Source organism: Haloarcula sp. JP-Z28 (genome assembly GCF_011440255.1).
Lineage (GTDB): Archaea > Halobacteriota > Halobacteria > Halobacteriales > Haloarculaceae > Haloarcula > Haloarcula marismortui.
Map to the genome: position 1 here is coordinate 1 of NZ_JAAOHT010000009.1, position 54850 is coordinate 54850.

The 54850-nt window shown below is 62.8% G+C and carries 58 protein-coding genes and 2 tRNA genes (1 of these 60 cut by a window edge); 38 read left to right on the plus strand and 22 right to left on the minus strand.

Going from position 1 to position 54850, the window contains the following annotated elements:
- Window positions 1–18 precede the first annotated feature (18 nt).
- From G9463_RS05815 to G9463_RS05825, 3 genes are all read right to left on the minus strand, one after another.
- Window positions 19–92: transfer RNA gene (locus G9463_RS05815), tRNA-Ile, on the minus strand.
- A gap of 81 nt (window positions 93–173) precedes the next feature.
- Window positions 174–731, minus strand: a complete 558-nt coding sequence (locus G9463_RS05820) for an FxsA family protein (protein WP_007189126.1) — start codon at window positions 729–731, stop codon at window positions 174–176.
- A 73-nt stretch (window positions 732–804) separates the two neighbouring features.
- Window positions 805–2181, minus strand: a complete 1377-nt coding sequence (locus G9463_RS05825) for a cytochrome P450 (RefSeq protein ID WP_165896221.1) — start codon at window positions 2179–2181, stop codon at window positions 805–807.
- A gap of 81 nt (window positions 2182–2262) precedes the next feature.
- Here G9463_RS05825 and G9463_RS05830 point away from each other — a divergent pair, with 81 nt between their 5' ends.
- Together G9463_RS05830 and G9463_RS05835 are read left to right on the plus strand one after the other, a co-directional pair.
- Window positions 2263–3876: a DUF255 domain-containing protein gene (locus G9463_RS05830; RefSeq protein ID WP_011224733.1), complete on the plus strand. Its 1614-nt coding sequence runs from the start codon at window positions 2263–2265 to the stop codon at window positions 3874–3876.
- A 76-nt stretch (window positions 3877–3952) separates the two neighbouring features.
- The gene (locus G9463_RS05835; protein ID WP_004593852.1) at window positions 3953–4759 is read left to right on the plus strand and encodes a TrmB family transcriptional regulator; all 807 of its coding nucleotides are present in this window, start codon (window positions 3953–3955) and stop codon (window positions 4757–4759) included.
- A gap of 137 nt (window positions 4760–4896) precedes the next feature.
- On the opposite strand, the gene mptA is transcribed toward G9463_RS05835, so the two are convergent.
- The 3 genes from mptA to G9463_RS05850 form a co-directional block, all read right to left on the minus strand.
- On the minus strand, window positions 4897–5826 hold the full coding sequence (gene mptA, locus G9463_RS05840) for a GTP cyclohydrolase MptA (protein WP_165896222.1): 930 nt from the start codon (window positions 5824–5826) through the stop codon (window positions 4897–4899).
- Between the two features lie 87 nt (window positions 5827–5913).
- Complete coding sequence (locus tag G9463_RS05845; protein WP_011224731.1) at window positions 5914–6513, minus strand: response regulator; 600 nt, start codon at window positions 6511–6513, stop codon at window positions 5914–5916.
- 73 nt (window positions 6514–6586) lie between these two features.
- A complete protein-coding gene (locus G9463_RS05850) occupies window positions 6587–7624 on the minus strand; it encodes an AsnC family transcriptional regulator (protein WP_004964094.1) in 1038 nt (345 codons plus the stop codon).
- A gap of 109 nt (window positions 7625–7733) precedes the next feature.
- On the opposite strand from G9463_RS05850, the gene G9463_RS05855 reads away from it, so the two are divergent.
- The 14 genes from G9463_RS05855 (at window position 7734) to G9463_RS05920 (ending at window position 20944) form a co-directional block, all read left to right on the plus strand.
- Window positions 7734–8819: an anthranilate phosphoribosyltransferase gene (locus G9463_RS05855; protein WP_004964096.1), complete on the plus strand. Its 1086-nt coding sequence runs from the start codon at window positions 7734–7736 to the stop codon at window positions 8817–8819.
- A 57-nt stretch (window positions 8820–8876) separates the two neighbouring features.
- Window positions 8877–9809, plus strand: a complete 933-nt coding sequence (locus G9463_RS05860) for an alpha/beta fold hydrolase (protein WP_165896223.1) — start codon at window positions 8877–8879, stop codon at window positions 9807–9809.
- Window positions 9810–9975: 166 nt separating this feature from the next.
- Complete coding sequence (locus tag G9463_RS05865) at window positions 9976–10524, plus strand: peptidylprolyl isomerase (RefSeq protein WP_165896224.1); 549 nt, start codon at window positions 9976–9978, stop codon at window positions 10522–10524.
- A 39-nt stretch (window positions 10525–10563) separates the two neighbouring features.
- Window positions 10564–11349: an MOSC domain-containing protein gene (locus G9463_RS05870; protein WP_004964102.1), complete on the plus strand. Its 786-nt coding sequence runs from the start codon at window positions 10564–10566 to the stop codon at window positions 11347–11349.
- 56 nt (window positions 11350–11405) lie between these two features.
- Window positions 11406–11747 carry a hypothetical protein gene (locus tag G9463_RS05875; protein WP_004964105.1) on the plus strand — a complete coding sequence of 114 codons (342 nt, stop codon included), beginning with the start codon at window positions 11406–11408 and terminating at the stop codon, window positions 11745–11747.
- Window positions 11748–12014: 267 nt separating this feature from the next.
- Window positions 12015–13862, plus strand: a complete 1848-nt coding sequence (locus tag G9463_RS05880; RefSeq protein ID WP_127013837.1) for an ABC transporter substrate-binding protein — start codon at window positions 12015–12017, stop codon at window positions 13860–13862.
- A gap of 112 nt (window positions 13863–13974) precedes the next feature.
- Window positions 13975–15015, plus strand: a complete 1041-nt coding sequence (locus tag G9463_RS05885; RefSeq protein WP_007189133.1) for an ABC transporter permease — start codon at window positions 13975–13977, stop codon at window positions 15013–15015.
- The gene (locus G9463_RS05890; RefSeq protein WP_193569548.1) at window positions 15015–16472 is read left to right on the plus strand and encodes an ABC transporter permease; all 1458 of its coding nucleotides are present in this window, start codon (window positions 15015–15017) and stop codon (window positions 16470–16472) included. Before G9463_RS05885 ends, G9463_RS05890 begins: the two co-directional genes overlap by 1 nt.
- A complete protein-coding gene (locus G9463_RS05895; protein ID WP_165896226.1) occupies window positions 16469–17689 on the plus strand; it encodes an ABC transporter ATP-binding protein in 1221 nt (406 codons plus the stop codon). Before G9463_RS05890 ends, G9463_RS05895 begins: the two co-directional genes overlap by 4 nt.
- Window positions 17682–19019: an ABC transporter ATP-binding protein gene (locus G9463_RS05900; RefSeq protein WP_165896227.1), complete on the plus strand. Its 1338-nt coding sequence runs from the start codon at window positions 17682–17684 to the stop codon at window positions 19017–19019. The genes G9463_RS05895 and G9463_RS05900 overlap by 8 nt, the downstream gene beginning before the upstream one ends.
- A complete protein-coding gene (locus G9463_RS05905; protein ID WP_004964121.1) occupies window positions 19012–19419 on the plus strand; it encodes a hypothetical protein in 408 nt (135 codons plus the stop codon). The genes G9463_RS05900 and G9463_RS05905 overlap by 8 nt, the downstream gene beginning before the upstream one ends.
- A gap of 37 nt (window positions 19420–19456) precedes the next feature.
- Window positions 19457–19981 (plus strand): hypothetical protein, encoded by a 525-nt coding sequence (locus G9463_RS05910; RefSeq protein ID WP_121303787.1) that lies wholly within the window; start codon window positions 19457–19459, stop codon window positions 19979–19981.
- Window positions 19982–20129: 148 nt separating this feature from the next.
- A tRNA-Leu gene (locus tag G9463_RS05915) sits at window positions 20130–20214 on the plus strand.
- Window positions 20215–20431: 217 nt separating this feature from the next.
- Window positions 20432–20944, plus strand: coding sequence for a DUF5813 family protein (locus G9463_RS05920; protein ID WP_011224719.1), 513 nt, complete (start codon window positions 20432–20434; stop codon window positions 20942–20944).
- A 39-nt stretch (window positions 20945–20983) separates the two neighbouring features.
- On the opposite strand, the gene G9463_RS05925 is transcribed toward G9463_RS05920, so the two are convergent.
- Both G9463_RS05925 and G9463_RS05930 read right to left on the minus strand, forming a co-directional pair.
- Complete coding sequence (locus G9463_RS05925) at window positions 20984–21214, minus strand: Lrp/AsnC family transcriptional regulator (protein WP_004593869.1); 231 nt, start codon at window positions 21212–21214, stop codon at window positions 20984–20986.
- A gap of 2 nt (window positions 21215–21216) precedes the next feature.
- Window positions 21217–21903, minus strand: a complete 687-nt coding sequence (locus G9463_RS05930) for a TrkA family potassium uptake protein (protein ID WP_004964130.1) — start codon at window positions 21901–21903, stop codon at window positions 21217–21219.
- 140 nt (window positions 21904–22043) lie between these two features.
- On the opposite strand from G9463_RS05930, the gene G9463_RS05935 reads away from it, so the two are divergent.
- Window positions 22044–22274, plus strand: a complete 231-nt coding sequence (locus tag G9463_RS05935) for an Lrp/AsnC ligand binding domain-containing protein (protein WP_004964133.1) — start codon at window positions 22044–22046, stop codon at window positions 22272–22274.
- A 52-nt stretch (window positions 22275–22326) separates the two neighbouring features.
- Window positions 22327–22647, plus strand: coding sequence for a hypothetical protein (locus G9463_RS05940; protein WP_004964136.1), 321 nt, complete (start codon window positions 22327–22329; stop codon window positions 22645–22647).
- On the opposite strand, the gene tmk is transcribed toward G9463_RS05940, so the two are convergent.
- Complete coding sequence (tmk, locus tag G9463_RS05945) at window positions 22644–23231, minus strand: dTMP kinase (protein ID WP_011224718.1); 588 nt, start codon at window positions 23229–23231, stop codon at window positions 22644–22646. The two genes, G9463_RS05940 and tmk, sit on opposite strands and share 4 nt — an antisense overlap.
- Window positions 23232–23371: 140 nt before the next feature.
- Here tmk and G9463_RS05950 point away from each other — a divergent pair, with 140 nt between their 5' ends.
- The 7 genes from G9463_RS05950 to cofG all read left to right on the plus strand — a co-directional run bounded on the left by G9463_RS05950 (window position 23372) and on the right by cofG (window position 30645).
- Entirely contained in the window at window positions 23372–24271 is a 900-nt protein-coding gene (locus tag G9463_RS05950) for a complex I NDUFA9 subunit family protein (protein ID WP_004964141.1), read from the plus strand.
- A gap of 137 nt (window positions 24272–24408) precedes the next feature.
- The gene (locus G9463_RS05955; protein ID WP_004593875.1) at window positions 24409–25590 is read left to right on the plus strand and encodes a tubulin/FtsZ family protein; all 1182 of its coding nucleotides are present in this window, start codon (window positions 24409–24411) and stop codon (window positions 25588–25590) included.
- Entirely contained in the window at window positions 25568–26344 is a 777-nt protein-coding gene (locus G9463_RS05960; protein ID WP_004964147.1) for a hypothetical protein, read from the plus strand. Before G9463_RS05955 ends, G9463_RS05960 begins: the two co-directional genes overlap by 23 nt.
- The gene (cofC, locus tag G9463_RS05965) at window positions 26344–26970 is read left to right on the plus strand and encodes a 2-phospho-L-lactate guanylyltransferase (RefSeq protein ID WP_011224716.1); all 627 of its coding nucleotides are present in this window, start codon (window positions 26344–26346) and stop codon (window positions 26968–26970) included. The genes G9463_RS05960 and cofC overlap by 1 nt, the downstream gene beginning before the upstream one ends.
- 83 nt (window positions 26971–27053) lie before the next feature.
- Window positions 27054–28640, plus strand: a complete 1587-nt coding sequence (gene htr1 / locus G9463_RS05970) for a sensory rhodopsin I transducer Htr1 (protein WP_165896228.1) — start codon at window positions 27054–27056, stop codon at window positions 28638–28640.
- Window positions 28640–29350, plus strand: a complete 711-nt coding sequence (gene sop1, locus G9463_RS05975) for a sensory rhodopsin I (RefSeq protein ID WP_004964156.1) — start codon at window positions 28640–28642, stop codon at window positions 29348–29350. The genes htr1 and sop1 overlap by 1 nt, the downstream gene beginning before the upstream one ends.
- A 188-nt stretch (window positions 29351–29538) precedes the next feature.
- The gene (gene cofG / locus G9463_RS05980; protein ID WP_007189144.1) at window positions 29539–30645 is read left to right on the plus strand and encodes a 7,8-didemethyl-8-hydroxy-5-deazariboflavin synthase subunit CofG; all 1107 of its coding nucleotides are present in this window, start codon (window positions 29539–29541) and stop codon (window positions 30643–30645) included.
- Between the two features lie 199 nt (window positions 30646–30844).
- On the opposite strand, the gene cofH is transcribed toward cofG, so the two are convergent.
- Together cofH and G9463_RS05990 are read right to left on the minus strand one after the other, a co-directional pair.
- Window positions 30845–32197, minus strand: coding sequence for a 7,8-didemethyl-8-hydroxy-5-deazariboflavin synthase subunit CofH (gene cofH / locus G9463_RS05985; protein WP_004964161.1), 1353 nt, complete (start codon window positions 32195–32197; stop codon window positions 30845–30847).
- A gap of 114 nt (window positions 32198–32311) precedes the next feature.
- On the minus strand, window positions 32312–33328 hold the full coding sequence (locus G9463_RS05990; RefSeq protein ID WP_165896229.1) for a sodium:calcium antiporter: 1017 nt from the start codon (window positions 33326–33328) through the stop codon (window positions 32312–32314).
- 151 nt (window positions 33329–33479) lie between these two features.
- Between G9463_RS05990 and G9463_RS05995 the strand changes: the two genes are divergently transcribed.
- Entirely contained in the window at window positions 33480–34514 is a 1035-nt protein-coding gene (locus G9463_RS05995) for a phosphoribosylaminoimidazolesuccinocarboxamide synthase (RefSeq protein ID WP_165896230.1), read from the plus strand.
- A gap of 82 nt (window positions 34515–34596) precedes the next feature.
- Window positions 34597–35157, plus strand: a complete 561-nt coding sequence (locus G9463_RS06000; protein WP_165896231.1) for a phosphatase PAP2 family protein — start codon at window positions 34597–34599, stop codon at window positions 35155–35157.
- 288 nt (window positions 35158–35445) lie between these two features.
- Here the strand turns inward: G9463_RS06000 and G9463_RS06005 are convergent, their stop codons facing one another.
- Window positions 35446–36426, minus strand: coding sequence for a formyltetrahydrofolate deformylase (locus G9463_RS06005; protein ID WP_007189147.1), 981 nt, complete (start codon window positions 36424–36426; stop codon window positions 35446–35448).
- A 120-nt stretch (window positions 36427–36546) separates the two neighbouring features.
- On the opposite strand from G9463_RS06005, the gene G9463_RS06010 reads away from it, so the two are divergent.
- The 8 genes from G9463_RS06010 to G9463_RS06045 all read left to right on the plus strand — a co-directional run bounded on the left by G9463_RS06010 (window position 36547) and on the right by G9463_RS06045 (window position 42819).
- A complete protein-coding gene (locus G9463_RS06010) occupies window positions 36547–37422 on the plus strand; it encodes a GAF domain-containing protein (RefSeq protein ID WP_127013676.1) in 876 nt (291 codons plus the stop codon).
- Complete coding sequence (locus G9463_RS06015) at window positions 37422–38081, plus strand: hypothetical protein (protein ID WP_011224708.1); 660 nt, start codon at window positions 37422–37424, stop codon at window positions 38079–38081. Before G9463_RS06010 ends, G9463_RS06015 begins: the two co-directional genes overlap by 1 nt.
- Window positions 38082–38132: 51 nt before the next feature.
- Window positions 38133–38387, plus strand: a complete 255-nt coding sequence (gene purS / locus G9463_RS06020) for a phosphoribosylformylglycinamidine synthase subunit PurS (protein ID WP_165896232.1) — start codon at window positions 38133–38135, stop codon at window positions 38385–38387.
- Between the two features lie 52 nt (window positions 38388–38439).
- Window positions 38440–39117 (plus strand): phosphoribosylformylglycinamidine synthase I, encoded by a 678-nt coding sequence (gene purQ, locus G9463_RS06025; protein WP_007189149.1) that lies wholly within the window; start codon window positions 38440–38442, stop codon window positions 39115–39117.
- Window positions 39118–39559: 442 nt separating this feature from the next.
- Window positions 39560–40522, plus strand: a complete 963-nt coding sequence (locus G9463_RS06030; RefSeq protein WP_165896233.1) for a substrate-binding domain-containing protein — start codon at window positions 39560–39562, stop codon at window positions 40520–40522.
- Between the two features lie 32 nt (window positions 40523–40554).
- Entirely contained in the window at window positions 40555–41241 is a 687-nt protein-coding gene (locus G9463_RS06035; RefSeq protein ID WP_007189150.1) for an ABC transporter permease, read from the plus strand.
- On the plus strand, window positions 41241–42005 hold the full coding sequence (locus G9463_RS06040) for a phosphate ABC transporter ATP-binding protein (RefSeq protein ID WP_004964194.1): 765 nt from the start codon (window positions 41241–41243) through the stop codon (window positions 42003–42005). The genes G9463_RS06035 and G9463_RS06040 overlap by 1 nt, the downstream gene beginning before the upstream one ends.
- A gap of 85 nt (window positions 42006–42090) precedes the next feature.
- Entirely contained in the window at window positions 42091–42819 is a 729-nt protein-coding gene (locus G9463_RS06045) for a TOBE domain-containing protein (RefSeq protein ID WP_007189152.1), read from the plus strand.
- Between the two features lie 28 nt (window positions 42820–42847).
- Here the strand turns inward: G9463_RS06045 and G9463_RS06050 are convergent, their stop codons facing one another.
- The 4 genes from G9463_RS06050 to arcS all read right to left on the minus strand — a co-directional run bounded on the left by G9463_RS06050 (window position 42848) and on the right by arcS (window position 46480).
- On the minus strand, window positions 42848–43009 hold the full coding sequence (locus G9463_RS06050; protein WP_232508540.1) for a hypothetical protein: 162 nt from the start codon (window positions 43007–43009) through the stop codon (window positions 42848–42850).
- 77 nt (window positions 43010–43086) lie between these two features.
- The gene (locus G9463_RS06055; protein WP_007189154.1) at window positions 43087–44163 is read right to left on the minus strand and encodes an archaeosine biosynthesis radical SAM protein RaSEA; all 1077 of its coding nucleotides are present in this window, start codon (window positions 44161–44163) and stop codon (window positions 43087–43089) included.
- A gap of 62 nt (window positions 44164–44225) precedes the next feature.
- On the minus strand, window positions 44226–44609 hold the full coding sequence (locus G9463_RS06060) for a VanZ family protein (protein WP_165896234.1): 384 nt from the start codon (window positions 44607–44609) through the stop codon (window positions 44226–44228).
- 83 nt (window positions 44610–44692) lie between these two features.
- The gene (gene arcS, locus G9463_RS06065; RefSeq protein WP_165896235.1) at window positions 44693–46480 is read right to left on the minus strand and encodes an archaeosine synthase subunit alpha; all 1788 of its coding nucleotides are present in this window, start codon (window positions 46478–46480) and stop codon (window positions 44693–44695) included.
- A gap of 391 nt (window positions 46481–46871) precedes the next feature.
- Here arcS and G9463_RS06070 point away from each other — a divergent pair, with 391 nt between their 5' ends.
- Window positions 46872–48017 (plus strand): alginate lyase family protein, encoded by a 1146-nt coding sequence (locus G9463_RS06070; RefSeq protein WP_011224703.1) that lies wholly within the window; start codon window positions 46872–46874, stop codon window positions 48015–48017.
- Window positions 48018–48082: 65 nt separating this feature from the next.
- On the plus strand, window positions 48083–48958 hold the full coding sequence (locus G9463_RS06075; RefSeq protein ID WP_165896236.1) for an NAD(P)-dependent oxidoreductase: 876 nt from the start codon (window positions 48083–48085) through the stop codon (window positions 48956–48958).
- Between the two features lie 26 nt (window positions 48959–48984).
- Here G9463_RS06075 and tgtA read toward each other — a convergent pair whose 3' ends face one another.
- From tgtA to G9463_RS06090, 3 genes are all read right to left on the minus strand, one after another.
- The gene (gene tgtA, locus G9463_RS06080; protein ID WP_165896237.1) at window positions 48985–50457 is read right to left on the minus strand and encodes a tRNA guanosine(15) transglycosylase TgtA; all 1473 of its coding nucleotides are present in this window, start codon (window positions 50455–50457) and stop codon (window positions 48985–48987) included.
- 120 nt (window positions 50458–50577) lie between these two features.
- Complete coding sequence (locus G9463_RS06085) at window positions 50578–50835, minus strand: hypothetical protein (protein WP_165896238.1); 258 nt, start codon at window positions 50833–50835, stop codon at window positions 50578–50580.
- A gap of 44 nt (window positions 50836–50879) precedes the next feature.
- Window positions 50880–51425: an NUDIX hydrolase gene (locus tag G9463_RS06090; protein ID WP_007189161.1), complete on the minus strand. Its 546-nt coding sequence runs from the start codon at window positions 51423–51425 to the stop codon at window positions 50880–50882.
- Between the two features lie 94 nt (window positions 51426–51519).
- Here G9463_RS06090 and G9463_RS24285 point away from each other — a divergent pair, with 94 nt between their 5' ends.
- The gene (locus tag G9463_RS24285) at window positions 51520–51645 is read left to right on the plus strand and encodes a hypothetical protein (protein WP_255458677.1); all 126 of its coding nucleotides are present in this window, start codon (window positions 51520–51522) and stop codon (window positions 51643–51645) included.
- Between the two features lie 15 nt (window positions 51646–51660).
- Here G9463_RS24285 and G9463_RS06095 read toward each other — a convergent pair whose 3' ends face one another.
- The 3 genes from G9463_RS06095 to G9463_RS06105 all read right to left on the minus strand — a co-directional run.
- Window positions 51661–53766, minus strand: coding sequence for a hypothetical protein (locus G9463_RS06095; RefSeq protein ID WP_193569547.1), 2106 nt, complete (start codon window positions 53764–53766; stop codon window positions 51661–51663).
- A gap of 129 nt (window positions 53767–53895) precedes the next feature.
- Window positions 53896–54492, minus strand: coding sequence for a tRNA (pseudouridine(54)-N(1))-methyltransferase TrmY (trmY, locus tag G9463_RS06100; protein WP_165896240.1), 597 nt, complete (start codon window positions 54490–54492; stop codon window positions 53896–53898).
- Window positions 54493–54582: 90 nt separating this feature from the next.
- Window positions 54583–54850, minus strand: the 3' portion of a protein-coding gene (locus tag G9463_RS06105; RefSeq protein WP_165896241.1) for a Gfo/Idh/MocA family protein. 782 nt of this gene lie beyond the right edge of the window; 268 of the gene's 1050 nt are visible here — the last part of the coding sequence; the start codon falls outside the window, past its right edge; its stop codon occupies window positions 54583–54585.

A 54850-nucleotide genomic window follows, 5' to 3' on the forward strand; every position in this document is an offset into this window, starting at 1 on the left:
AACGGGAAGAACTCGGTATGGGCCAACGCGGATTTGAACCGCGAACCTCCCGGTTATCAGCCGAGCGCTCAACCTGATTGAGCTATTGGCCCAACGCATTCTTTTGTACCCGAGGGGTATTGAAAAGGGTAACGTTTCGCGGCCGGTTAGGGATGTGAAACCGCGTCAGGGCTTCAGTTTTCGTCGCTATCGTCGAAGTCGACGTCAGTGGCTTCGGTGGGGTCGAAGGAGGTGCCGGAGCCGGAACCGGACCCCGAACTGGGGCCGCCATCTGGACCGGTCGCACCGGGGCCGGCCGGGCCGTTCTCGTCGTTAGGGAACCCGCCGACGTACACCTGGCCGCTGGCGAAACCGCTGGTCTTGGCATCGATGTAGGGCCGGACGACCCAGCGGCGCGTGGCAGCGCGGACGGGGTACCGGGTGAACGGCACCGCGAGCAGGAGGCCAACGAAGTCCGTCACCAGGCCGGGGGTGAGGAAGAACGCGCCAGCGGCGATGAGGAGGCCGCCGTCGATGAGTTCGTCGGTCGGGAGTTCGCCGACGGCGAGCCGCTGTTGTATCTTCCGAAGCGTCGCACGGCCTTCGGCGCGGACCAGCAGCATGCCAACCAGCGCCGTCAGAACGACGAGGGCGACCGTCACGAGCGAGCCGAGGAACGGTATCGCGACCGTCACCAGTAACACGATGTCGAACAGCGGGATGAGCAGCAATAGCCCGATGACCCGGAGCATACGACTGCTTGCAGGCCCGCCCCCAAACGCCTTTCGAGAGCAGGACCGAGCTGTCGACCGCCGACGTAGCGGGTCAGCGTTCCCGCAGTCGGACTTCGACGGGGTCTGTGGGACTCAGTGTAATCTGCATCGCCAGCGACAGCGGCGGTTCGGTGACTGCTTCGACGGCGTACTGTTGGGCGATGGTTGCCAAGGCGAGTTTGGCCTCCATCCGGGCAAAGCGCATCCCGATACAGTGGCGCGGACCGCCGCCGAAGGGATAGTAGGCGTAGTCCGGGAGCGACGCTTCGAGGTCGTCGTCCCACCGTTCGGGGCGGAAGGCGTCGGGTGCGTCGTACCACCGGTCGTCCCGGTGGACGAGCCACTGCGGGAGAGTGAGCTGGGCGTCCGTCGAGAGCTCGTAGCCGCCGAGCGTCACCGGCTCTGTCGGCTGGCGAAACACCGTGAACGCGGGCGGGTACAGCCGCAGGACTTCATTCAGCACGGCATCGAGATACGGCAGTTCGAACAGGTCCTCGGGCGTCGGCTGGCGCTCCCCCAGCGTCGCGTCGAGTTCGTCGTGCAGGCGCTGCTGGCGCTTCGGATTGTTTGCCAGCAAGAACCAGGCGTAGGTGAGCGTCAGCGCCGTCGTGTCGTGACCGGCGACCAGAAACGTCAGGAGCTGGTGACCCAGTCGCTCGCGGTCCATCGTCTCGTCGTCGAGCGAAAGCAGCAGGGAGAGTACGTCGTCGCGTGCCTCGCGGGCGTGCTCGTCTTCACGCTGACGGGCGGCGATAACGTCGTCGAGCGTGGACTGGAACTCGGCCAGCGAATTAGTGACGGCGCGGTTCGTCGCCGTCGGGACCCACAGCGGGAGGTACGCCGACAGCGACCGCGGGTCCAGTCGCGTACGTAGCGCGTCGAGTAGCGGTTCCAGCGCGTCAGCAGTCGTCTCGATATCCACGTCTAGCAGTGTCTTGCCGAGAATGTTCAGCGTCAGCGACTGCATATGTGGGAGGACATCGATGCGCTGGCCGTCGCTCCAGCCCGCTGCTGCTCGGTCGGCAAACTCTGTCATCGTGTCGCCGTAGGCGGCGATGCGTTCCCGGTAGAACGCCGGCTGGAGCGCCGTCCGCTGCTGTTGCCACTCCTCGCCTTCCAGCAGGAACAGCCCCTCGCCGATAAACTGGCCGAGGGTATCCTGAAGCAGTTGTCCCTTCTCGTATACATCGGCGTCGGTCACAAGCACCTGCTCGACGAGGTCGGGATGGCAGACGAAACAGCCCGTCGTCCCGGCGACGCTGTACCCCACCATGTCGGCCTCGTGGGCCCCGGCGCGGCCATAGAACCCCAGCGGGTCACGCAACATCGCGGCGGTGTTGTCGACGAACGGGACGCGGCCGAGACGGGGTGGCCGGTCGCCCGGTGTGACCGGTTCCGGCGTTTCGCGAATCGCCTGCTGGGTATCCATCGCCCACGCTTGGACCGCGCCGCCAATCGGTCTTTCGCCGAGAGTGAGAGGGCCTTTGTACGCCCACCGCCCACACCCGGTATGGACGAATACGCACGCGACACGAAGGTCGAGTGGCGCGAGTGGGGCACAGCCCCGTTCGAGGACGCCGCCGAGTCGGGGAAGCCGGTACTGCTGGCGCTGACGGTTCCGTGGAGCGCCGAGTGCCGGGCGATGGACCGAGGCACGTATGGCGAGCCCCGCATCGCGGCCAACATCAACGACGGGTTCGTCCCGGTCCGCGTTGACGCCGACCGGAACCCACGCGTCCGGGAGCGGTACACGATGGGTGGATTCCCGTCGACGGTGTTCCTGACTCCTGAGGGCGAGGTCATCACCGGCGCGACGTTCCTCGGGCCGGACGGGTTCCGCGGTATTCTGGACTCCGTCCGGGAGTCGTGGGACGCCCAGGGCGCGGCGGCGGGCTCGATTCCCCGGCAGCTACAGGACGAATCGCCGCCGGCTGGCGAACTCCGGCCGCGCATCGAGGAACACATGGTCGAACAGTTGCTTGGCGCGTTCGACGACGAGTTCGGCGGCTGGGGAACTGACGTGAAGTTCCCGCTGCCGCGGACCGTAGAGTTCGCCCTTGTCCGAGCGCGAGACCAGGCCACCCGGACACTCGAAGCGATTCGGACACACCTGCTCGACACCTACGACGGTGGCTTCTTCCGGTACTCGACAGAGCGCAGCTGGGGGAACCCCCGGCGTGAGAAGCTACTGGACGAGAACGCTGCCCTAGTCCGGGCCTTCGCTCACGGCTACCGGTACACTGGGACTGAGGCGTACCGGGACGCCGCCCAGCGGACCGTCGACTACCTCACGACGACGCTGTGGGCCGGCGACGCGTTCGCCGCGAGCCAAGCCGGCTCGGACGAGTACTACCGGCTGGAGCCGACAGAGCGCGAAGGGACCGTGTCGCCGAACGTCGACGAGACAGTGTTCGCAGACCGCAACGGCCTCGCTATCGATGCCCTGCTGTGGGTCGCTGCCTACACTGATGACGAGCGCGCCCAGCAGTACGCCAGTCGCGCGCGAGACGCCGTCTGTGAATCGCTTGTCGACGGCGGCGAGGTCGCCCACTACGACGGCGCGGACAGCGATACCGGTCTGCTGCTTGACCAGGCCCAGCTCCTCCAGGGCCTGACGACGAGCTGGCAGGTCCTCGGTGAACCGGGGCCGGCCAAGGCTATCGCCGACTGGACCATCGAAAACCGCCAGCAAGATGACGGCGCGTTCCGGGACGGTCCCGACAGCGGCGCAGGGCTGTGTACCCGCTCGCTCCATCCGCTCGACGCGACAGTGGAACTGGCTGACGCCCTTGTCGACCTCGCGGCACTCACCGGCGAGGACCGATACCGCAACGCGGCGCTTTCAGCCGTCGAGTCCTTCGCCGGCGCAGCAGAACGGATGGGCGTCGAGGTGGCCGGCTACGCCGGCGTCGCGGCCCGCCTTCAGCAACCCCAGACGCTCACCGTCGGGGCCGAAGCGGGAACGGACCTCCACCGCGCGGCACTTCGGCTGGCCGACCACGAGACCACCGTCGTCCCGGAGCCGGACGGCGACGGCACGGCGCGACTCCTCGACGGGGACGCAATTGTCGCCGAGGGGACGACGCCGGCCGAACTCGAAGCCGCACTAACTGGCGACCGCTGACATGAACAACGACAGCAAACGTGGACAAACGGTAAACCCCCGACAAGTTTTTGCACACGTACCCTGATGTATGGGTATGTCCAGTCTCAGAGATCTCGGACTTTCCGAATATGAAGCCAGAGCATACCGGTCACTGCTGGAAACGGGACCGACAACGGCCAAGGAACTATCACGGGCCAGTGACGTTCCGATGGGCCGCATCTACGACGTGCTCAACAGCCTCGAAACGTACAATCTCGTCCGCAGCCAGACCGCCAGCAGACCGAAAAAATACGTCGCCGTCGAGCCCGACACGGCCCTCGACCGCCTGCTCGAAGACAAGAAGCGCGAACTCCAGGAAAAGGTCGGCCAGTACGAGGAAATCGTTGACGACCTCTCGTCACAGCTGGAGTCGGCAGACCCCGTCGAGGAGCCGTTCTGGACGGCCGCCGTCGGCCCCGATAACTCGCTTGACCTGTTGCTTGAGCGGCTAGCCGCCGCCGACGACGAGATTATCATGGTCGGCTCGGCACCCGCTCGACAGGTCGATATCCTCTCCGGCACCGAGCGGATCGTCGACGAACTCGAAGCGGCGTTAGAGCGTGGTGTGGAAGTGTCCCTGCTCGTCCGACCGGATCTGTTCGAAAGCCTTCCTGAGGAGGCCAACCGTGAGTACTACGAGCGCCTCTTCCACTACGACAACTACAGCGCCCGCGCCAGCCCGAACATCAGGACCACGTTCGAGCTACTCGACGGCGTCGAAGTCTGTATCGAGGTCCCACACCCGCTGGGCCGCGAGGAAACCTTCGGCGTCATCGACATGAAAGACTCCGATTTCACTGCCGATATCAGCCAGGCGTTCGAAGAACACTGGGCCGAAGCGAAACCGGTCGGCCCGCCATAGTTGGACCGCCGGAACGGGTGGGAGGAAATCGAGTCGCAAACGGCGTCCATACTGTTGTGAACTGCTTCGCTCAAAAATTTCTGCGGTTTCGCGGGTCGCTGTGCTCCCCGCTCAACGTTCCGAGAACTTCGCTGCGCTCAGTCCTCGCTGACTTCCTGCCGCAGATCGTCCAACTGTGCCACGCGCTCTGCGTGGGCGTTGTGCTGGTGGATAGACTCGTCGTTAGACTGTTTCATCGTCACGACGGCGTCGTCCGGCAGGTCCGGGAACGTGTTGACGACGCCCTCGGCAAGCGCGCGAACGCAGTCCTCGACGAACTTGGCGTCTTTGTGGGCCTCGTAGGTCATGTGGTCCTCGTCGGGCCGTTTCGCGAGGTTGTAGATGCGGGCGCTCATCGAATCGCGGGCGACTTCGATGAGTTCGTTCAGGTCGACCTCGGGCGCGCCGTCGCTCTGGACGGTGAGCGTGGCGTGGCCCCGCTGTGAGTGGCCGGCCTGCGGGTTCGTTTCGAGGAACTCCTCGATGACATCGTCTCCGACGTTTAGCTGCTTGAGCGTCTCGCGGGCGCGGGAAGCTGACATCCCCTGTGAGCACGGGCAGACGGTCATCCCGGTGACGCGAGCACCGATTTCCTCGCTCGTCCCGTCTTCAGTCGCTGTCGCCGAGGCGATGATGTCGGCGGTCGACTGTGTCGCCATTTCGGACGCCGGCGTGGACTCGTGGGTGACGTACTCCGCTTCCATCCGAACCTCCGCCTTCGTCGTGTAATCGTGCTTCTCAAGCAGGAGTTCGGCGGCGTCGCCACAGACATCCTCGACCCGATAGGCTTCCTCGGAGACAGCGGTTTCCAGCGTCTCGTCGATAACCTCCATATTGCGGGACATATCGGCACCCTTTCGCCAGGACGGCAGGTCTACGAACACTTCGAACTCCGCCATGAGTACGATGGGGTCGCGGTCACGACGCCCCAGTTTGACGAGTTTCTCGACGCCCGTCACACCGACGCGATTGAGACCGACCGTTACGTCCGGACTCGACGCCTGCACGTCCGGGAGTTGTTGACTCATTGCCCTCCCTATGGAAGAGAATCGGTTAGTGCTTTCGAAAGGGTGGGCGGGTCGCCGTGAGTCTCGAAACAACCGCTCCGACCCGGCTCAAAACTGTGTGTTGTCCGGTATTGACTCGTCCGTCTCGAAATTCCGAAACAGCAATTCGAAGTCCGTGGCGTCGAACGAATCCGTGAGTTCGTCAAGTTCCGCGCGGACTTCCTCAAGTTCGGCCCGCAGCGCAGTGAACTCCTCGCTCTCATCGAGGACAGCCTGTGGTTTCGATGATTCCAGTGCAGCGTATTTCGCCGTGAGCGAGTAGCATTCCCGGAGGCGTTCCTCGTAATCGGCGTACAGAAGCAACTGTTCGATTGTCTGGAAGAGGTCCGCCTTCGACACTGGTTTGAGGACGTAATCATCGAAGGGCATCTCGATGATATCAAAATCGGGGTCTACTGCGGTCACCATCGCCACGCGCGTATCGTAGCGCTTCTCACGGATCGCCGACAGCACCTCGTCGCCGGAGAGGTCCGGCATCCGCCGGTCTAACAGGACAACATCGACTGCGGAGTCCAGCTTCGAGAGGGCGGCCTCACCACTGTATGCCGTCTCGACTGTGTAGCGTTCCCCTAACTGGTCCGCGTACACGTCTGCCACCGCTGGCTCGTCGTCGACAACGAGGATTGTCACTTGCCGACCCTTTGTCATTAGCTAGCATATTTACAGCAGAATTCCAAAAGGGTTCCGGCCACCGTTCCCGGGACACCCTAATTGAGAACGGTTACTGGCCGACGATGTCGTCGTATCGTGCCCCAGTCTGTTTCAGCGTCTCCGTCGAGTACAGCCGGCCGTGGTCGTACGGGAGGTGGTCAGTCGCGAGTTCGTCTATCTTCTCGTCCACGATGTCCGCTTCGCGTCCGTGGATCATTGTAAACAGGTTGTACTGCCAGTCCTGCTCCGGGCGGCGTGGCCGGTGATAGCAGAGCGTGACATAGGGGAGTTCGCCGACTGCCTGCCCACGCTCGTCGAGGGCGTCGTCCGGCACGTCCCAGACGACCATGCAGTTGTTGTCGAACCCGGTGACGATGTGATTCACGACACAGCCGATGCGCTTGATACAGCCGGTTCGCTGGAGTCGCTTGATAGCCGAGAGTACTTCGGACACGTCGGCATCGACAGCGTCCGCCACGTCTCGGTATGGCGTTGCGACAAGCGGGAAACCAGTCTGAATTTCGAGCAACAACCGTCGGTCCAGTTCCGAGAGGTCCGCGGCGGCATCTTCGCTTATTCGAGTCGCAGTGGCGTCGGTCGTCTCCAGACTCTCCCGGGCGAACCGGTCACCGTTGACAACCGGGAACTCCAGATCGATGTAGTAATCAGTCAACATCGGCAAGACGAGTACCGAACAGCCGGTTCGCTCCTCAATCTCGGCCAGAATCTCGTCGCGTCGCTGTCGGGAGCCTGCAGTGACAACAAACCACATATTCCACTCGTGGTCGCGAGCGTAGTTGTGGTTCACCTGCCGGTACCCGTTGATTATCTCGGCAACCTCGTCGAACCGGTCCTCGGGGGCACTGACAGCAGCCAGCGTCGAAGAGCCGATGACCGGCGGATTAAGAACCGGACCGAACCGACGGAAAATGCCGTCGTCACGGAGCGTTTTGACCCGGTCGAGTGCTGTTCCCGCCGAGACCCCCAGCGCATCACCAACGGCCTCGAAGGGGCGTTCCTGAATCGGGAAGTCACTCTGGAACTCATCGATGAGCGCAGCGTCTACCTCGTCGATCTGCTCGCGCCACTCGCCCGACTGGAGACTCATTGTATTCGATTAGGAGTGTAGTCGTGTATCCCTTTCGGGAAGGCGGTCAGTTCCCATAAACTGAGAACAAAACGCAGGGGCTTTTGAACTCTGGCCCGAACACGTTTCCATGGCGCAAGCGACCCGGGAGTACGGCGAATGGCCGCTCAAACGACTCATGACGGAAGTCGTCGGCTCCGGTCACAAATCGGCTGACGATATGTCCCGCACACAGGCCCGGGAGGCGTTCCAGCGCATCCTCGGCGACGAACCCGACCACACGACGCTTGGCGCGTTCTGGCTCGCCAACCGCTGGAAGCGCAACACCCCCGAGGAACTGGGTGCGTATGTCGACGTGATGTCCGAGGAATCGGTCGAGACAGCTACGCCAGAAGCTGACCCTGTCGACTGCGGGGCCAACTACGACGGCAAAGGCCGGTCCGCGATTCTCGGCGTCGGCGCAGGTGTCGTCGCCGCCGCCGCCGGGACGCCCGTTGTCGTCCACTCCGGCGACCGCGTCCCGACGCAGAAGCAGGACGCCTACAAGCACGTGTTAGACGAACTGGGCGTCCGAACCGAAATCGAGCCGAGCGAAAGTGCCGATATGGTCGACGAGGTCGGCTTCGGCTACTACTACCAGCCCGAGTTCAACCCCGGCATCGACGCCCTGTTCGAGCGCCGCGACAACATGGGCGTCCGGACGTTCGTCAACACTGTCGAGACGCTTGCGAACCCCGCCAACGCCAGTGTGCATCTCGGCAGCTTCTACCACCTGGCCTTCGCGAAGAAGATGGTCCGAACGCTCGCCCAGTCCGAGACCAGCAGCGTCGAGCGCGCCCTGTTTTTCCAGGGGATGGAAGGCTACGACGACGTTCGCCCCGGCGAGACAATCGTGGCCGAATGGCCCGTCACCGGCGAGGAGTCCGACGACGAGGACATCGCAGACTTCGAAATCCGCACCGGCGAGTACGGGATGGACATTGAGAGCGAGGACCTGCAGGTCGACGACATAGCCGAAGAGTCGGCGGCGATAACCGAGGCTGTGCTGGCCGGCGAGCGCGAGGACGGCTTCGCCGACGCTGTCGCGCTCAACGCCGCCCTCCGCATTTACGCCCGTGAGGACGCCGACAGTATTCAGGACGGCCTCGAACAGGCCCGTGAAGCGATTGCCGACGGCAGCGCAGCGGCGACACTCGACGAGCTTCGGACCTTCTAAGCCGGTAACGGCCCACAGAGCGGAACCCACTTTTACCGAGCGGGCGAAATGATTCTGATGGGACAACACGCCAGCGCTCGTGACAGCACTGCGTGGACGGTACCCGCAGCAGAAACCCCCGGAATCCACGAGCTGGTCGACACGAACGGTATCAGGCTTCATACCGTGACCGCCGGGCCGCCGGACGGCGACCTCGTCGTCCTGTTGCACGGCTTTCCGGAGTTCTGGTACGCCTGGAAACACCAGCTCCCGGCGCTCGCGGACGCCGGCTACCGCGTGGTTGCACCCGACCTCCGGGGCTACAACCACTCCGACAAGCCCGAGGGCGTCGGAGCCTATCACATCGACGAACTGGTCGCCGATGTCGCGGGCCTCGTGTCGGCGTTCGACCGCGAACAGGCCCACATTGTTGGGCACGACTGGGGCGGTGTCATCGCCTGGCAGACCGCTATCGACCGTCCCGATGTTGTCGACCAGCTTGCGGTTCTGAATGCACCACACCCCTCGGCATACGAACGAGCGCTCCGCCACTCGGTCGACCAGTTATTGCGCTCCTGGTACGTGCTGTTCTTCCAGCTTCCCGCGCTTCCGGAGGCCAGCCTCGGCTGGAACGATTTCACCATGCTGGAGCGCATTCTGACTGACGGACCGACCCGCCCTGACGCCTTCACCGAGACCGACGTGCGGCGGTACAAGCGGGCGCTCGGGCAGCCGGGCGCGCGCACGGCCGCGGTCAACTACTACCGGGCGCTTGGCCGGCGGAACGCAAAGCTGACGCTCACGGCGGGCGGGGTCGGCAACCGTCCAGTGACAGCGTCAGCGCTCCTTATCTGGGGTGTTCAGGACGATGCGCTCTCGCTCGACCTGACCCAGGACCTCGAAGAATGGGTCCCGGACTGTCGAGTCGAGCGGCTCCCGGCGGCGAGCCACTGGGTCCAGTTCGACGCCCCCGAGCAGGTCTCGGAGCTACTGCTGTCACACCTGCCGTAGCCCGGCGCAACGAACAGCCGACACTCCCGCTCGCGTGGCGACGTGTCGGACTCCCGCGTCCCGCCACGCGACAGCTACTCAGACCATGGCGGCGATGGCCTCGTTGCAGTACGTGAATCCTCGGTCAGTGGGCAGGCTTTTCTGCCGGGCTTCCCTCCGATTGAGTATGAGTGACCTGACTGCAACCCTCCACACGACAGAGGGCGAGATCGAAGTCGAACTGTACGACGAGCGCGTGCCGACTACCGTCGAGAACTTCGTCGGCCTGGCCGAAGGGGCCGACGACTACGACGGGACCGAAATCGGCCCGGGGACCGGCGCGTGGGAAGACCCTGAATCCAGCGAGAAGCGCATCGACCCGCTGTACACTGATATCGACATCCACCGGATCATCGAGAACTTCATGATCCAGATGGGCGACCCGACCGGCACTGGTCGCGGCGGCCCCGGCTACTCCTTCGACGACGAGTTCCACGACGAACTCAGCCACGACGGCCCGGGCGTCCTCAGCATGGCCAACAGCGGCCCGAACACCAACGGCTCGCAGTTCTTCATCACCCTCGACGCCCAGCCCCACCTCGACGGCAAGCACGCCGTCTTCGGGAAGGTCATCGACGGAATGGACGTTGTCGAGTCTATCGGCAGCGTCGACACCGACCGCAACGACGCGCCGACCGAGGAGATGCTGCTGGAATCGGTCGACGTTCACCGGTAACCAGACAACGTTTTCGTTGTTCCGACCGAGCAACCGATAGTGGCACACGTCGAACGACTCACCGTCTACCCCGTCAAGGCACTGGACGGCATGGACTGCGACTCAGTATCGATGCGTCCGGGCGGGACGCTGGCGCACGACCGCGAGTTCGCCCTGTTCGACGCCGACGGCGACGTGGTCAACGGGAAGCGAACCCGCCGCGTCCACGACATCGACACCGGCTACGACACCGAAACGGGGACGCTGTCGGTCACCACCGACGGCGATAGCGCGTCGTTCAGACTCCGGGATGCAAGTGATCGCACCCGAGCCGCCGACTGGCTCAGCAAATTTTTCGATGTGGACCTGACCGTCGAGCGCGACGAGACACTTGGGTACGTCGACCGGCGGGAAATGGGGCCGTCGGTCATCAGCACCGCGACACTGGAAACGGTGGCATCGTGGTTCGACGACGTGACTGTCGACGGGCTGCGCCGACGACTCCGGGCGAACGTCGAGGTCGGCGGCGTCCCGGCGTTCTGGGAAGACCGCTTCGTCGGCGCGGACGCTCCAGCGTTCCGGGCCGGCAGTGTCCGCTTCGAAGGGGTGACACCCTGCGGTCGCTGTGTGGTCCCGCAGCGAGACCCCGACACCGGGAAGGAAACCCCGGGGTTCCGAGAACAGTTCATCGAACGCCGACAGGAGACGTTTCCGGAGTGGGCCGACCGGGACGCCTTCGACCATTTCTATACCCTGATGCTCATCGCCCGCGTTCCTGAGGCCGACCGCGACGCGGCGCTCGCCGTCGGGGACCCCGTCGAGGTCGTCTCGACGACTGAGACGTAGCGGCGAACAACGGCGAGACCGACAATCGAAAGACGGTCCATCCCGAACGGGGCGTAATGGCAGACGCGGACGACCACGTCGACCCGAGCGAGTTCGGCGAACAGGACGGCCCCCCGGTCGAGGAGAAGCCCTACAAAATAATCTTCGAGGCGAACAAGTGCTTCGGCGCGGGCAAATGCGCCGAGAAGTCGCGCAATTGGACGCTTGACCTGGACACTGGCATCGCCAAGCCCGAGGCGTACTTCATCGACGAGTCAGACCTCGATCACAATATTGCGGCCGCGGAGGCCTGTCCAGCCAAGAAGGACCGGGGCATCATCCACGTCATCGACCGGCGAACGAACGAAGAAATCGCCCCGGACCCAAACGGCGACGGGTCACTCTCCGTCGACTGGTAGCGCAGTTTCTGACAGCGGCCGCTGTTACTCCCACCTATCAATCCACGTAAAAACCAGTGCGCGCGGTCAATACCGCCGATAATTCCGTTGTGTGGGGTGGAATATTTGCATTCAGGTAACATTCACTACAGGATATATCATGTAAGATTACTATAAATAATAAACTGAATTTCTTCATGCGAGCAGTTTAATATTTCAAGCTACTGTATGACATAACTTCTATTTGTAGGGGGCAATTTGGGTATCAATATGCCACGTTCAAGTAGCATGGAACGGCGATCGTTTCTGAAAGCAACGGGCAGTGCTGCGGCGGCCGCAGCGCTGGCGGGATGTTCCAGTGATAGTGACGAGACTGAGGGAGCAGAGGAGGGAACCGGCGGCGGCATGGACTCGACAGACGACAGTGGGGGCGATGTCGGGACCGACCTGAAGGAAGAGGGGGACCTCTGGCGGGTCAACACGGGGACGATGACGACGATGGACCCGATCGAGGCGACCGACACCCAGTCGGGAATCGTCATCCAGCAGATGTTCGACCCACTGATGAACTATCCCGACAGTCAGCCCGCTGTAGAGGGGCTTATGGCTGCGGACTATGAGGTATCTGAGGACTTCACAACCTACACGTTCCAGTTGAAGGATGCAACCTTCCACAACGGGGACACCGTAACCGCCAGCGACTTTGTCTACGCGTTCGAGCGACTGACTGCATCTAGCAACTCCAGTCGTGCCTACTTCGTTCTGGACTCGCTGGGCGTGACACACGAGACGACGACCGAGACGGTCGACGGCGAGGAACAGGAAGTGTACCAGTCCGGGACGCTCGGCGTCGAAGCTATCGACGAAACAACGCTCGAAATCCAGCTGGAATCACCGTTTGCATCCACGCTGGAAATGCTCGCGTACTCCTCTTTCTCACCGGTTCCTGAGGGCATGGTCGGCGATATCGAAGGGTATGAGGGCGAGATGACACAGGCCGAGTTCTCCAGTTCGAACCCGGTCGGGAACGGTCCCTTCGAGTTCGACACGTGGGACTCCGGCACTGAGGCCAGGGTCAGCGCGTACGACGACTATTACGGCGAGAGCGCGAGCGTCGACGGCGTCCACTTTGCGGTCATCGAGAACGATTCGGCCAATTACAACTACGCGATGAACCGCAATGCCGACATCTTCGAGCTCCCCACGGCGCAGTACGACCCCGGGAAGGTGTCCGTCGAAGAGGAAGACGACCAGGGTCGTCAGATCGGGTCCTACGGCGAGTTGCGCAACGGCGCCACGGCCAATTACTCCGCTGTATCGAATATCGGGGTGTTCTATCTCGGGTTCAATATGGCCAGCGTACCCAAGCCGGTCCGTCAGGCGGTCGCGTACGCGATGAATCAGCACACCGTTGTCGAGCAGGTGTTCAAACAGCGCGGCGAGCCCGCCTACAACTTCACGCCGAAGTCCATCTTCCCCGGCGGCGCCCAGAACTACAACGACCGCGCCGAAAACGAGTACCCGTACGGCTACGACGACAGCCAACTCGGAGAGGCCCGCTCGGTGATGGAAGAAGCTGGCTACGGCGAAAACGAGCGGTTCGCCATGGAGCTGACAATCTACGAGTCCGGTGTCTGGAGCGAAACCGCAAGCATCCTTCGAGACCAGCTACAGAGTGTCTACATCGACCTCGAAGTCAATCAGGCGCCATTTAACACGCTGCTTGAACGTGGCCGCAACGGCGAGCTAGAGATGTACTCGCTTGGCTGGGTCGCCGACTGGCCCGCCCCGGACAACTTCCTCCAGCTGCTGAACCCGCCACAGACTGACACGAGCCTCGATTTCCCGATTTCGTACGTCAACTGGCAGCCGGAGAACGGCGACGCTGCCCAGCAGGCTGAGGAGGCATATCAGGCGATCGCCGAAAACCCGGCACCGACGGAAGAAGACCAGACCGCCCGGAACGACGCGTACATCGAGATGGAGAACGCGAACTGGGAAGACGTCGCCATGCTGCCGGTGTATCACGAGCTGACTGAGCTGTTCTGGTACGACCACGTCGACTTTGCTCCGCCTGCCGGGATGGGACCGAGCCGACAGAAGATGAACACTGTGTCGCTCGGAGACAGAGAGTAATCGCGTCCCTGCTGGCGTGACCGTCCCCGTCACGGTTGGTGACGGGAACAACTTCGCAGCCCTCAGAGATTATGAACTCACAAGTACCCGTACAACGGAGACAAGCTAAGCCATGAGCCGCGCTACGTATATGCTCAAGCGCTTGGTACTGTCAATCCCTGTTATTATATTCGGGACGACAGTAACGTTCGCAATTATCCGGCTGGGGCCGCTCAGTCCTGCAGCGGCGATCCTCGGTCCGCAAGGTGATGCACGTGCGATTCGACAGATCGAACAACGATTGGGACTGAACGAACCGCTCTGGGAACAGTACTTCGAGTTTATGGGTGACCTGTTCCTGTTCGATCTGGGCCAGTCGTGGGTGGTCAACTCCGGGACGCCGGCCATCGACCTCATCATTAGCTACGCACCGCGGACGATCTGGCTCGGATTCTGGGCGGTCCTGATCGCCCTTGGAATCGGCATTCCGCTTGGCTTCTACGCCGGCCTGAATCCGAATACGTTCTCGGATTACTTCGCCTCCTTCGGTGGGATTGTCTGGCGAGCGATGCCGAACTTCTGGCTCGCGGTCATTCTGGTGACGGTGCTCTCGCAGTCGGAACAGCTGTTCGGGTTCAGCTGGACCAGTTTCATCGTGGAGACGAACGTCGTGACCTCGCCGAACCTCGCCGTGCTCAAGAATCCCACGAGATTGATAACTGACCCGGGACAGGCATGGACCAACCTCGCGAAAGCGACAAAGCAGATACTGCCGCCCGCACTGGTGCTCGGGTCCGCGTCGATGGGGACAGAGATGCGTATCGGCCGAACTGCCGTGCTCGAAACGATCAACTCGAAGTACGTCGAAACGGCCAAGGCCAAAGGCGTCTCACCGCGAGTCCTGGTGTGGAAGCACATCTTCCGAAACGCCCTGATTCCGCTCGTGCCGGTGATCACTGCGGAAGCGTTCATCCTGATTGGCGGGTCAGTACTCGTCGAAACTGTCTTCTCGATTAACGGTATCGGTCTCCTGTTCTTCCGGGCGGCAGAGCAGGGTGACCTCCCGCTTGTTGGAACACTGATGTATCTGTTTATCCTCCTTATCGTCGGGCTGAATATCGTACAGGACTTCGCGTACACAATTATCGACCCACGCGTGGGGTACGACGCATGATGGAGACAGAACTCACCGAAGACATCGATCAACCGTTGCGGGACCGACTCAAGGCCCACCCCGGGCCGGCACTGCTGTGGGGGGCCGGGCTCTGTCTCCTGTTGTTGCTTGAGGGACCGACGTACCTCGATGGGCTGCTCGGCGCGATTGGCTTCGGACTCGGGCTACTTCCGGGCGCGCCCGGTGCCGAGGCGTTCGCCAGTGCGTCGGGGTTCTTCAGCGAACTGCCGCACCTGCTGAGCCGCGAACTGATACCCAACCGAGGATACTACGACGGGAGCGCCTGGCAAGGCACGTTCCTCGGCCTTGAGCCGAAGTACGCATGGCTCATTCGCTTCCTGCTGGTGTACGTATACGTTGCAGTCTTGCTGGGCTGGCTGTGGTACGGGTATGTGACGTTCCGCCGGCACTATCGCGCCGCTGACTGGACGCCGACTGACGACGTCATCGACCGACTCCGAAGCCACTACTGGGGCCTGTTCGGACTTGCGGTCGTCGTCTTCTTCATCACGATGGCCGCGTTCGCGCCCGTTGTCGGCCCAACGACGGCCGAAGAGAATATCGAGGGACCGTACTCCCACGATATGCAGTACTACGACGCGGACACGGAGACGGTCGAAACGATCACTATCGGTGAGGCGAATCTCGGTTCCGCCTCCCGCGGGAGCGGTGACAGCAACGTCGGAATCTGGAGTTACGACGACTTCGGGCGGTTCCATCCCGTCGGAACGCTCGTCAGCGGCAAGGACCTGTTCACCTTCCTCGCCTTTGGTGCACGGGTGTCGCTGTTCATCGGCCTTGGATCGATGGCGATTGCAGGATTTATTGCGACGACGCTGGCATTAGTTACCGCCTACTACAAGGGGGTGACTGACCTCATCGTGGTACTGACCAGTGACTCCGTGCAGGCAATGCCAGCATTGTTGCTGGTGATTCTTGCGACAGTGGTGTTCAAGAATCACTGGATAGCAGAGCTGTACAACGGGGCGATGCTGTTCATCCTCCTGTTCGCGTTAATACGCTGGCCGGGGCTATGGCGAGCGGTGCGTGGCCCTGCGTTACAGGTCGGGGAACAGGAGTGGGTCGACGCGGCAAAGAGTTACGGCCAGCGACCCACTGTGATCATGCGGAAACATATGGCACCGTATATCCTCGGCTATCTCTTGGTTTACGCCTCGCTAACACTGGGCGGGGTCATTATTTCGGTCTCTGCCCTCTCGTTCCTCGGGCTCGGGATTACCGCCCCGACTCCTGAGTGGGGGCGGGCGATCAACATTGGACAGTCGTACATCGCCAGTCAGTCCTGGCACATCTCGCTCATTCCGGGTATCCTGATTACGCTGGTCGTTACCGGGTTCAACGCACTGAGTGATGGGATTCGTGACGCTATCGACCCACAGAGCGAGGGTGCTGAAGGCGGTGCAACTGGCGCGGCCGCCGGGGGTGGTGGCGGATGAGCCACACCGAAGACGGCGAGCCACTGCTGGCCGTAGACAACCTCCGGACAGTGTTCCACAGCGACCGAGAGGAGATCCGCGCTGTCGACGGGGTGTCCTTCGAAATCGCTCGCGGCGAGACACTCGGTATTGTCGGCGAATCCGGCTCCGGCAAAAGTGTCACCGCGCGCTCGATAATGGGACTGGTCGAAAGTCCGGGCGAAATCCGCGAGGAGTCGTCCATACGATTAGACGGGAGAGAGCTGACGGCGCTTTCAGAGAAGGAGTACCGGTCAGTTCGTGGCGGGGACATCGCGATGGTGTTTCAGGACCCGCTGAGCTCACTCAACCCGGTGTACACTGTCGGGAACCAGATCATCGAGGCGCTAGAGCTCCACCGCGATATGGAAGGTGCCGAAGCCAAGTCGGAAGCCATCGAACTGCTGCGTGCAGTCGGCATCCCCGACGCGGCGCGGCGTGTCGATGAGTTCCCACACGAGTTCTCCGGCGGGATGCGCCAGCGAGCCGTCATCGCGATGGCACTGGCCTGTGACCCAGACCTGCTCATCTGTGATGAGCCGACGACGGCGCTCGATGTCACTATTCAGGCCCAGATTCTGGACCTGTTGCAGGAGATTCAGACGGAGCGTGACATCGGCATCATGTTCATTACGCACGACATGGGCGTCATCGCGGAAGTTGCTGACCGCGTCGCCGTGATGTACGCCGGCGAAGTCGTTGAGCAAGCACCCGTCAAGGAACTGTTCGCAAACCCACACCATCCATACACGCAGGGACTTCTGCAGAGTATTCCCGGCCGGAACCCCAGTACGGATCGGCTACCCACTATCGAAGGGGACGTGCCGACGCCGCACGAATCGGCGTCGTTCTGCCGATTCGTCAGCCGGTGCCCGAAGGGCTTCGACGAGTGTGAGCGGGTCCATCCCGCCCACGTCGAGGTCGGCGACTCAGCAGACCACACCGCCGCCTGTCTCCTGTACCCCGAAGATATGCCTACCGACGACACTGTGACACAGCACGAAGCGAACGCAGACCAGACAGGTGCCGAGGCAGACGAAGCGCTGTCGGCGGACGACTGGCCGGCTGCGAAGCGAAACGCCGGAGAGGATACCAGTCCGGTCGGGTCCGACGACAGCGATGCCCGGGCTGATGGTGGCCACGGCCACAGTGCCGGGGACACCGGCGAACACAGTGAGGGAGGTGACCCAGATGAGTGAATCAGTCGTCGATACCGTGTCGCACCAAGCCGACGAGACGTTGCTCGATGTACAGGACCTGAAGACGTACTACGAAGGCGGTGGACTGCTCGGGGGAGACCCGGTGAAAGCCGTCGACGGCGTGAACTTCGAAATCTCACGCGGCGAGACGTTCGGGCTAGTCGGTGAATCCGGCTGTGGCAAGACAACTCTGGGTCGGACGCTCATCCAGTTGGAGACGGCTACGTCTGGGACGGTCTCCTTCGATGGAACCGATATAACCGAGCTCAGCGGCGGCGACCTCAAGCAGTGGCGCCGCAACGCCCAGATGGTGTTTCAGGACCCCGAGTCGAGCCTCAACGACCGGATGACTGTCGGCGAGATTATCCGCGAACCGCTGGACGTTCACGAACAGGGCACGGCCCGCGAGCGTCGGGAGAAAGTGCGGACACTGCTCGACCAGGTCGGGCTCATGCCGGAGCACTACTACCGATATCCCCACCAGTTCTCCGGCGGGCAGCGACAGCGCATCGGCATTGCTCGCGCACTCGCACTCGAACCGGAGTTCGTCGTCCTCGACGAACCCGTTTCGGCACTCGACGTGTCCGTTCAGGCCCAGATACTCAATCTGCTGGAGGAGCTCCAAGAGGAGTTCGGTCTCACGTACCTCTTCATCGCGCACGACCTGAGCGTGGTCCGGCACATCTGTGACCGCGTCGGGGTGATGTATCTCGGGAACCTCATGGAAGTCGGGCCGACGGAGCAGTTGTTCCAGAGCCCAGAAAACCCCTACACGCGCGCATTGCTGTCGGCGATTCCAGAACCGGATCCGACGGTTCAGGTGGATCGGATCACCCTACCGGGCTCACCACCGAGTCCACGGGATCCGCCGCAGGGGTGTCCCTTCGCAACGCGGTGTCCCGTTCGGATTCGGCCAGAGGACATAGACGCTAGCGATGCGGTGTGGGACCGGATTCGAGAGTTCCGTGATGTCATTCGCGAGCGGTCGCGCGCGGAACAGTCGATCGGTGAGCGGCTCAAGGAACGACTCGGGTTCGACACCGCGCTGGCCGACAGCGAGGAAATCGTCGAAGAGGAGTTCAGCGACGTGACCCTTCCGCCGGACGTACAGGAGCACGTCGAGCAGGCGGCGACGTATCTCAGTGATGGCGACCCCGACGCCGCTCGTGCCTATCTCAGAGAAGTGTTCGGCAGTCAGTGTGACACCGAAACGCCGCAGTACTACGATGTCGACGATGGACGGATGAGCTTCTGTCACCGACACGCACAGGAGCACGTCTCCCCTGGCGACGAACTCCGCCAACGTGGCTACGACACGCACGATGGATAACCTGGCGGGAAAGATACTCGATCTGCTGTGGTACGCCCTCGGCGTAACGCTCACAGCGACGCTTATCGGTGGCGTGCTCTCGCCGCTCCGTGGCGGTGGCTGGGTGACAGTGAAATTCGCACTGTTTTTTATCGGCTTCGCGCTGTTTGGCTACGCCTCGGTCACACTGTGGCGTGCGCCATCTCTCGATTCCGACGAGTCCGGTGAATCAGACGTGTCGTTTGGCGTGTCAGCGCGGGAGCGGACGCCGTTCGAGTCGGTGCTGGCTCGTGCCGTGCCACCCCTCGATACGCTCGCCCCACCCGAAGACCGATTCTCGCCGCCAGTGAAACTCTTTGTTGCGAGCCTGTTCGTCCTCGGGCTCTCTCTGAGCATGGAAGTCGTCTTCGGCGTCCGGTGACACCACCATTTACCTCCCACGGGCGTAACGACTGGATATGGTTAAGACAGGTGGCGAGGGGACGGACGACCTCGAACGGCTTGCCGCCGGTTCGGACGAGCGCAAGGCATCGTGGAAACAGACGCTAGAAGAGACACAGGCACTGGCAGACCAGCGGCGGTCTAACGGCCGCGAGGCCGTCGTCGTCCCGGCCGGGGATGCGGGCCTGCAGACAGTCGACGACGGTGACGGGCTCGAACTCGTGTTCGTCATTCCGGGCAACAAGGCCGAAGACGTGACGCGGCTAGTCGAATCGAACCCCCTCGAAGCGTATGACGTGTATCGGCGGACGGTCGGAGAACAGGTATTTCTGGCCGTCGAGTACTTCGACCCAGACGCCGCCTCGTTGTTCATCGCTGGCGCGTACAAGCTCCAAGATGCCGGGAACGCGGTTACCGCTGCGAACGACGGCGCGACGTTCCAGACGATGCTCAGAAAACTGGACGGGACCCCGGTCGCAACGTTCAACCACGCAGACCGGACGAAGTTCCTCCCAACAGACAGGCTCCCTGTCGACGAGTAGGTATCGGCATCGGAGAGAGTGACAGCCACGTCGATGTGTCACGGTCCGTATCCAGTGCCGCCGACGTGACGGCGGTGGGACACGATAAGGCATCTCGCAGCCCGAGACCGAAAGGACCATTCACTAGCCCCCGCAGAGTTCAATCTGCGCGAGGGTAGCCGAGCTTGGCCAAAGGCGGTGGGCTTAAGACCCGCTCCCGTAGGGGTCCGTGGGTTCGAATCCCATCCCTCGCATTCTGCGACGAGTGGACATGAGGAGCGATATTTGCCACAGTAGTCCACAAGAGACAACCCTGACCGCTCGTCTGTGACACACTCGACAGTCCGACTTGGCCCAGATGTGGCACAGCCTGTGTGGGTTAGGGCTTCGGGTGCGGCAGTGACAGACGATCTGAACGGAGAGTGTCCGGACACGACGCGTTTTTGCACCTCTGTGGCCTATACCGGCGTAATGACTGATGTGCCAGATGACGTTGCCGAAGCGTTCGACCGACACGATGCACTCGTCTCGGCTGGAGATAGCTACGCGGTCGAGACGACGAACTTCGACGGCCGCGTGACCGCGTCTGAGGGCGAAGAGTGGCGGACAAACTACGAGGTGACGGTCAGAGCGCCGTCGCTACAGGCCGCGACAAGCGACGAGGTTGGTGACGCCGTCGTCGATGGCTGGCTTGAGACGCTGGAGCGACGGCTTGAGGACGCGCCGAAAGCGACCCGAACCGCTGTCGAACTGGACGATTACAGCGTCGTTGAGGCCGGCGAGCAGGTCGTGGTCACGTTCCAGTACACAATGGGTGGCGAACGGCAGGCCGCGGACGTCGCTAAAACCTTCGTCGAGTACGTCGAGGGGACGTACGTCGAGGGCGTCATTCCCGGTTACGACTATGTCGGCGTCGTGGCTGACCTGCTCAATTCGGCGAGTACCGGCGGGAGCGAGGGGTCTCGCGGCGGGACACCGCTGTAGTTGTACGTGTCGAGCACGGAGACAGGGTAACAGCCAGCCTCAGTCCATCGCGATATAGGTCTGTGTCGTTTCGACACCCTGGATTTCCTGGATGTGTGTCGCTGCGACATCCTTGACTTCGGCGGGCGTCTCAACGTTCACTTTTGCGATAAAGTCGACGTCACCAGCGACGATGTGGGCCTCGACAACGCCATCGACGGCTTCGATGTCATCCTTCAGACGGTCCGCGTCACCAGTGTGGGCTTTGACCATCACGTAGGCAATGACCATGTTCAGGCACCTCCAAGCGCAGTCGCGCGTTCTGATTCACCGACAACGATACTACGAACGTCAGAGAGCGTCCCGAAGTCGGCCAGTATCACGACCCGGTCGCCGGCCTCCAGCGTTTCGTCCGGGTCGGGAATAGCGAGCGGGTCCTCGCCTTTCCCGTGCGCCATTAGCCGGGAATCCGATGGCAGCTCCAGCTCCGACAGCGAGTACCCTTCCATCGGCGATTGTCTCTGAATGGTAAACTCCACGAGCTGGAGGTTCTGTGCGATGTCGGCGACCGCGCGGATGTTGCCGCCAAGCAGGGCGTTCTTTGCGGCGATAGCACCCAGCCGTTCGGGGTAGATGACCTCGTCAACGTCGGAGGCGTAGCGTCGGTAGATCTCCTCGCGGTAGTCCTCGTCGATACGCATAACGGTTCGACAGCCGTGTTCCTTGGCGATCATACAGGCAACGAAGTTGTCGTTCAGGTCGCCGGTGAGCGCGCCGAGCGCGTCGGCAGCTTCGAGGTCGGCGTTGCCGAGCGTCTCCTCGATAGCGCCGTCGCCCGCAATTACCTCGAAACCAGCCGTTCGCGCGCGTTCGACGGCGTTCTCATCGCGCTCGATGAGGACAACTTCGTGGCCACTCTCTTGCAGGACGCGAGCCGTCCGCAATCCGACACGACCTGCACCCACGATAACGAATCGCATACACCCTCCTATGGGGCGGGGGTGAATAAAAGTACCCACCCGGTGGAACCACCGGACGCCTTGACCACGATATCAAACGACAAGGCTATTGTTGTCGACTGACGGAAGCTTTTTCGTGCTATGACACGACACACCACAATATGGTTAGCGCGTTTATTATGATCAAGACCGCTGCTGGCAAATCCGAAGAACTCCTTGCGGCAGTTCGTGACGCCGAGGGCATCACCGAGGCACATATCGTCGCCGGGCAGTACGATATCATCGGCGAAGCGACGGGTACGGAAGTGTATGATATCATGCAGTCGGTCTCGGGTCACGTCCGAGACCTCGACGGCGTCGCCGACACGCGCACGTACATCTGTTTGGAGTGAGCGCCCCGCGTTGTTCCGACACGGCAAAGGGACTTGCCACCCTACGGGGAACATGGTCAGTGTCGCCGGTATTATCGGCCTGCTCGTCATCGTGCTGGTCAACAGTGCTGTGACGGCGCTCATGACGCGCTTTTTCCGCGTCCGCTTGAACACGCGGTGGGGGAGCCTCGTTTACTCGCTGCTCCTCTGTCCGGTAGTCATGGTCGTCATTCTCATCGTATTGAGCGGAGTGTTCAAACTCGGTGCAAATCTCGGGAGCCAGACGGCTGTCCTCCTCGTGACTGTCGTTATTCCACTCGCTACCGGGATTACGTTCGATTACTTCTGGATGCCAGCCCCCGACGAGGTCGAACTGCCGGCGTCGATGGATTAATCGAGAATCGCTGCCCGGACCCGTTCGTACACCGTGTCTGGGTCGGCGGTTGCGTCGACGCGAACGAACCGCTCCGGGTCGGCTTCGATAAGTCGCTCGTAGTTGTCACGAACCGTTGTGAGATACTCGGCGGTCTCAAACTTGTTCGTCGCGCCGCTTCGCCGTGCAGCGGTTTCGGGATCGAGGTCGAGATACACGGTCCGGTCCGGCGGGCGGGTCCAGGGGGCGTGGACTTCTCGGACGTACGATAGCGGGTCGTCGAACGTCCCACTACCTGCGAGTGTCGCACCCTGATAGGCGTACCGCGAGTCACTGTAGCGGTCGGAGACGACGAGCCGACCCTCGTTGAGTGCCGGTCGGACCGTCTCCGAGAGATGTGCGGCGTGGTCTGCCGTATAGAGGAACAGTTCGGCCAGCGAGTCCGCGTCGTCGTTGTCGATGGAGCGCTGGACGGCGTCTCCGTACCAGGTATCCGTCGGTTCGCGCGTGAACACAGTTTCGCTGGGGACAGCGTCGTCGCTCCGGAGCCGTTCCCACACGGTCGTCTTGCCGCTCCCGTCCAGTCCTTCGAGCGTGACGAGCATACCTCACAATCTGTGTGGGGGGACGTAAGCGCCCCGACCTGGTCGGTGCATCCGTAGACTGACACAAGTGACCGGACTGCGGGCCGATCGGGCAAAGAAATACGCCCACCTTTACGGTTCTACCGACCGTATCGGAATCCATGGATGTACTTGTCGTTGGCGGGACCGGATTTATTGGACAGCACCTGTGCCGTGCGCTTGACGAACAGGGACACGCTGTCACTGCGCTGTCCCGGTCTCCGGAGGACGCGACACTCCCAGACGGTGTCGAAACCGTCGCCGGGGATGTCACAGACTACGGTAGCATCGAGAGCGCGTTCGAGGGTCAGGACGCGGTGTATTATCTGGTCGCACTGTCGCCCCTGTTCAAGCCGGATGGCGGCGATAAGATGCACGAACGTATCCATCTCGGCGGGACCGAAAACAGCGTACAGGCCGCAGAAGAGCACGGCGTCAACCGATTCGTCCAGCTGAGCGCACTGGGTGCAGACCCTAATGGCGACACGCATTACATCCGGTCGAAAGGACAGGCCGAGCAAGTCGTTACGGGGTCCTCGCTGGACTGGACCATCTTCCGACCGTCAGTCGTCTTCGGCAAGGGCGGGGAGTTCGTCTCCTTCACGAAGCGCCTCAAAGGGATGTTCGCGCCGGGCGTCCCGCTGTATCCGCTTCCCGGCGGCGGTAGTCAGACAAAGTTCCAGCCCATCTGGGTCGGTGACCTCGTGCCGATGCTCGTCGACAGCATCGAATCCGAGGAACACGTCGGCGAGACCTACGAGATCGGTGGGCCGGAAGTACTGACACTCAGAGACGTGACCAATCAGGTGTACGATGCAGAGGGGTCGTCGGTAAGCATCGTTCCCCTTCCGATGCCGCTCGCGAAGGTCGGCCTCTCTGTCTTGGGAAGCGTTGGCTTCCCGATGGGCGCTGACCAGTACCGTTCGCTCAAATTCGATAACAGTCCGGCAACAAACGATATCGACGCGTTCGGCGTCAGTAGTGGCTCTTTAACGACACTCAGCGGATACCTCCGCGGATAATCACTGGCAGTAGCCTCCACCTATAGGGGTTTATGTCAGAAGAGATTTGTTTTCAAGCGTAGCTTTTAGGACTGAGAGCCGGGCAAAACACTTATACTCGCCATCGCTCTTTGACCCTTTAAGCGGAGAACCATATAATGAAACTGGCGATGATCGGCTTCGGGCAGGCCGGTGGCAAAATTGTGGACAAATTTCTCGAGTACGACAAGGAAACCGGCTCGGGAATCGTCCGCTCGGCTGTTGCGGTTAATACAGCAAAAGCAGACCTGCTTGGGCTAGAACACATTCCGGAAGAGAATCGAGTGCTCATTGGCCAGGCCCGCGTCAAGGGCCACGGCGTGGGCGCGGACAACGAACTCGGCGCGGAAATCGCCGAAGAGGATATCGACGAGGTGCAGGGTGCGATTGACAACATCCCTGTCCACGAAGTCGACGCCTTCCTCATCGTCGCCGGTCTCGGCGGCGGGACCGGATCGGGCGGGTCGCCGGTCGTCGCAAAACACCTCAAGCGCATCTACACCGAACCGGTGTACGGTCTGGGCGTCCTGCCGGGCAGTGACGAGGGTGGCATCTATACCCTCAACGCCGCCCGCTCGTTCCAGACGTTCGTGCGCGAGGTGGACAACCTGATGGTGTTCGACAACGACGCCTGGCGACAGACTGGCGAGTCCGTCGAAGGCGGCTACGACCACATCAACGAGGAGATCGTCCGGCGCTTCGGCGTGCTGTTTGGGGCTGGTGAGATCGAGGCTGGCGATAACGTCGCCGAAAGCGTCGTCGACTCCTCCGAGATCATCAACACGCTCGACGGCGGCGGCGTGTCCACCGTCGGCTACGCCTCCGAGGACGTCGAGGTATCCTCTGGCGGCGGCGGCCTGCTCTCGCGGTTCAAGGGCGACGACTCGTCAGACGATAGCATGGATACGGCTAACACGACGAACCGTATCACGTCGCTCGTTCGGAAAGCCGCGCTCGGCCGGCTGACACTCCCCTGTGAGATCGAAGGTGCAGAGCGTGCCCTGCTCGTGATGGCAGGGCCGCCAGAGCACTTGAACCGGAAGGGGATAGAACGCGGCCGGAAGTGGCTCGAGGAGCAGACCGGTTCGATGGAGGTCCGCGGTGGCGACTATCCGACTAACGCCCCGAAAGTGGCCGCATCCATCCTGCTGGCTGGCGTTCACAACGTTCCACGGATCAAGGAACTCCAGCAGGTCGCCATCGAGGCACAGGACAACATCGACGATATCCGTAACCAAAGCGAAGATAACTTAGAGGACTTGGTCGAAGACGACGAAGATGAACTTGATCCGCTATTCTAATAAGACCGCCGTACTCCTCTGTGTCGTCGCACTGCTCGCGACCGCCGGCACAGCGAGTGCATTCTCTGTCTCTGCCGACGGGGTGCCAACCGAGAGTGCCGTCGGCGAAGAGGTGTCGGTGACGTACACGATAGACGACCCGTTCACCGACGCACCGAACGAGTGGACGCTCGCCGGTTCGACCGAACTTCAGAACGTTAGCTGGACGGTCACTGTGTTGCGTGCGGGGAATCAGGTGAATCAAGAAACCTACGGCGACCAGTCCTTCGAACAGGATCTGGAGATCGATAATAACGGTGACCAAGTTCGCGTCGAACTTGTCGGCACGACGCCGGCCATCTCGAACTACACGTACGAGCCGGCGCAGAACTATCAGGTCGCCGCGCTCAGTCGAGTCAGCGGCAACAACGAAGAGGAGTTCCGCAGCGACACCGCCCACCACTACACCGAAGAGAGTCAGGCGGCCAGGCAGGCGATCGACGACGCACAGGCTGCAATCGACGCGGCCGGTGGGAACGAAGGCGCTGAGGAACTGGTCAGCAGCGCTATCTCCTCATACGAGAACGGGAACTTCCAGAACGCTCAGGACCTCGCCGGGCAGGCCGAGAGCCAAGCACAGCAGGCCCAGCAGAGCGCTCAGACCCAGCAAACGCTGCTGCTGGTCGGTGGCGGACTCATCGTCCTCCTGTTGCTGGTCGGTGGCGGCTACTACGCGTACGCCCAGATGAGTGAGGACGAATACTCTAAGCTGTAATGCGTCTCGCCGTCCCCGTCTCGGGGTCTACCCCTAAAACGCGACTCGCATCCGTTCTTTCTCCCGACGAGCGCCGTGATTTTACCGAAGCGATGCTTGCAGACGTCGTCGACGCAGTGACATCAGCGGGCCACGAACCCGAAGTCATCTCGACAGCGCCCCTCGACTGTGCCGTTCCGGTCACCGTCGACGACCGCGGGCTTGACCCGCTCGTCAACGACCTGCTCGCGTCGACGGTGACTGACGACGAAGGGGCACTCGCCGTCGTGATGGCCGACCTCCCGCTTGTGACCCGGGAAAGCATCGAACGACTGCTTGCTCCCGAAGCCGATGTGGTGCTGGCTCCGGGTCTAGGCGGTGGGACGAACGCCTTCGTCTGTCGGCATCCGGAGTTCAGGGTCGACTACCACGGCGCGTCTATCCGCGACCATCGGGAGACCGCCCGAGACGTAGGAGCCAGCGTTACCGAAGTTGACTCACGGCGGCTTGCGACCGACATCGACGAACCGGATGACCTCGCTGAGGTGCTGCTACACAGCGACGGCGCGGCCGCCGACTGGCTCAAACAGTCAGGATTCGAGCTGACAGCCACCGGTGGACGGGTCGACGTGGAGCGATTTCGGTAGTTTGACCGAGGTCTCAGCCGCCCTAGTATCAATACTGATACTTCCGAGTTTACATTTAGGTAGTTGCAGACTACTATCCATATGTGACTATTTCTAGTGTCAAGCAGAGCTATGGGGCCAAGCTCGGTGTCGGATACATCGCAACGGCTACCCTGCTTATCACTGTCGGGGTGGTAACACAAGATGTTGCATCGACAGTCGTCGCCGGCATCGCCGGTTTACTGACGCTTGGCTCGATCAACGCAGCCGAAACGGTTGCCAGCATCACCGAGTTATCAGCACAGACACAACGGGTGGCAGACGGAGACCTCGATATCGAAATCGACTCGACGCGTACCGACGAGTTCGGGGACCTTGCTGACTCTATCGAGCAGATGCGCGTCTCGTTGCGCGATCGACTGTCAGAGATGGAGGCCGCGAGGGCAGACCTCGAACAGGCACAGACTGACGCAAACGAGGCACAGGCAGAGGCAGAGGCTGCTGAGGAGGAAGCCAAGGAACTCGCCACAGCCTACCAGGACATTGCAACAGAGTACGGGACAGTCATGGCAGCCGCCGCAGACGGCGATCTCACGCAGCGTGTCGATGTGGCCACTGAGTATGACGCTATGGAGACCGTCGGCCAGTCGTTCAATAGGATGATGGATGAGTTACAGGAGACGATCGAGACGGTCACCGCCGTTTCGAAGCGTATCACAACTGAAACTGACGAGATAACCGAAACGAGTCGGCGAGTCCAGCAGGAGGTCGACGCGGCTGTCGAAACGGTCGCCGATATCCAGACGCAAGCAACCGACCAGCAGACAAAACTCGAATCAGCTGCAGTCGATATTCAGGACGTGAGCGCGTCAGCAGAGGAAATTGCTGCAACAATTGACGACCTTGCCGACCGGAGCAGTGAGGTCGAGGAAGCCAGCAGTGACGCTCGGACAGCCTCGGAAACAGCCCTGACGGAGATGGACCAGATACAGGCTGATGCAGCTGACGCTGTCACACAGGTCGAAACCCTCCAGCAGCGAATGGCCGAGATAACGGACATCGCGGATATCATCTCAGAGATCGCGGAGCAGACAAATATGCTGGCACTGAACGCGTCGATAGAGGCCGCTCGCGCTGGTGGACAGGGCAGCGGTGCGGACGGGAACGGGTTCAGCGTCGTTGCAGACGAAGTCAAGTCACTTGCTGAAGAGACGCAGTCGCGGGCTGACGAGATAGCAACGGTCATCGCGGAGGTATCTGAGCAGACAGAGGAGGTGACTGACTCGATACAGGCGACGGAGACGCGAGTCGAAACTGGTACTGAGACCGTCGAATCGGCCCTGTCGGAAATTGCGACAATCGCGGAGGCCGTCGACGACATCTCAGCCTCCATCGAAGAGATGCGAGAAACTACCTCGGAGCAGGCAGACACCGTTCAAGCGACGGCCGACTCGATAGCGGATGTCACCGAAGCAAGCGCGGAGACAGCGACGACTGCGGAAGAAATGTCGACACAGATCCGTCGGCAGCGGGACGTCGTCAAGTCGATTTCCGACTCACTCGATTCCTTCCGTGAAACCGCGGTTGACGACCTCGAATCTCGAGTTCGACTGTTTACCATTAACACAGATACCACAGCGGCAAGCCAGATGCGCGCCGTAGGGTCGCCGTCAATTGGAGGTGACGACTGATGGACGCCGTTTCAGTCGTGTACGGGATAACCGCCGCTGGCTTTGCGGTCGGTGTCGCCATCGTCGGGTTCCTCTATGCGTCGCTTGAGGGGTCCGACGAACGGCCAATTCTGGCGGCACTAGCGCTTATACCCGGGGTTGCAGGTATCTCGTACGTTGCGATGGTGTTCGGTATTGGTACCGTAACCATCGGCGAGACGACGCTTGTCGGGTTCCGATATCTCGACTGGGTGGTGACGACGCCGCTGCTGGTCGGGTTTATCGGGTATACTGCCGGCGCGTCGCGACGCGCGATTTTCGGGGTCATGGCGGCAGACGCCCTGATGATACTTGCAGGCGTCGGGGCGGTCGTCGCCGCCGGGACACTGAAATGGGCGCTGTTCGGCGTCTCGGCAGTGTTCCACATCTCGCTGTTTGCCTATCTGTACCTCATCTTCCCGCGCTCGGTTCCGGACGACCCACAGCGTATCGGCCTGTTTAGCCTCCTCAAGAACCACGTCGGGCTGCTGTGGATCGCGTATCCGCTCGTCTGGCTTGCTGGCCCCGAAGGACTTGGATTCGCGACCTACGTCGGTGTCAGCATCACCTATGCGTTTCTCGACCTGCTGGCGAAGGTCCCTTACGTGTACTTTTTCTACGCCCGACGGCAGGTGTTCGCCACGAAACTGCTTCGGGATTCGGGTGACACCACAGTGACGCCGGCGGACTAAGCAGTAGCGGTCACCGAGATGTCGTCGATCACGCGGCACTTCGGAGCTGATAACGGTTCACAAGTAACCGGCGTGTCGCGACACACTGATTCTGTTGTCATGTGGCCAGTTTCGACCGTCCACAACTACTGGCACAGGCCATCACACACGACTGAAGGTTTTTGTCCGTGGGGTGCCCACCCCGGGACGTGATACCCGGCACGGACGCGTATGACATCGCTATCGAGATTTCGGACGCCGACATCGAGCGACTGCTGTCGGTGATGCCCGAAGATGTCGAGGCCGCGTCGGCGCTGTCCTACTGCCGGAACGTGTTCTTACCCCTGACGACCGCCTGCCGCTACACCTGCACCTATTGCACGTACTACGACCCGCCGGGGCAGGCAGAGTTGATGGACCGCGAAGAGATCCGGGAGACCTGCCGCCGCGGGGCCGACGCCGGCTGTACCGAGGCGCTGTTTACCTTCGGCGACGACCCGGACGACCGCTACACCGCGGTCCACGACCAGCTCGCCGAGTGGGGCCACGACTCCATCCACGAGTACCTCCGGGAAGCCTGCGAAATCGCGCTGGAGGAGGGGTTGCTCCCGCACGCCAACCCCGGCGACCAGACACGCGAGCAGATGGCCCACGTCGCCGACCTGAACGCCTCGATGGGCGTGATGCTTGAGACGACCACAGAGGTTCAGGCACACGGTGGCCCGCGGGCGAAAAACCCCGGTCAGCGACTCAACACCCTCCGGGTGGCCGGCGAACTCGGCGTTCCGTTCACAACGGGCATTCTCGTCGGCATCGGCGAGGACTGGCACCACCGCGCAGAGAGCTTGCTCGCTATCCGAGAGATGCACGAACGCTACGGCCATATTCAGGAGGTCATCATCCAGCCCGTCGTCGAGAACGAGCGCTGGCAGGGCGGCTCCCCCGACTTGGCGACAATGCGCCGGGTGACAGCAATGGCCCGCGCGGCCCTTCCCGAAGAAGTGTCCGTACAGGTCCCCCCGAACCTCGCGCCCGCCCGGGACCTGACTGACTGTGGTATCGACGACCTGGGCGGCGTTTCTCCGGTCACAGTCGACCACATCAACCCCGAGTACGAGTGGCCCGCGCTGCAGGAACTGACCGCCGTCGCCGAGGCCGCCGAGGTGCCACTGAGCGAGCGGTTGCCGGTCTACGACCACTTCGTCGACGACGGCTGGCTCTCTGCCCCCATCGAGGCGGCTATCGAGGCCGATAATGACGCTGGCGACCGGTTCCGGTCGATACTGGACCGGGGTGTGAATCCAGTGACGCTGTGACTCCGGCGGCCAGTCTGCAGGTGAACGGTCGCCACGGCCAAACAGACACTGGACAACAATCACCTAGCAGTCTAGGCGGTATCTACACATACGCTGGCGTACCAATATATATCATGCCTGGGCGTGCCTCTGACAGCAGTTCCAGGCGGAATACTCTACCACACCGGCCACGGCCAGTGCCCAGCCGTGGTCCACTAATTCAGTCGAGTAATGGCGTTCCGTCAGCCCGTGGTCCGAGTTGCGGGCCGAGCACGTCGGCGTCGGGGTCGATAACGCGGCGCTGCTCGTAGTCCGTCGAGCGCTCGACGGGCGTCCGGCCGATGGCAGTGATCATGTCGGCGTACTCCTGAAACGACCGGAACTCGCCGTAGTCGCCGCCAGCGCGCTTGGTGATCTCTTCTGAGAGAATCGTCCCCATGAAGTCGTCCGCGCCGCAGGTGAGCATCTTCAACCCCTGCGTGTCACCGTATTTGACCCACGAGGCCTGAATGTGGTCGACGTTGTCGAGGAAGAGCCGTGAGACGGCGATCATCAGTTCGTCCTCGTCGACCGTCGCGCCGCCGTCGACCATGCCACGTTCGTACAGCGGCGTCTCCTCGTGGACAAAGGATAGCGGGACGAACTCTGTGATTGCGCCGGTTCGGTCCTGCAGGTCACGGATGCGCTGCAGGTGCAGCGCACGGTGGTACTCGTTCTCGACGTGGCCGTACATCATCGTCGAGGTCATATCGAGGCCAACCGACGCAGCCGCCGCCATCGCTTCGAGCCACTCGTCAGTGCGGATCTTTCCCGGGCAAATAACGTCACGGACCTCGTCGACGAGGATTTCGGCAGCCGTGCCGGGGACGCTGTCGAGCCCGGCGTCTTGCAGTCGGCTAAACACCTCCTCGTAGGACCAGTCAGTGCCCCGGCGGGCGTGATAGGCTTCCTCCGGCGTCATCGAGTGGAGATGGATGTCGCCGACGTTCATCGCGTCGAGCTGTTCGCAGTATGTGGCCGGGTCCGTCTCGTACTCGTCGGGCGAGCGGTAGTTCAGGTCTCCGCGGTCGCTCGTCTCCAGTATCTCCCGGTGTTCGTCGTCCAGCGCGAGCGCGGGGTGGAGTCCAGACACCGAGCAGACCTCGTAGATGCCCCGGTCAAGAGCGTCCTGTACGATTTGACGGGATTCGCTCGGCGTCTTCGTGAAGCCGCCGTGGTCCTCCTGATAATCGCTCCGGAACTGCTCGGAGCGGTCCTTGAAATTACAGAACAGGCAGCCCGTGTTGCAGGCCGTTGTGACGTTGTTGTTGAGGTTCGCGACGAAGGTGACCTCGTCACCGACGACCTCGGCCCGACGGCGGTCGGCCGCTTCGAGCACCTGCTCTTTCCGGTCGTGGTCGATACCGTCCCGGTCAGTGCCCGTAGTAAAGAGTTCGACGGCGTCGTCAACTGTCAGTCGCGTCCCGTTTCTCGCCTTGGCGAGGGCGTTCTCGAACGACTGGTCAGTCGTCGGACGGTGCTCGAACTCGGTGGAGCCGTCCGGAGTACCGACGGTCTCTGGGACGTCCGGCATTGCTGGACAGGAGGGAAAGAACGGTCAAAAGCGTATGGGTACGCACACGGATCACAAGGTCGACAGGGCCCCGTGTTCCGGGAGACAAGCAGCTGCAATTCCGGGAACACTCCATCAGGTCGGCAATACGCCACCGACCCAGCCCGCAGTCTCGACGATAACCCAGGCAACGAAAGCCGCGTACGCGCCGAGCAACGCATACGATTCGAGTTCGCTCAACACAAGGTCAGTTCGGAGGACGGTGAACAGAAGAATCGTTGCCCCGGTCAGGACGCCGAACATCGGCACGGCCATCGCGAAGTCGACGGTCCACGTGCCGGCAATGAGAACGCCAAGCGGGATAGCGACAAGCAGGTCGAACGTATTCGAGCCGAGAACGTTTGCGAGCGACGTGACCCCGCGGTCGTCGCGGGCTGCTCTAACACTGACGAGCGTGTCGGGGAGACTCGTCGCCGCCGCGAGAATCGTCACACCGAGCAGAAACTCCTGAACGCCGGCGGCCCGGCCGATGACGCCGACGGCGTGGACCAGGTTCTCTACAGCCACGAGGATGACAGCCAGGCCCAGCAGGAGGAAGAGCCACTCCCGCCCGACCGAGATGTCGGCAGTCCAGTCCTCTTCGGGGTCGTGGTCGGCCGTATCCTGATACTGGATGAAAACGTACAGTCCGTAGAGCGCGAGCGGAATCGCCGCCAGCGGCCGCGTGATAACGCCAGTGAGTGTGGCCTCACCGGGATAGTAGATGACCGCAAGCGCCATCGTAATAAGCAGGACTGAGACGGCGAGCATGTAGAACTGCGCCTCCTTGTAGACGAGTGTCCGGCTCGATTCGAGTTCGTCGTCCGTGGCAATACCCGCAGCTGCGGGAATAATGAGAATGTTGAAGATTGCCGACCCGACGATTGCGCCGACGCCAAGCGGCATTGACCCGCCAAGCGCCGCGACGACGACCGTCGCGACCTCCGGGAAACTTGACCCGACGGCAACGATGATCGCGCCCTGAACGACGTCTGGGAGGCCGTAGTACGTCGCGAGCCGCTCGCTCGATGATTCGAGCCAGTCGCTCCCTTTCCATATCGCGACCGTCGCGGCGACGATGATCGCAGCCTCGACCAACAGACTGGAAGCCATCAGACAGTCAGTCGACGGCCCGACAGAAAACCTTGCCTTCCGAGCGCGAGTGATACTGTCTGTGAAGAATTTCGCTACCGCGAATATCTTACAATAGTTACAGCCGACAGTATGAGAAACGTCTTTGTCCCCGGCCCGAAAGGCGGGCACAATGACGAGCGTCAAGGAATTTCGCGTGGACGAACCGGCGACGGCCGAGGGGCTTGGCCGCGGCGCGTTCGTGTTCACGGACGACTACTCCGTATTCGACTGGGGGAAGATGCCGGACCAGATCCCCGACAAGGGCGCGTCGCTGTGTACGATGGGCGCGTACAACTTCCAGCTACTGGAGGAGAACCACGTCCCGACCCACTACGAGGGCGTGAGGCTCCCCGACAGCGACGAGGTACTCGACCTCGGCGAGGCGCTGTCGGCCGACGCCGCCCCCGAGGAGATGGTCATCGAACTCACGCAGGTCCCGGACCTCCCCTTCGAGGACGGGAGCTACGACTACGACGCCTACCACGCGGGAGCCAACGAGAACTACCTCATTCCCCTGGAGATCGTCTTTCGGAACCGGGTCGGCGTCGGATCGTCACTGCGGTCCCGGACCGAGCCTGCCGACCACGGCCTTGACTACGACACCTGGCCAGAGGAAGTCGTCGACCTCGACGAGCCCATCGTCGAGTTCTCGACGAAATACGAGGAACAGGACCGATACCTCGACCGTGAGGCGGCCGACCGGATCGCCGGCGCGGCCAGCATCGACCGCCTCGAAGAGCTGGCTCGGGCAGTCAACCACATCGTTACGGAACAGGCCGCCGAGGCCAACCTGATCCACGAGGACGGGAAAATCGAGTGTCTGTACTACGACGGAGAGATCCGCGTGGCCGACGTGGTCGGCACGTTCGACGAGAACCGCTTCTCCTACGAGGGACAGCAGGTCTCGAAGGAGGTCATCCGCCAGTACCACAAGCGAACCCAGCCCGAGTGGGTCGAGGCCGTGGGCGAGGCGAAAAACGAGGCCGATGTAGAGGGCGTCGCCGATTGGAAGGCGCTCTGTGATGAGTCACCGGAACCGCTCGATGACGACGTAATCAAAGTCGCGCGCGACCTCTACTGCGCCGGCACAAACGCCTACGTCGGCGGCGACGTGTTCGACGCGCCGTCACTCGACGAGGCTGTCGATGCCGCAAGCGAACTCTGACGCCGGTGTGACACGGCGGCGCTGCCGCCTCGCCGACAATCGCCGGTGCTGATATACCACAGCAGCCCCTCAACTGTGGCACATGGAGGAGGTCGTCAGCGAACTCATCAATATTATCGTCGCTATCGACGACCAGACAGTGTCGCTGATACTTGAGCTCCGGAGCCCACTTCTCACGAAGGTCCTGACCTCGGTGACCGGGCTGGGTTCGGCGGCGGCGGCAGTCGTGTTTCTCGGTTTCTTCGGTCTGGCCGGCTGGGAAGACGAGCTCCTGATAGCTGCCGTGGCGCTGGTGCTGACTGGCGTCGTTGTCGGGGTGCTTATGCAAACAGTGCAGCGGCCGTTTCCGCCTGCCCCGGTGTGTATGACCGGGGACACCGGCACCGTCGCCACGTCGTTTCCCTCCGGTCACGCGGCCGCCGTCGTCGTCTTTGCAATGACAGCGCGCCAGTCGCCGCGGCTTCCGTTCGGCGTCGTCGCCGGCCTCGCGGCGACGGTGTCGTTCTCGCGGGTCTATCTCGGCACGCACTACCTCTCAGACACCGTGGCTGGCGTGGCTATCGGGGTACTCGCGTTCGCCGCCGCGAAGCGACTCGTCGACCGGTCCGACTTCCTGTCGCGAGCTCGACCGGTTCTGGACTGAACCACGGCATATGTCTGTGCGGCCCGGAGTCCAGTTTTTGTGTCGGCAGGCCTGCTTTGCAACACATAGAGGGAGCCGACCGCTTCATGTTCTGGATGCTCTCCGAGACTGTCGCCACCGCGGGGTGGCGAATCGATTGCCGCAGTTACAGCCAGAAGGATGGACCGTCAGCAACAAGCAAGGCTGACATGCGAGCACGCACCGTCGCTCGAAGCGTTCGCGGCGTCACGTCCAGAAACAGCCCCGTTGCGCCACCGTTTCCGGAGTGAGACGCCGAGCGGCGGTGTCTCAGTCGTCGGCTTCGAGTTCGTCGTCCTCGGCAACGAACTCGCCAAGGCCGTCGATCGGACGGTCGGGGTTCAGCTGGTCGAGTTTCTCCGGTGCACCAAGCTGGGCCGAGGTTTCCTCGGGGTCCCGCAGTTTCGTCCGGCCACGATGGACGTTCACCTCGTCGTCGAGGTGGAGCTTGATGGCCTCAATGAGTGCCTCGGCTTCGAGCGGCTGGCCGATCTGCTGGAGTTCCTCCTCAGTGGCGTCGTCGGGGACGTTGAACGCGCGCTGGGTGATGATCGGTCCCTGATCCAGATCCGTCGTCACGTAGTGGGCGGTGACGCCAGCGATGCGGACGCCCTCCTCGATAGCCTGCATATATGCCGACGCACCGGGGAAGGCGGGGAGCAGGCTCGGGTGGACGTTGATGATCCGGCTCTCGTACCGGAAGACGACATCGGGCGAGAGGATGCGCATATACCGGGCCAGCGCAATGAGGTCAGCGTCGTACTGTGCGAGCAGATCGAGCAGTTGGTCCTCGTCCGGCGTCCCCTTCTCGTCGCCGATGTCGTGGAACGGAACGTCGTATTTGGCCGCCAGCGGTTCGAGGTCGTCGTGGTTCCCGATGACCACCTCGATGTCGGCCCCGAGGTCGCCGTTGGCCCACGCCTCGAACAGCGCCTCCAGACAGTGAGACTCCTTTGTGACGAGGACGGCGATGGTCTGGGTCTCGCGGTCGGCGGGGAACCGGACCTGCACGTCGACGCCGAGTGCGTCGCCCAGTTCGGTGAGGTCTTCGCGGAGTTTCTCCTCCGTCGTCACCATCCCGGACGTGTCGACGCGCATGGTCATCCGGAAGACCCCCTCTCGGACAGCCTGATCGAGGTCTTCGATGTTGATGCTGCGCTCGAACAGGAGCGAGGTCACTTCGGCGATGAGGCCCGTGTCGTCCTCGCCGACGACCGTAATCTCAGTCAAATCGCGAGTCACGATACCCACCTCCGGACAGCGTCGTCATTCATTTGACGCAGAGTCGGCAGTCCCACGGCAAAAGCCTTCGTTTTCCACCGAGCGTGGCCGCCAACCATTTGTGTGTTAGTCCGTGAACGTCTGGTCGTGATGAGTGATTCGCCGACCGTTCTCTGTGTCCAGCCGGACGCCGACGAGCGCGCCGAGACGGCCGACGCACTTGCCGACGCCGGACTCGCTGTCGAGGGAGTTGGGTCCCTCGATACGTTGACCGCAGCACTTGACCGGTCGGTCGACTGCGTTGTGACGGCCTTCGACCTTCCAGACGGGGACGGGTTCGACGTGGTAGACGCGGTCCGTGCAGTGAATCCGGCCTGTGTTGTGACTCTCTATACGGAACACGCGCCGTCGGACCTCCCCCGCGGCGGGCCCGAGCAGGTCGTCGAATACGTGCCGCGGACGGTTCCGGAGTCCCGGGAGCGGCTTGCAGATGTGGCTGCCATGGCTGCCGCCGAGGTAACGCAGGCGGCCTACCCGGTTCCGGAGACCGAGACGGAGCGGCTGGCCGCCGTCCAGCAGTACGATGTCGACCAGTTGGCGGCAATCGACGCGTTCGACCGGCTGACGGCGCTTATGGCCAGTCACTTCGACATCGACGTGGCCTTTGTCGGCCTCATGGACGAACACGAGGAGCGGTTCGTGGCGTGTGAGGGAGCCAACTGGCGGACCCTCGCCCGCGAGGACACCATCTGCACCCATACGATTCTCTCGGACGAGACGATGGTCGTCGAAGACACCCACGAAGACCCACGCTTTGCCGAGGTCGACGCGCTGAAACAGCTCAATATCAGGTCCTACGCCGGCGTCCGAATTACAGACAGGGAGGGGAACGCAATTGGTGCCGTCTGTTGCACCGACGGCGAACCGCGGCGTTACACGCAGACCGAACGAGACGACCTCCAGCGGTTCGCTGACGAGGTTGAGGACCAACTGCTGCTGCGACGCCGGCTACAGGGGGACCGCTAATGGCACAGCAACAGGACGACCGATACACGTTCGACGACCTACCGCTGAATCCAGTCGAGCCAGGAACGAGCCTGCTCGTGACCGGGCCCGGTCTGAGCGGCGCGCGGGAGATGGGACTGCGACTGCTCTGTAGTCCCGATACCAACGGCGGGACCGTCCTCGTCGCGACAGACAGCGACGCCACAACGATGCTCAAGGACTTCGAGCGCCACGGCGGTGCGCTCGACCGCGAGCGAGTTCGTGTTATCGATTGCGCACAGGAAAGCGGCGACCTGTCGGAGGACAACGTGTCCACGGTCAACACGCCGGCGGACCTGACCGGTATCGGTATCGAGTACTCCGGTCAGTACGAGTCGACGTACGCCAGCGGCTACACGCGAGTCCGCACCGGCATCATCACGCTGACGCCGTTGCTCGTCTACAGCGACGACGTGCGGGCGGTGTACCGGTTCCTCAACACCATCACCGGCCGGATCGGAACTGCGGATGGGCTGGGTATCTGTGTGCTCGACCCGAACGCCCACGAGGAGCAGGTCGTCGAAAGCGTGGCACGGTTTTTCGACGGGCGGGTCGATATTCGTGCTGATCAAGGCGACCTTGATCTCCGAGTGGCCGGCCTGCAAAACCAGCCAACCAACTGGACGCCGGTCGGAACGTGACCTGCCGGGAGAACACAAGCGTTTTCTCCGCTGCCCGCTCGCTTGCCAGTAATGACTGCCTTTACCGCGACCGTCACCGTCCGCCTCAAACGGGGCGTCCTCGACCCCGAGGCAGAGACGACACAGCGCTCGCTGGAACGCCTCGGCTTCGACCTGAACGACCTCCGCTCGGCGGATGTGTTCGAGCTAGATCTCGACGCCGACAGCGCCGACGACGCGGCCGAGCGCGCCGAGGAGATGGCCGAGCGGCTCCTGGCGAACCCCACGATCCACGACTACGACATCGAGGTGACCGAGACAGAATGACCAGCACCTCGAAACTGACGGCAGAGGTCTGTTCCCACACGGGGTGGCTCGCGTGACCATTGCCGTCATCCAGTTCGGCGGCTCGAACTGCGACCGCGACGCCGTCCAGGCTCTGGAATCGCTGGGCTTCGACGCCGAACTCGTCTGGCACGAGGACGGGCTTCCCGAGGATGTCGAGGGCGTCGTCCTCCCCGGCGGCTTCTCCTACGGCGATTACCTCCGTGCCGGCGCGATGGCCGCCCGCTCGCCAATCATGGCCGACGTCCGCGAAGTCGCAAGCGAGGGAACGCCGGTGCTTGGCATCTGCAACGGCGCGCAGATCGGCTGCGAGTCGTCGCTGACCCCCGGCGCGTTCACGACCAACGAGAGCGCCCGCTTCCAGTGTGAGCACGTCCACCTGCGCGTCGAGAACGCCGACACGCCATGGACCAGCCAGTACGAGGACGGCGAGGTCGTCGAACTCCCGATCGCTCACGGTGAGGGCCGCTATGAGATCACCGACGAGCGTCTGGATGAACTCGAAGCCGAGGACCGGATTCTGTTCAAATACTGTGACGAGGACGGGACTGTCACACCCGAAGCGAACCCGAACGGCTCGAAGCACAGCGTGGCCGGCGTCACCGGCGAAGCCGAACACGTCGCCGTCATGATGCCCCACCCGGAGCGGGCGACACTGTCGGACCTCGGTCGGACTGACGGCCGCGGCGTTCTCACGGGCTTCGCTGAGTAACGGTCACAGACGAAACTGTCACTGCGGCGGTTTCATACGCGACTGGGGCATATCCGAACAGCCGCGCCGCTATCTGGTTGTGTCTCAAAGGGGAAGGGACCAGCGGAGCGTGTGACATAGTCCGGCGGCCCCTATATTGGCCTTGGCGGTCAAGCCGTATAAATACATGCGTACCGGAGTGGAAGTGAAATCGAGGAGGACAAAGCGTTTGGCTGCGGCTGATGGCGAGAGAGTACATCAGCCACTCGCATGTGCTCTCGGCAACGAATCATCGCTAACAGGGCAGCCTTCCCCCGCTCGCGTTGTGTCGAGCGCTAGTGCCTCTCAGGACAACGAGCCGCGAGGGTGTCCGCGACCGCTGTCGCCCATACAGACCTAACAGAATAGATACGTCGGTTTATCCATCATAAATTATATTTGCTGTTGGGTCAACGCTGTATCTATGCCGATACAACGACGAGAGTTCATTGCAGCAATAGGGACAGGCGCGTTAGCAACTACCGCCGGGTGTGCACAGTCCGGGGAAGGCAGCGGCCAGACCGGAGCGGAAACGGAAGCGGAATCCGGGGGCGGCGGTCAGCCAGGGGTGGCCGGCGAAACCCTGACGCTTACGACAACAACGAGTACGTACGACACGGGCCTGCTCGATGAGATCCACCCCGACTTCGAGGATATGTACGGCGTGTCGGTCGATGCAGTCGCACAGGGGACCGGTGCGGCTCTCGAATCGGCCCGCAACGGTGACTCGGACATCGTGATGGTCCACGCCCGCGGCCTCGAAGACGATTTCATGCGCAACGGATACGGGATCAACCGCCGGGACCTGATGTTCAACGACTTCGTCATCGTCGGCCCCGAAGACGACCCGGCAGGGATTCAGGGCATGGGTTCGGCCACGGAGGCACTGACAACTATCGCCGAGTCGGAGTCCCAGTTCGTCTCACGCGGGGACAACTCCGGTACCCACACCAAGGAACTCAACCTCTGGGAAGCGGCGGGAACTGAACCGGGCGGAAACTGGTATCAGGAGACCGGGACCGGCATGGGTGAGGCGCTGAACATCGCCAACCAGCAGGGCGCGTACACGCTCTCGGATCGCGGGACGTACATCTCCCAGCGCTCAGAGATCGACCTCGTCATTCTGGTGCAGGGGCCGATCGAGGACGGACCAGAGATCCTCGCGAACCCGTACGGGATTATGGCGGTCAATCCCGGCGTCCACGACAACGCGAACTACGATCTGGCAATGGCATACATCGGCTGGATCACCAGCCCCGGAACCCAGGACGCAATTTCGAACTATCAGGTCAACGGCGAACAGTTGTTCTTCCCGGAAGCCGTGTCCGAGGACCCCAACTTCCAGCAGTACGTGCCAGAAGGATGGAGTAGCGACGCAGGCGAGTAAGCGTGTTCCTCGATTCAGTCGGATACCTACCGATGACCGTCGTCGCCCTTCCGTTCCGGGAAGGGTACGTGTCGAGTATCATTTACGTCTCACTATACGTGAGTGTCATAGCCGTGACACTGAGCACGCTGTTCAGCCTCCCGATCGCCGTGGTGATGGGGTTTTCTGACTTTCCCGGCAAGCAGTTCGTGAAGTCAGTCATCAACACTGGGATGGGGTTTCCAAGCGTGGTCGTCGGTCTTCTCGTCCTGTTTACCGTCTCGAACCAGGGACCGCTGGGAGATCTAGAGCTGATATTCACTAAGGAGGCGATGATCATGTCTCAGTTCGTCCTGGCAACGCCGCCGATTACGGCGATCAGCCTCGCGGCTATCAGTGGCGTCGACGACAAGGTCCGCGACGCCGCACACGTTCTCGGCGGAACACGCCTCGACGTGGCGCTAGTCGTACTCAAGGAGGCCAGATACGGTATCGCAACGGCAGTGCTTGCGGGCTTTGGCCGTGCCATCAGCGAAGTCGGGTCCGTGCTCATCGTCGGCGGGAATATCACGAGCGCACGGGGCATCTCGAAAACGCGGACGCTGACAACCGCGATTCAACTCGAGGCCCGACAGGGACAGTACGAGACGGCGATGATTCTCGGGGCCGTGCTGGTCACGCTTGTGTTGACGGTCAACGCTATCGTCATCCGACTGGGGGACCAGGGGGTGCAGCGATAATGCTCGATGTCACGGCGGTATCACACGCCTACGGAGACGACTACGTGTTCCGGGACCTCTCGATCGGGATCGAACCCGGCGAGGTCGTTGCCGTCATCGGTCCATCCGGCGTCGGGAAGACGACGCTGCTCCGACTGCTCGCGTTCTCACTGGAACCGGACGAGGGAACCATCGGCTTCGACGACACGGACGTGTGGGCCGTCGACGAAGCGACACGGCTCTCGCTGCGTCGGCGTATCGGCATGGTGTTTCAGGAAGCGAGTCTGTTCGACGCGCCGGTCGCTCGCAACGTCGAATACGGGCTTCGAATCCGCAGGTCGTGGACAGCCAGACTGCAGCGCGAACTACAGTCCATAGTTCGCTCGAACGGCACCGCGGCGGCCGTTCACGAGGCCCTCGGCGTTGTCGGGCTGACCGAGAAAATGGACCAGCACGCGGATTCGCTCTCGGGCGGCGAGGCCCAGCGGGTGTCGTTCGCCCGCGCGCTGGCCTACGACCCGGACCTGCTGTTACTCGACGAACCGACATCGGATCTGGACCCACGGAACACCGCCGTTATCGAGGATGCGATAGCCGAGGCCCGGAACCGGGGTATCGGTGTCGTGGTGGCGACACACGACATGCATCAGGCGGAGCGGGTGGCAGACCGGGTCGCAGTGCTACTCGACGAGCAAATAACTGAAATAGCCCCGACAGAAGTGATTTTCCAGAACCCATCGGACCACCGCACCCAGAAGTTCATCTCCGGAGAACTGGTCTACTGACCGCTTCATACCCCACTCCGATCACCGGTGGAAAATAGGGCTGGTCGGCGGCAATACCTTTATCGGGGAACGACATTGTCGAGATATGGATGCGACTGCGGACGTCGAAGTGCAACTGGAGCAGGGCGACGTGGCGCTGACCGCCCGCGACCGGACGCTCCTGCAGGCGGTCGCGGCCCACGGGTCGCTGAACGCCGCCGCCGACGCGCTGGGTCGGTCGTACGCCCACGCCCAGCGCCGCATCGTGGAACTCGAAGATGCTTTCGGCCCGCTGGTCGACCGCAGTCGAGGTGGCAGTGGTGGCGGCGGCAGTGAACTCACGGACGCTGCTGAGCAACTACTGGCCCGGTTTCAGCGGCTACAGGCCGAGTTCGACGGGGTAGCGACGGCGGAAGAGACAGTCCTGCGAGGGACTGTCGTGGACCGTGACGGGGAACTTGCGACCGTCGAAACCCCGCCGGGAACGGTCCGGGCCATCGTCGACACTGAAGCGTGTCCCGGTGACGCGGTGGAGGTCGGCATCCGCGCCGACACGGTGACGCTGAACGCACCGTCCGAGGCCCCAGAGTCGACGGGGACAAGCGCACGCAACCAGTTCGCGGGCACCGTCGAGCGTATCGACGAGGGAACCTCTATCGCGCTTGTTGCGCTGGCTGTCGACCCGACGACGACGCTGTCAGCGCTCGTGACCGACACAAGCCTCGACAAACTTGATATCACTACGGGCGCGGAACTCGTCGCCTCGTTCAAAGCGACCGCGACCGCCGGCGTCATTCCCGCTCTCGACCGGTCGCTGTCGGATGAGTCATCGTAAGCAAGTGAACAGCGGCGTAAGAGGAGCCTTAGAGACCCCAGCCGGACGGCAGCAGGTCGGACTGGCAGGCACTGCAGGCGACCATTCCGTCGCCGTCGATGCACTGTCGCTGTTCACCGCACAGGTCACACTCCGTGACCGTCCCGCGTTTATTGAAACTTCGGCTGTTCTGGTCACCGTTCGGGGTCATATCGAACAGTATTATGCGCGAAAGACGGATAAGCGTTGGTCGACAGGCCATCACACGGTTTCTGGCGCTCGCAGTGCTTATCGAGCGAGCGGGAGCGAGTAGCTGCGCTCGCGTTCGATGACAGCGTCCCACGTCGCCTCGCACTCGCAGCTCACCTGCTCGAACACCGACGGGTCCTGCCGGAGGTCGAAGTCCTTGATAGCGCGCTGGACTTTGTCGTCACACTCGCCGCAGTTGTGCGGGCCACGGTCGCTGCCGTGGCCGACCGGGTCCGAGACGACGATGACGTCCTCATCGGCGGTCGACTCCAGCACGTCGGCGACCGACCAGAGCCACGGCGGTCGGTAGCCGCCGTCGTGGTACAGCTCCTCGACCATCGTGTATCGCTGGACGTTACAGGGGTTCATCGAGACGGTGTGACAGCCGTCGACGGCCGCACAGCGTCGCACCGACCGCTTCATATCCTCGACGGCCTCGGCTTCGGAGAGGAACGGCGGCTTCATCAGGAGGTACGCCTTGACGCCGGCACCGGCGGCCTGCGCCGCCTCGGAGGCCGCCTCGAAGTCGGCAAAGTCGAAGTACTTGTTCACGCAATCGTGGCGGACGCGGTCGGTCGCCGTCTCCAGACCCACCGCCACGTCCGTCTCCAGACCTACGTCGACGAAGTCGCCGACGGTCTCCTCGTCGATGAAGTCCGGCAGTGACTCGACGACGATGCGCTCACGGTCGGCGAAGGTTTCGGCGATAGCCTGACGCGTTTCCGCCGGGACTTCGCGCTCGTCGAGGAAGCTCCCGGAGGTGTAAATCTTGATGAGGCCGCTCTGCTCGTCGCTGTTCTCGCTTTCGTGGTCCAGACAGTGTTGAATCTGTGCCATGAGGTCTTCATGGGCGACACTCCCTCCTTCAACGCTCTCGGCGACGTAGCCACACATCGTACAGCCGCCGGCACGTGCCCACCGACAGCCGCCGGTGTTCAGGATGATAGTCAGGCTCTGGTAGACGCCGTCCGGGGTGTTGTCCTCGTCGAGCCACACGCGGGTCGGCTCGCGAGGGTCATAGGTCGAGTCGTTGCGCGACCGGATGTCACGCATCACGGAGTTGTGGGCGTCCATGCCCTTGCCCTCCTCGTAGACTTCAGGACTGGGCTTGCTCATTGGGGCGAGGTAGCCGATGAGCGCGTAAAGCCGCTTCGTTACTGCCGGGATTGTGGGCCGGTTTAGTCCGGAAGTGCGCCGGAGCGGTGGGCCACGAGCCACGCCAGTCCGGCCAGAACGGCCCCAACAGCGTTGGCCACGAAGTCAGCGCCACTTACACCGCGTGACGGGACGAGCGCCTGCAGGAGTTCGACCCCGGCCCCGTAGCAAAGGGAGACAATCACGAGTGCTGCAACCGTCGTCACATCGCGGGCCTGCCGGCCCCACGCGAGCAGCACCGCCAACGTGCCGTAACTCGCCGCGTGCACCCACTTATCCAGCGCGAAACCGAGAAGTGCGGGGACCTGCTCGCCCGCCCCTTCTGGAACCGGAAGCAGTGATGTGACCAGTACCAACAGGGAAAACCCGATTGCAGGGAGGTAGCGGCGGAACCCCGACACGTCCATACTGGCGGTTTTCCCGGTGCGCAAATAAGTCGGACGGTCAGGGAAGCCGGTAGCCGATTCGGAACGAATCCCAGCGGACCCTGTTACCGCTCGTCGACGTGTCGCATCTGGACGGCAATACCGCGCGTCGAGGACCGCATCTCCGGGCCGCTCATCTGGGCGCGACCGACGCCGAAGGCCGCATCACCCTGAATCACCACGTCATCGCCGACGCGGATATCGTCGCTGGCGTCCGTGATCCCCGGCGCAAGCACCGAGCCGTGAGGGACGAACGGCTCGATTTCGACGGTTTTCGTCGGTACGTCGCTCTCGACCCAGCGGCGCGCGCCGGCGGTGGTCAGCGAGAGCACGCCGTACTGCTGGGCGAGCGCCGCCAGTTGCTCCCCGTCGGCGTCGTCGGCACGCAGTTGCGGATACCGTCCCTGCGTCGAGAGGTCGTCGAACAGTTCGTCGCCCGCGCCTTCGCCGAACTGGTAGTCAGCAACGGCGCGGATAGTGTTGTGTTCGCGCTCGCGTTTCGGATAGCGGTCCCAGCCCTCCAGTTCGGCGGCGAGGTTCCCCAGCGAATCCGCCGTCGTTGGGTGGTCGGTGACCGTGTAGGTGAACTCCCGGTCCAGCGAATCGGCCACGCGCTCGCAGATGTCGCGGTAGCCTTCGCCGGGAACGTGGGCAATAATCTCCGGGTAGTCGGTGCCTTCTAAATAGCGTTCGAGCACGCGGCTGACGAACTCGATTTCAGTGGCGGTCCAGTCGCCCGTGACCACGGAGTCGTAGTGCTGTGCGGGGTAAGTGAGTTCGAGTTCTTGCGGAACAACACCGATGGGCGAGGTCATCGAGACGACGTGGGCGCGCCACTTGATAGCGTCGTGGTACTGTTTGTGGCTCTGTGAGTCGCTGTAGGGTTTCCGTGCCGAGCACGGGACCAGCACGAGCGGGCGGTCGTCAAAGCGGGGGATGTAGCGGTCGGTGACGCGCTCGGCGAAGCGCTGGATTTCGACCCGCCGGAGCGAGTCGTCACTGGCCGCCGAGAGGTCGGCCCGCCGGATGAGCGGCGTTCGCTCCTCCAGATAGCCGTACCCCTGATCCAGCCGTCGGAACGTCGCGGTGAGCCAGTTGTCCTGTCTGGCCTGACCCTCGACGTAGTCACGGAGGCGACCGTCACGAATCCGGCGGCGGACGCGTCGGAGTTCCGCGGCGAGCGCGTTGACGTTGTGTTCAGCGCAGTCCTCGCGGTCGAACTCCGCGCGTGGCTGCTGGCAGGCCGGACACGCACACGGGAGTTCGTCGAGGTCTTCAAGGAAGTACGCCTCGTCGGTCGTGAGATACCGCCCCTCAGTCCCACGGATGACGGCGCGGTCGGGGTCCACGAGGTCGACACCGGCATAGACGAGCGTTGCGACGTTTCGCGGCGTTGCAACGCCGGGCAGATAGAGCGCGGTGTCCGCGGGAATTGCCTCACGGACGGTCGTAACGGCATCGACGAACGCCGACGCGTGCCCGACATAGCCGGGCGCACCAGCGAGAACGTAGGCGTCGCTGCCGTGGTTGGTCGCGGTATCAGGGGAAACAACGGCCGCACTTGGGAACTCGACATCCGGATAGTCGACGGCGAAAGCCTCGGCGACTTCGTCCGGCGTGCCGGCGGGGAGTCCGCGGTGGGGCAAGACAGTGAGCAACGAGTCGTCGCCGTCGGGAGCGTCTCGCTCGGTAGACCAGCGGCTTCCGGCGTCAGCAAGGACGTGTCGGCAGTCGCCCGGCGTCTCAGTGTCCACGTCGTCGACCAGCGCTGGCGTCGTCACGGAGTCGGCGAGGCGCAACTCACCCACTCGCGCGGCGCTGTCGCGCTCGTGGACCTCGAAGTAGTCGGTCATGCAATGGCGTCAGCCGCGCGCGACCAACTATCTTGCCTTTGGGCCAGCACGACCCCGCGAGCAAAAAGCCGTTCAAATCCAGCAAACGGCATCCTGATCGGGAGTTATGTGACCATGATTATCGCAAACAAGCCGCTATTCGCTGATTAGCTAGGTCCTAACTAAATCCATCGGGGATGACAGACGACTCGTGCAGCGACAGACACGACGAGACGTGTTGCTCGCTCTCTCGGGGACAGCCGTAGCGCTGGGGGGCTGTTCGACCGGCCTCTCCTCGGGGGACTCGGGTGCGAGGGCCGTGTCAGATGAGACGGAGCCGACACCAACGGAACAGGTATCGGGGTCACCAACAGAACAGGTATCGGAGCCACCAGGTAAAAACAGGGCCGCAATGTTCGTCCATCTCGATACGCTGGCCGCGATACAGTCACGTGTTGAGAACGGCGACAGCCCGTGGACGGGGGCCCACGAGGCCTTCATGAGTGATGTCCGCGACGCGATGGCAGCGGATTCCGAGAGCGTCACGGACAACGGCGACGGCCACGAGTTCAAAACGAAAGGACCCGAAGACCCCGCGGAACGCAAGGACTACGTTGCCGCCATCAGAACCGGAGACAGAATACGGGATCTGGGCCTCGCCTACCAGTACACCGGTGCGGATCAATACGCCGAGAAGGCCGTCGAACTGCTGGACCACTGGTTCCTGCGGTCGGAGACCTATATGGCTCCTGTAAAAACGAACAGCATTGAGCAGTTCATCACGCTCCCGAAAATGTGGTGGGGCGCGGAACTCGTTCGCGGCCACGAGGCGTGGAGCGACGACAGTGTCGGCGCGGAGGCCGACCTGCAGGAGTGGGTCCGGACGTTCCTCGACGACGTGGGCCACAACATTCCGACCGCGATGGGGCAACAGAACATCTTCAACTGGCAAGAGATGACCCACGCCGCCGGTTCGGTGTACCTCCGGGACTGGGACCGGTTCCAGAAGGCCATGCGACGGAACCGCGAGACGGGCTTCACCCAACTCCGCGAGGACGGCCTACTGGAAAACGAAATCATTCGTGCGTCGAGTCTGGCGTACTCGCTGTATGCGGCGAAGGCACTGATCACCGCCGCGGAACTCAGCCGACTCTACGCCGAGAGACTCGACGGCCCCACACTGTACGAGTACAAGAAATTCGACGGTGACAGGGGTGCTATCGAGCGGATTCTCGACGCCCACGCGCCATACGTGGCCGACCCAGAGGCCTGGGAGGCGATGGGTGAAGGGGACCCCGACCGGTTTGTCAACAGTGACGGCTTCCCCGCCAGAAAGCAGGAAGCCGCGTCCTCGCTGTACGAGGTGGCCTACTCGTACTACGAGAAAGATACGTATCTGAAAGCGCTCAAGCAGAGCGGACAGCCAGTGAAGAACGTCCCGACGTACGTCTCAGCCCAGCAGGCGGCAATTGACAACCCCGACCGGCCACATCGGGACGAACGCATCCTCGGCTGGACAACGTTCACGCACGGCGAGCGGTTCCGGCTTGACCTGTAACAGCGTTGTTTCCGGAGACGCAGTCACACCGCCACGTTTTGGATGCCAGCGGCTCCAAGTCCGGTATGAATGTTGTCGTGACCGGCGGCCGGGGGAGTTCCGGGCGCTGGATCGTCGACCGTCTCGCCGGACCGCACGACGTAACAGTGCTTGACCGCCGTCTCCCCGATGACGAGGGTCATCCGGCTGTTGAGTATCAGGCGCTCGATCTGACAGACGCCGGGGGCGTCTTCGACACGCTCACCGCCATCAACCCGGATGCAGTGGTCCACTGGGCGGCGATTCCGGTAGCTGGGAACCATCCCGGTGTAGACCTGTTCCAAAACAATACGCTGGCGGCACACAACGTCCTCTCGGCGGCTGGCCGTGTCGGCGCTGACGTGGTGCAGGGCTCATCTGATGGTGCGTACGGCTTCTTTTTCGCCGAGGAGACCCCCGTGCCAGATGAACTCCCGATTACGGAAAAGCACGCACGCAGGCCCGAGGACGACTACGGGCTCTCAAAGGTCGTTACCGAGGAAATCGGGAAGACGATTGCCCGCCGGGACGGCATCTCTGTGGCGTCAATCCGCCCGTCGTGGATACAGATTCCCGGGGAGTACCCCTGTCGGTCAGAGGACTACGTTGACGACCTCGCGGCTGGCGCGGGCAACTACTGGTCGTACGTTGACGTGCGAGACGTAGCCGGCCTCGTTGAGGCCGCGCTCACGGGCGAACTCGACGGCCACGAGGCGCTCAACTGCGTCGGCCCCGACAACGCGCTGGGCCGCCCGCTAGTCGAACTCATGCGCGAGCAGTACGGCACTGTCCCGGACGACTGCACGGTCGAGGGGGACGCCGCGGCGTACTCAACGGTCAGAGCCGCGGAACTGCTGGGCTGGGAGCCGAGCCGTTCGTGGCGAGAGGCGGCAGACGAAGACGTGGACGTACCGAGAGTCTGACCGGCGGGCGAGAAGATTAAAACAGATCAGTCGCGGGCGTGCAGGTCTCGCAGGCGAACGCCCTCAGGCACGCGGTCAAGTGCCGTTGCTGGCCAGTCGTCGTGGACCAGTGTAAAGGACACGTCGGGGTGGAGTTCGACCAGTCGTCGGACTCCTGTAGCCGCGGCCTCGTAGGCAGCCCGGTCGGTCCGGTCCGGCGTTTCCGCGGTCAGCGGATAGGTGTCAGCGAGTTCGCGCGGGTACGGACCGAACGGGGGCAGGACGCCCCAGCTCTCGTCATACTGTGCACTGGAACTGCCTTCCGTCAGCAGCACTTCCTCGCCCTCGACCGGGAGGCGCTCCAGTCGGTCCTGATGGCGTCGGACCTCGGGCCGGCGGGCGCTTTCAGTCGAGGTGTAGAAGAACGCGTCCTTCGAGACGGGGTCGGTGCGTTCGAGTTGCTCTGAGTGGTCGAGCAAGGCGCGGTAGCCGTCGAGCATCTCCGGATGACCACGGGCGCGGCTGTCGACCAGTTCCATGAGGTTGCCCGAGCGAATCGCCTGCTTGACCGTCCGGATTTCGCCGTAGGTGACGTGGAGATTGTGCCGCGCGAGCAGTTCCTCGCGTGCGTCGGCGTCCATCGCATCGAGTTCCGCCGGCGTGTGGTCGGTACAGACCGGGCAGTGACACGGGAAGTAGCTCAGCTCGTCGAGCAGTTCCGTCCCCTGCACCGTGAGATAGCGGTCGTCGCGGGCATACAGCGCGTACGCCGCCGAATCGAACAGGTCACAGCCAAGCGCCGCCGCCATCGCGAACATCATCGGATGGCCCGCACCGAACAGGTGGACCGGGCCGACCTCCCCCAGCCCGCGCTTGCAGGCCGCGACCACATCCGCGAGGTCAGCGTAGCGGTACTCGTTCATTAGCGGGACGACGGCTCCCAGCGGGAACACGTCAAGTCCGGTCGAGACGGCATCTGCAGCGGCGCGCTCCCGCAGGTCCGGATACGTCGCGCCCTGAACCGGCGCACTGACGAGCATCTCGCCGGTGTCGACTGTGGCGGCGTGTTCCAGCCGCTCCTGGGTCGTCTTGAGTTCCTCGGTCGCCCGCTCGCGGTCCACATCGGGCGGCGTCGGGATGTCCACCGGCGTCCCGATGTCAGAGCCGATCTCGTGCTGGAACTGTAGTATCTCCTCGGTGGTCACGTCGATGTCGCCGTACTCGGCGAGCTGGAAGGACCCGGAGTCGGTCATGATAGCCCCGTCGAACCCAAGCAGGTCGTGGAGGCCTTGCTCTAACACAGGCTCACGGAGGTCATCGGAGCCGTGCAGGATGTAACTGTTCGTGATGAGTATCTCCGCCCCGAACTCCGACGCCAACGTTGCCGGTGCAACCGTCTGGACGTGGGGATTGACCACCGGCAGAATAGTCGGCGTCTCAACGGTGACGCCGGCCCGTGGCACCGTTAGCTCGCCCAGCCGGCCCGCGGCGTCGTACTGGCGGACCTCGAAATTCGTCATTACACGTCGTCGTCGGTGGGCGCGCCTAAGGGTTGTGTTCCCCCGTGGCTGGCCGTTCGTCACTGGCGGAAGCCGAGAACGACGGTGGGGCCGAACGGCGCACCGGCCGGCGCAGCGCCGCTATTCGTCGGGCTGTTCCGCTCCGCCGGGCACCAGTTTCCGCTCGGGCCGGTGGACGGTCCCAGAGTCCTCGTCAGCGACGTACGTCTGTGAGGTTCGGAACATAGCAACCACGTCGTCGCGGGACCCGTAGGCGTCCTCGACAAGCCGTTCGAGCAGTTCCGCCCGCGAAATCGGCTGACCGGTCCGACGGCGGACAGCCGCGCGCAGTTTATCGAGCCGGCGTTCCGTCTGTTCGTCGAGTGCAATCGGGGCCATGTGTTTGCTGGTACCACTCCACATGATTTCAAGCTGTCGTCAGTTCAGCGCTCGAACAGGGCATAGTACATGATACCTACGGCAGACCGACTGTCACGGAGCGTGCCGTCGCGCACCGACTGGACCAGCGAATCGAAGTCGGCAGTGTCGACCCGAATCGATTCGTTGTGGTCGAGGTTCTGGTCGGCCGCCGCCTCACAGCCGCGTGCGACGTAGTAATGGAACACATAATCAGTGTTGCCGTTAGCCGGTTCGCCCGTGTAGAGGTGGTCGAACGTATCGGCCTCGTAGCCCGTCTCCTCGCGGAGTTCGCGGGCGGCGGCGACGGTTGGGTCGTCGTCCTCGTCTTCCATCGTTCCGGCAGGCAGACCGTAGTTGATTCGACGGATTGGTTGTCGCCACTCCTCGATAACGACCACGTCGCCGTCGGCGGTAAACGGGAGCACGATGACGCTCTCACCGTGCTGCACGTAATCGAACGCACCCTCCGTGCCGTCAGGGAAGCGGACATCCTCACGGACGACATCAAACCCCGGACAGGCGTATGCGGTCTCTGCATCAAGCGTCTCCCAGGCGAGTTCCTCGTCCATACTGGGAGTGTGGTCCCCACCGGCAAAGTCAACACGGGTCCACGCAAATGCAGGCACCGGACGGATGCGAGATGGCGCACTCTGTAGAGGTGGAATGAGAGTATCGACAATTGTCATCCTGCTCGGTATTGCATTGTTCGTCCTCCCGGTCCCCGGAACGTTCATCGCTGGGGGACTGGCCCTCGTCGCCGGTGGGTTGGCCCGGTGGGGCGGGCTCTGAGGATAGCACGAGTACTCACAGCTTGTCAGCGGCCTGTGCCTGCTCGGTCCGTCGATCTGCCTGTTCGAAGCGTCGTCGGGCCGCGTTCGACAGCGGGTCCGAGAGAGCGTCGCTTGCATCCTCGATTCTGGTCGCGACGCGCTGGAGCCGGTCAGCGACGGCCTGAAGTTGCTTGTCAGCGTTTCCGCGGTCACCGGCCTCGGCGCGTTCCGTTGCTCGCTCGGCGGCTTCAACGACAGCGGCGAGCGCTCGTTCGAGGCCCTGGATAGCGTTCCCGGAGCCGCCGCTACTCCCGGAAGTACCGTCATCATCGTCAGAATCGCCGTCATCGTCCATCTCGTCGAGCACCGATTGGCGCGTCTCCTCGGCGATGTCGGCGAGGAACGACGCCAGCGAGGCCTTGCCAGTTCGGGGCTCATCGATTGTTGCGGCAGTGTCGGCCTCGGGGTCCGGGTTCACCCGGAATGCACCTATCTCGTCGTCGCGGTCCCGGACCTCCGTCGTATACGCGCCGCCGCCGTGGACGTACACAGCGTCGGGTTCGGCGAGCGGGGCGTCGTACAGTCGACCAGCGAAGTCGTCCTCGACGGCGAGGTCGGTGAGGTCACTATCGGCTCCAGCGGGATCGACTTCGAGACGAGTGGCGTTTTCCCGAGCGACGAGCGGGACCTCGCCGTCGACACCGGCTCTAGTCGGCCCCTCGGCCTCGCTCGTTTCAGGGACCGACACCGTCTCACTGTGTGGCGCGACGCCGGCCCCGTTGACGGTGAACCGGTGTTCGCCCGCTGGCACGTCCTGAACGACAGCCAGACCTGAAAAAGTCGGGACGGCCTCGGGGTCGCTCTCCAGCAGGGCGACAGACTCGACGGTGGTGTCCTCGGTCGTGAGCCCTTCGTTGTCGGGGGCGTCGTCGTTCGAGACAGCTTCCGAAAGGCTGGCAACGATGGTCCGTATCTCCGCCGGCGCGCCGATGGCGTCGTAGCGCTCGGCCAGCGCCGCCCGGTGGTTCGGTTCGGAGATATCCGCGGCGGGGTTCTCGTAGCGGGGCTGGTTCCAGGGCGCACCAGTCGTCGTGATGTGGCCTGAGACGGCGTCCTCGGCGAACTCGGGCACGGCGAACTCGAAGCTCAACTGCGGGCCGGTGAAATCAGCGATATGTTCCAGTTCGCTGCTCGGCACGAGGTCGTACTCGATGTCTGGGTCACCGTCGCCCCGGTCGGTGTGCTGGAAGACGAGCCCCGTCTCCCGCGTCGGCAGGTCCGACGGCGGTTCGGTGAGGCTATCGAACGAACGGACGGTGAGCGGCTCCGAGATGAGGTCCTCACGGCTGACCGACGGGAGCCGCTCGTGTTCGTACAGCGGTGCGCCCTCGTACTCCGGGACGAGATAGGGAAGTCGCGAGCCCTCGTCGCGCGGGAGCCCATAGGCGACAGGAATCTCCGCGAGGTCCTCGATGGTTTCGACCGCGCTGTTCGTGATATCCGCGAACCGGTCTCCCTCCGGCAGCCGGGTGAACCGGTCGCGAACGTCGTTGACCGACAGCGCGCTGGAGTGTGAGCCCAGTTCCGAGAGGATGCGCGGCACCATCTCTGGGTCCGGGTCGAGGAACTCGTTGTTGGGCACCTTCCGGGAGTGGGAGCTGGCGACGTACAGTTGCGGGTCGCCCGTCCCCGTGTCGACGAACACGTGCAGGACCTCCCAGTCGTGCCAGTGAAAGTTCGTTGTGAACTGGTCGAACGCGGAGTAGAACCAGAACTGGACGACGGCAAGCGGCGAGTTCTCGTACTCGACCACGTTGTAGAACGCCGTCGGGTCCGGCGGCTCTCCGTCGGCCATCCGCTCGTGATACCCGTTGAACGCGTCGAACCCATCGACGACGGTGTCCCCGTCCTGCTCGCTTGTGTACGGCCGCGGGTCCGTCGGGAACCACGGCTCCGCCCGGTCGAAGTACAGCGTCGGTGCAAACCGTCGGGCGAGTTCTGCGGCGCGTTCGCCCTCAACTGTCGAGGCCGCGTCGTCGCTTTCGCTTTCGAACGCCGAACAGCCGGCGACGGACGCAAGGCCGGTCCCGGCGACCGTCTGCAGAACCGCACGACGGGACAGTCCATCCCGGTCAGTCATCGGTCCCTCATCGCTTCGGTGCGTCGTCGGACAGCGCGACCCGTCGCTGTCTCCGAACCCAATAATTCCATACACCATTTCAGCGAACCGCGGAGGAAAACCCTTCTGGCAGTCTCCCAGCGTGCCCCGTCAGTACCGTTCGAACCCCGCCGTGTCCAGATAATTGTGCGCGACCGTGATCGAATGGTCTGCGTGGAGGGCCTTCGGCCCAAGCGAGACGCGCTCGTCCGCACGGTCGGCCAGCAGCGCCGCTTCCTCGTCTCGGAAGTCGTGATGATCCGAGAGGACGAACACCGGGTCCGACGGGGGTGCAACGCTGACGATGGGGTCGCCGTCCTCGTGCAACTGGACGACGGTTCCGCGGCGCGCCACGTCGTCGAGCGTCCCTTCGAATCCCCGTCGCGTGAGCGACACGCCCGGCGAGGTTTCGGCCGGGATGTGGCCGATAGCTTCTTCGCGCTCTTCTAGTGCCTTCCGTATCAGTGCCGCTGTGGACCGTTCATCCGGGTTCAGCCGGCGGAGGTCGCTCCCCTCGAACGTAACGGTGTACTCGTCGCCCAGAATCAGGTGGACCCGCACGTCTTCCCGGATAGCATGGCTCAAAAAGAACGCGCTGGTGACACACCGACAGAGCACGTCGAGCCGGCCGGCAGCGCCGGCCAGATCGTCGAGCGAGAACTCCGGCGTCGTCGGGGCGTCGTGACCGATGATGACGAACTGACGCATACCGGTTCGAGGCTGGTCGGCGACTTACGTGCATCGACAGCCGAACGACACGCGGCCAGATCCGGACAACGAACCACCCGGACGCAGGACTCACAGTTCGGCAACCGAAGTGAACAGCCGGTTGGCCCAGTCGGCCTCCGCTCGCGGCGTCGGCCCCTCACCGCCGTGTTCGATTGCCCGTGCTTCGCGACGGACGACCGGCGTATGTGTGTCGTGGGTCGAGTACGACGACGAGAGTCGCGTCTTGACTGTCTCACGGACTGCGCTGGCGGTCGTACGGGCCGCGTTTCGCAGGTCGGTGAGCGCCCCGGCAAGCATCGGCAGGTCGTACGGCGAGTTGGGGCCGTAGCCGTGGCGG

What these genes read in the sequence shown, in the direction of transcription:
- G9463_RS05820 (WP_007189126.1), bottom strand. Translation starts at nt 731, where the DNA reads ATGCTCCGGGTCATCGGGCTATTGCTGCTCATCCCGCTGTTCGACATC.
- G9463_RS05825 (WP_165896221.1), bottom strand. Translation starts at nt 2,181, where the DNA reads ATGGATACCCAGCAGGCGATTCGCGAAACGCCGGAACCGGTCACACCG.
- G9463_RS05830 (WP_011224733.1), top strand. Translation starts at nt 2,263, where the DNA reads ATGGACGAATACGCACGCGACACGAAGGTCGAGTGGCGCGAGTGGGGC.
- G9463_RS05835 (WP_004593852.1), top strand. Translation starts at nt 3,953, where the DNA reads ATGTCCAGTCTCAGAGATCTCGGACTTTCCGAATATGAAGCCAGAGCA.
- mptA (WP_165896222.1), bottom strand. Translation starts at nt 5,826, where the DNA reads ATGAGTCAACAACTCCCGGACGTGCAGGCGTCGAGTCCGGACGTAACG.
- G9463_RS05845 (WP_011224731.1), bottom strand. Translation starts at nt 6,513, where the DNA reads ATGACAAAGGGTCGGCAAGTGACAATCCTCGTTGTCGACGACGAGCCA.
- G9463_RS05850 (WP_004964094.1), bottom strand. Translation starts at nt 7,624, where the DNA reads ATGAGTCTCCAGTCGGGCGAGTGGCGCGAGCAGATCGACGAGGTAGAC.
- G9463_RS05855 (WP_004964096.1), top strand. Translation starts at nt 7,734, where the DNA reads ATGGCGCAAGCGACCCGGGAGTACGGCGAATGGCCGCTCAAACGACTC.
- G9463_RS05860 (WP_165896223.1), top strand. Translation starts at nt 8,877, where the DNA reads ATGGGACAACACGCCAGCGCTCGTGACAGCACTGCGTGGACGGTACCC.
- G9463_RS05865 (WP_165896224.1), top strand. Translation starts at nt 9,976, where the DNA reads ATGAGTGACCTGACTGCAACCCTCCACACGACAGAGGGCGAGATCGAA.
- G9463_RS05875 (WP_004964105.1), top strand. Translation starts at nt 11,406, where the DNA reads ATGGCAGACGCGGACGACCACGTCGACCCGAGCGAGTTCGGCGAACAG.
- G9463_RS05880 (WP_127013837.1), top strand. Translation starts at nt 12,015, where the DNA reads ATGGAACGGCGATCGTTTCTGAAAGCAACGGGCAGTGCTGCGGCGGCC.
- G9463_RS05885 (WP_007189133.1), top strand. Translation starts at nt 13,975, where the DNA reads ATGAGCCGCGCTACGTATATGCTCAAGCGCTTGGTACTGTCAATCCCT.
- G9463_RS05890 (WP_193569548.1), top strand. Translation starts at nt 15,015, where the DNA reads ATGGAGACAGAACTCACCGAAGACATCGATCAACCGTTGCGGGACCGA.
- G9463_RS05895 (WP_165896226.1), top strand. Translation starts at nt 16,469, where the DNA reads ATGAGCCACACCGAAGACGGCGAGCCACTGCTGGCCGTAGACAACCTC.
- G9463_RS05900 (WP_165896227.1), top strand. Translation starts at nt 17,682, where the DNA reads ATGAGTGAATCAGTCGTCGATACCGTGTCGCACCAAGCCGACGAGACG.
- G9463_RS05905 (WP_004964121.1), top strand. Translation starts at nt 19,012, where the DNA reads ATGGATAACCTGGCGGGAAAGATACTCGATCTGCTGTGGTACGCCCTC.
- G9463_RS05910 (WP_121303787.1), top strand. Translation starts at nt 19,457, where the DNA reads ATGGTTAAGACAGGTGGCGAGGGGACGGACGACCTCGAACGGCTTGCC.
- G9463_RS05920 (WP_011224719.1), top strand. Translation starts at nt 20,432, where the DNA reads ATGACTGATGTGCCAGATGACGTTGCCGAAGCGTTCGACCGACACGAT.
- G9463_RS05925 (WP_004593869.1), bottom strand. Translation starts at nt 21,214, where the DNA reads ATGGTCATTGCCTACGTGATGGTCAAAGCCCACACTGGTGACGCGGAC.
- G9463_RS05930 (WP_004964130.1), bottom strand. Translation starts at nt 21,903, where the DNA reads ATGCGATTCGTTATCGTGGGTGCAGGTCGTGTCGGATTGCGGACGGCT.
- G9463_RS05935 (WP_004964133.1), top strand. Translation starts at nt 22,044, where the DNA reads ATGGTTAGCGCGTTTATTATGATCAAGACCGCTGCTGGCAAATCCGAA.
- G9463_RS05940 (WP_004964136.1), top strand. Translation starts at nt 22,327, where the DNA reads ATGGTCAGTGTCGCCGGTATTATCGGCCTGCTCGTCATCGTGCTGGTC.
- tmk (WP_011224718.1), bottom strand. Translation starts at nt 23,231, where the DNA reads ATGCTCGTCACGCTCGAAGGACTGGACGGGAGCGGCAAGACGACCGTG.
- G9463_RS05950 (WP_004964141.1), top strand. Translation starts at nt 23,372, where the DNA reads ATGGATGTACTTGTCGTTGGCGGGACCGGATTTATTGGACAGCACCTG.
- G9463_RS05955 (WP_004593875.1), top strand. Translation starts at nt 24,409, where the DNA reads ATGAAACTGGCGATGATCGGCTTCGGGCAGGCCGGTGGCAAAATTGTG.
- G9463_RS05960 (WP_004964147.1), top strand. Translation starts at nt 25,568, where the DNA reads ATGAACTTGATCCGCTATTCTAATAAGACCGCCGTACTCCTCTGTGTC.
- cofC (WP_011224716.1), top strand. Translation starts at nt 26,344, where the DNA reads ATGCGTCTCGCCGTCCCCGTCTCGGGGTCTACCCCTAAAACGCGACTC.
- sop1 (WP_004964156.1), top strand. Translation starts at nt 28,640, where the DNA reads ATGGACGCCGTTTCAGTCGTGTACGGGATAACCGCCGCTGGCTTTGCG.
- cofH (WP_004964161.1), bottom strand. Translation starts at nt 32,197, where the DNA reads ATGCCGGACGTCCCAGAGACCGTCGGTACTCCGGACGGCTCCACCGAG.
- G9463_RS05990 (WP_165896229.1), bottom strand. Translation starts at nt 33,328, where the DNA reads ATGGCTTCCAGTCTGTTGGTCGAGGCTGCGATCATCGTCGCCGCGACG.
- G9463_RS05995 (WP_165896230.1), top strand. Translation starts at nt 33,480, where the DNA reads ATGACGAGCGTCAAGGAATTTCGCGTGGACGAACCGGCGACGGCCGAG.
- G9463_RS06000 (WP_165896231.1), top strand. Translation starts at nt 34,597, where the DNA reads ATGGAGGAGGTCGTCAGCGAACTCATCAATATTATCGTCGCTATCGAC.
- G9463_RS06010 (WP_127013676.1), top strand. Translation starts at nt 36,547, where the DNA reads ATGAGTGATTCGCCGACCGTTCTCTGTGTCCAGCCGGACGCCGACGAG.
- G9463_RS06015 (WP_011224708.1), top strand. Translation starts at nt 37,422, where the DNA reads ATGGCACAGCAACAGGACGACCGATACACGTTCGACGACCTACCGCTG.
- purS (WP_165896232.1), top strand. Translation starts at nt 38,133, where the DNA reads ATGACTGCCTTTACCGCGACCGTCACCGTCCGCCTCAAACGGGGCGTC.
- G9463_RS06030 (WP_165896233.1), top strand. Translation starts at nt 39,560, where the DNA reads ATGCCGATACAACGACGAGAGTTCATTGCAGCAATAGGGACAGGCGCG.
- G9463_RS06035 (WP_007189150.1), top strand. Translation starts at nt 40,555, where the DNA reads ATGACCGTCGTCGCCCTTCCGTTCCGGGAAGGGTACGTGTCGAGTATC.
- G9463_RS06040 (WP_004964194.1), top strand. Translation starts at nt 41,241, where the DNA reads ATGCTCGATGTCACGGCGGTATCACACGCCTACGGAGACGACTACGTG.
- G9463_RS06045 (WP_007189152.1), top strand. Translation starts at nt 42,091, where the DNA reads ATGGATGCGACTGCGGACGTCGAAGTGCAACTGGAGCAGGGCGACGTG.
- G9463_RS06050 (WP_232508540.1), bottom strand. Translation starts at nt 43,009, where the DNA reads ATGACCCCGAACGGTGACCAGAACAGCCGAAGTTTCAATAAACGCGGG.
- G9463_RS06055 (WP_007189154.1), bottom strand. Translation starts at nt 44,163, where the DNA reads ATGAGCAAGCCCAGTCCTGAAGTCTACGAGGAGGGCAAGGGCATGGAC.
- G9463_RS06060 (WP_165896234.1), bottom strand. Translation starts at nt 44,609, where the DNA reads ATGGACGTGTCGGGGTTCCGCCGCTACCTCCCTGCAATCGGGTTTTCC.
- arcS (WP_165896235.1), bottom strand. Translation starts at nt 46,480, where the DNA reads ATGACCGACTACTTCGAGGTCCACGAGCGCGACAGCGCCGCGCGAGTG.
- G9463_RS06070 (WP_011224703.1), top strand. Translation starts at nt 46,872, where the DNA reads ATGTTCGTCCATCTCGATACGCTGGCCGCGATACAGTCACGTGTTGAG.
- G9463_RS06075 (WP_165896236.1), top strand. Translation starts at nt 48,083, where the DNA reads ATGAATGTTGTCGTGACCGGCGGCCGGGGGAGTTCCGGGCGCTGGATC.
- tgtA (WP_165896237.1), bottom strand. Translation starts at nt 50,457, where the DNA reads ATGACGAATTTCGAGGTCCGCCAGTACGACGCCGCGGGCCGGCTGGGC.
- G9463_RS06085 (WP_165896238.1), bottom strand. Translation starts at nt 50,835, where the DNA reads ATGGCCCCGATTGCACTCGACGAACAGACGGAACGCCGGCTCGATAAA.
- G9463_RS06090 (WP_007189161.1), bottom strand. Translation starts at nt 51,425, where the DNA reads ATGGACGAGGAACTCGCCTGGGAGACGCTTGATGCAGAGACCGCATAC.
- G9463_RS24285 (WP_255458677.1), top strand. Translation starts at nt 51,520, where the DNA reads ATGAGAGTATCGACAATTGTCATCCTGCTCGGTATTGCATTGTTCGTC.
- G9463_RS06095 (WP_193569547.1), bottom strand. Translation starts at nt 53,766, where the DNA reads ATGACTGACCGGGATGGACTGTCCCGTCGTGCGGTTCTGCAGACGGTC.
- trmY (WP_165896240.1), bottom strand. Translation starts at nt 54,492, where the DNA reads ATGCGTCAGTTCGTCATCATCGGTCACGACGCCCCGACGACGCCGGAG.